Source organism: Vibrio sp. 2130-1 (assembly GCF_033339515.1).
The window spans coordinates 475,817-531,856 of record NZ_JAWOUT010000001.1 but is presented as its reverse complement, the minus strand read 5'-3'; the positions used below and the strand labels follow the sequence as shown (position 1 = coordinate 531,856).

General features: G+C 45.4%; 67 protein-coding genes (2 of these 67 only partly in view). 20 read left to right on the top strand and 47 right to left on the bottom strand.

Translation table 11 applies throughout. The features are described 5' to 3' along the window. From R7Q09_RS02580 to R7Q09_RS02470, 23 genes are all read right to left on the bottom strand, one after another. On the bottom strand, window positions 1-2,318 hold the 5' portion of the coding sequence (locus R7Q09_RS02580) for a host specificity factor TipJ family phage tail protein (RefSeq protein WP_318071000.1). It extends 442 nt beyond the left edge of the window; only the first 2,318 of its 2,760 coding nucleotides appear in the window; it begins with the start codon at window positions 2,316-2,318; its stop codon lies beyond the left edge, outside the window. Continuing rightward, on the bottom strand, window positions 2,275-2,682 hold the full coding sequence (locus R7Q09_RS02575) for a hypothetical protein (RefSeq protein ID WP_140154853.1): 408 nt from the start codon (window positions 2,680-2,682) through the stop codon (window positions 2,275-2,277). The genes R7Q09_RS02580 and R7Q09_RS02575 overlap by 44 nt, the downstream gene beginning before the upstream one ends. Next, window positions 2,679-3,131, bottom strand: coding sequence for a DUF1833 family protein (locus tag R7Q09_RS02570; protein WP_238988908.1), 453 nt, complete (start codon window positions 3,129-3,131; stop codon window positions 2,679-2,681). Before R7Q09_RS02570 ends, R7Q09_RS02575 begins: the two co-directional genes overlap by 4 nt. A gap of 2 nt (window positions 3,132-3,133) precedes the next feature. Next, window positions 3,134-3,727 (bottom strand): hypothetical protein, encoded by a 594-nt coding sequence (locus R7Q09_RS02565; protein ID WP_140154854.1) that lies wholly within the window; start codon window positions 3,725-3,727, stop codon window positions 3,134-3,136. Next, a complete protein-coding gene (locus R7Q09_RS02560) occupies window positions 3,727-5,958 on the bottom strand; it encodes a hypothetical protein (RefSeq protein WP_318071001.1) in 2,232 nt (743 codons plus the stop codon). Before R7Q09_RS02560 ends, R7Q09_RS02565 begins: the two co-directional genes overlap by 1 nt. A gap of 252 nt (window positions 5,959-6,210) precedes the next feature. Further along, window positions 6,211-6,561, bottom strand: a complete 351-nt coding sequence (locus tag R7Q09_RS02555) for a hypothetical protein (protein ID WP_140154857.1) — start codon at window positions 6,559-6,561, stop codon at window positions 6,211-6,213. A gap of 42 nt (window positions 6,562-6,603) precedes the next feature. Beyond that, the gene (locus R7Q09_RS02550; RefSeq protein WP_318071002.1) at window positions 6,604-7,314 is read right to left on the bottom strand and encodes a hypothetical protein; all 711 of its coding nucleotides are present in this window, start codon (window positions 7,312-7,314) and stop codon (window positions 6,604-6,606) included. Window positions 7,315-7,328: 14 nt separating this feature from the next. Then, a complete protein-coding gene (locus tag R7Q09_RS02545) occupies window positions 7,329-7,703 on the bottom strand; it encodes a hypothetical protein (RefSeq protein ID WP_140154859.1) in 375 nt (124 codons plus the stop codon). Continuing rightward, window positions 7,700-8,137, bottom strand: a complete 438-nt coding sequence (locus tag R7Q09_RS02540) for an HK97-gp10 family putative phage morphogenesis protein (protein ID WP_318071003.1) — start codon at window positions 8,135-8,137, stop codon at window positions 7,700-7,702. The genes R7Q09_RS02545 and R7Q09_RS02540 overlap by 4 nt, the downstream gene beginning before the upstream one ends. Continuing rightward, entirely contained in the window at window positions 8,127-8,435 is a 309-nt protein-coding gene (locus R7Q09_RS02535; RefSeq protein WP_318071004.1) for a head-tail adaptor protein, read from the bottom strand. The genes R7Q09_RS02540 and R7Q09_RS02535 overlap by 11 nt, the downstream gene beginning before the upstream one ends. Before the next feature lie 6 nt (window positions 8,436-8,441). Then, window positions 8,442-8,774 carry a head-tail connector protein gene (locus R7Q09_RS02530; protein ID WP_140154862.1) on the bottom strand — a complete coding sequence of 111 codons (333 nt, stop codon included), beginning with the start codon at window positions 8,772-8,774 and terminating at the stop codon, window positions 8,442-8,444. Continuing rightward, window positions 8,767-9,147 (bottom strand): hypothetical protein, encoded by a 381-nt coding sequence (locus tag R7Q09_RS02525; protein WP_140154863.1) that lies wholly within the window; start codon window positions 9,145-9,147, stop codon window positions 8,767-8,769. Before R7Q09_RS02525 ends, R7Q09_RS02530 begins: the two co-directional genes overlap by 8 nt. A 61-nt stretch (window positions 9,148-9,208) precedes the next feature. Next, on the bottom strand, window positions 9,209-10,411 hold the full coding sequence (locus R7Q09_RS02520; RefSeq protein WP_140154864.1) for a phage major capsid protein: 1,203 nt from the start codon (window positions 10,409-10,411) through the stop codon (window positions 9,209-9,211). 32 nt (window positions 10,412-10,443) lie between these two features. Continuing rightward, window positions 10,444-11,115, bottom strand: coding sequence for an HK97 family phage prohead protease (locus tag R7Q09_RS02515; RefSeq protein WP_217844241.1), 672 nt, complete (start codon window positions 11,113-11,115; stop codon window positions 10,444-10,446). Next, window positions 11,051-12,250 (bottom strand): phage portal protein, encoded by a 1,200-nt coding sequence (locus R7Q09_RS02510; protein ID WP_140154866.1) that lies wholly within the window; start codon window positions 12,248-12,250, stop codon window positions 11,051-11,053. The genes R7Q09_RS02515 and R7Q09_RS02510 overlap by 65 nt, the downstream gene beginning before the upstream one ends. After that, complete coding sequence (locus R7Q09_RS02505; protein ID WP_170890357.1) at window positions 12,243-12,404, bottom strand: hypothetical protein; 162 nt, start codon at window positions 12,402-12,404, stop codon at window positions 12,243-12,245. The genes R7Q09_RS02510 and R7Q09_RS02505 overlap by 8 nt, the downstream gene beginning before the upstream one ends. Then, window positions 12,401-14,134, bottom strand: coding sequence for a terminase large subunit (locus tag R7Q09_RS02500; RefSeq protein ID WP_140154867.1), 1,734 nt, complete (start codon window positions 14,132-14,134; stop codon window positions 12,401-12,403). Before R7Q09_RS02500 ends, R7Q09_RS02505 begins: the two co-directional genes overlap by 4 nt. 2 nt (window positions 14,135-14,136) lie before the next feature. Then, window positions 14,137-14,589: a phage terminase small subunit P27 family gene (locus R7Q09_RS02495; RefSeq protein ID WP_140154868.1), complete on the bottom strand. Its 453-nt coding sequence runs from the start codon at window positions 14,587-14,589 to the stop codon at window positions 14,137-14,139. A 346-nt stretch (window positions 14,590-14,935) separates the two neighbouring features. Beyond that, on the bottom strand, window positions 14,936-15,307 hold the full coding sequence (locus tag R7Q09_RS02490) for an HNH endonuclease (protein WP_262582489.1): 372 nt from the start codon (window positions 15,305-15,307) through the stop codon (window positions 14,936-14,938). A 27-nt stretch (window positions 15,308-15,334) separates the two neighbouring features. Next, window positions 15,335-15,514, bottom strand: a complete 180-nt coding sequence (locus R7Q09_RS02485) for a hypothetical protein (RefSeq protein ID WP_054701177.1) — start codon at window positions 15,512-15,514, stop codon at window positions 15,335-15,337. Next, entirely contained in the window at window positions 15,514-16,008 is a 495-nt protein-coding gene (locus R7Q09_RS02480; RefSeq protein WP_318071005.1) for a hypothetical protein, read from the bottom strand. Before R7Q09_RS02480 ends, R7Q09_RS02485 begins: the two co-directional genes overlap by 1 nt. Then, on the bottom strand, window positions 16,008-16,274 hold the full coding sequence (locus tag R7Q09_RS02475; protein ID WP_054701180.1) for a hypothetical protein: 267 nt from the start codon (window positions 16,272-16,274) through the stop codon (window positions 16,008-16,010). The genes R7Q09_RS02480 and R7Q09_RS02475 overlap by 1 nt, the downstream gene beginning before the upstream one ends. A 72-nt stretch (window positions 16,275-16,346) precedes the next feature. Further along, entirely contained in the window at window positions 16,347-17,036 is a 690-nt protein-coding gene (locus R7Q09_RS02470; RefSeq protein ID WP_182036498.1) for a hypothetical protein, read from the bottom strand. 195 nt (window positions 17,037-17,231) lie between these two features. Between R7Q09_RS02470 and R7Q09_RS02465 the strand changes: the two genes are divergently transcribed. Both R7Q09_RS02465 and R7Q09_RS02460 read left to right on the top strand, forming a co-directional pair. Further along, complete coding sequence (locus R7Q09_RS02465; protein WP_259345004.1) at window positions 17,232-17,516, top strand: hypothetical protein; 285 nt, start codon at window positions 17,232-17,234, stop codon at window positions 17,514-17,516. Window positions 17,517-17,615: 99 nt separating this feature from the next. Beyond that, window positions 17,616-19,265: a hypothetical protein gene (locus R7Q09_RS02460; RefSeq protein ID WP_318071006.1), complete on the top strand. Its 1,650-nt coding sequence runs from the start codon at window positions 17,616-17,618 to the stop codon at window positions 19,263-19,265. A 1,131-nt stretch (window positions 19,266-20,396) separates the two neighbouring features. On the opposite strand, the gene R7Q09_RS02455 is transcribed toward R7Q09_RS02460, so the two are convergent. The 10 genes from R7Q09_RS02455 to R7Q09_RS02410 form a co-directional block, all read right to left on the bottom strand. Beyond that, window positions 20,397-21,377 (bottom strand): DUF968 domain-containing protein, encoded by a 981-nt coding sequence (locus tag R7Q09_RS02455; protein WP_318071007.1) that lies wholly within the window; start codon window positions 21,375-21,377, stop codon window positions 20,397-20,399. Window positions 21,378-21,388: 11 nt separating this feature from the next. Further along, a complete protein-coding gene (locus R7Q09_RS02450) occupies window positions 21,389-21,694 on the bottom strand; it encodes a DUF4406 domain-containing protein (RefSeq protein ID WP_318071009.1) in 306 nt (101 codons plus the stop codon). Further along, window positions 21,691-21,999, bottom strand: a complete 309-nt coding sequence (locus R7Q09_RS02445) for a hypothetical protein (protein ID WP_206971327.1) — start codon at window positions 21,997-21,999, stop codon at window positions 21,691-21,693. The genes R7Q09_RS02450 and R7Q09_RS02445 overlap by 4 nt, the downstream gene beginning before the upstream one ends. Next, on the bottom strand, window positions 21,996-22,190 hold the full coding sequence (locus tag R7Q09_RS02440) for a hypothetical protein (RefSeq protein WP_318071010.1): 195 nt from the start codon (window positions 22,188-22,190) through the stop codon (window positions 21,996-21,998). The genes R7Q09_RS02445 and R7Q09_RS02440 overlap by 4 nt, the downstream gene beginning before the upstream one ends. A gap of 158 nt (window positions 22,191-22,348) precedes the next feature. Then, window positions 22,349-23,335, bottom strand: a complete 987-nt coding sequence (locus R7Q09_RS02435) for a helix-turn-helix domain-containing protein (protein ID WP_318071011.1) — start codon at window positions 23,333-23,335, stop codon at window positions 22,349-22,351. Further along, entirely contained in the window at window positions 23,326-23,532 is a 207-nt protein-coding gene (locus tag R7Q09_RS02430) for a hypothetical protein (RefSeq protein ID WP_318071012.1), read from the bottom strand. Before R7Q09_RS02430 ends, R7Q09_RS02435 begins: the two co-directional genes overlap by 10 nt. Continuing rightward, complete coding sequence (locus R7Q09_RS02425; protein WP_213909673.1) at window positions 23,532-23,705, bottom strand: hypothetical protein; 174 nt, start codon at window positions 23,703-23,705, stop codon at window positions 23,532-23,534. Before R7Q09_RS02425 ends, R7Q09_RS02430 begins: the two co-directional genes overlap by 1 nt. After that, window positions 23,692-23,853 (bottom strand): hypothetical protein, encoded by a 162-nt coding sequence (locus R7Q09_RS02420; protein ID WP_213909671.1) that lies wholly within the window; start codon window positions 23,851-23,853, stop codon window positions 23,692-23,694. The genes R7Q09_RS02425 and R7Q09_RS02420 overlap by 14 nt, the downstream gene beginning before the upstream one ends. A 32-nt stretch (window positions 23,854-23,885) precedes the next feature. After that, complete coding sequence (locus R7Q09_RS02415) at window positions 23,886-24,077, bottom strand: hypothetical protein (protein ID WP_020335499.1); 192 nt, start codon at window positions 24,075-24,077, stop codon at window positions 23,886-23,888. Continuing rightward, complete coding sequence (locus R7Q09_RS02410) at window positions 24,074-24,583, bottom strand: phage regulatory CII family protein (RefSeq protein WP_170890374.1); 510 nt, start codon at window positions 24,581-24,583, stop codon at window positions 24,074-24,076. The genes R7Q09_RS02415 and R7Q09_RS02410 overlap by 4 nt, the downstream gene beginning before the upstream one ends. Window positions 24,584-25,095: 512 nt before the next feature. Here R7Q09_RS02410 and R7Q09_RS02405 point away from each other — a divergent pair. The 12 genes from R7Q09_RS02405 (at window position 25,096) to R7Q09_RS02350 (ending at window position 33,419) form a co-directional block, all read left to right on the top strand. Further along, window positions 25,096-25,713 (top strand): helix-turn-helix transcriptional regulator, encoded by a 618-nt coding sequence (locus tag R7Q09_RS02405; protein WP_262636294.1) that lies wholly within the window; start codon window positions 25,096-25,098, stop codon window positions 25,711-25,713. A 25-nt stretch (window positions 25,714-25,738) separates the two neighbouring features. Continuing rightward, window positions 25,739-26,212: an SLATT domain-containing protein gene (locus R7Q09_RS02400; protein ID WP_262636293.1), complete on the top strand. Its 474-nt coding sequence runs from the start codon at window positions 25,739-25,741 to the stop codon at window positions 26,210-26,212. Beyond that, complete coding sequence (locus R7Q09_RS02395) at window positions 26,213-27,298, top strand: nucleoid-associated protein (protein ID WP_262636292.1); 1,086 nt, start codon at window positions 26,213-26,215, stop codon at window positions 27,296-27,298. It abuts the gene before it with no gap. A 41-nt stretch (window positions 27,299-27,339) separates the two neighbouring features. Further along, complete coding sequence (locus tag R7Q09_RS02390; RefSeq protein WP_318071341.1) at window positions 27,340-28,287, top strand: hypothetical protein; 948 nt, start codon at window positions 27,340-27,342, stop codon at window positions 28,285-28,287. Between the two features lie 320 nt (window positions 28,288-28,607). Then, window positions 28,608-29,000 (top strand): hypothetical protein, encoded by a 393-nt coding sequence (locus R7Q09_RS02385; protein WP_020335506.1) that lies wholly within the window; start codon window positions 28,608-28,610, stop codon window positions 28,998-29,000. Window positions 29,001-29,040: 40 nt separating this feature from the next. Beyond that, a complete protein-coding gene (locus R7Q09_RS02380; RefSeq protein ID WP_318071015.1) occupies window positions 29,041-29,859 on the top strand; it encodes a DUF2303 family protein in 819 nt (272 codons plus the stop codon). A gap of 50 nt (window positions 29,860-29,909) precedes the next feature. After that, complete coding sequence (locus R7Q09_RS02375) at window positions 29,910-30,287, top strand: hypothetical protein (protein ID WP_140154886.1); 378 nt, start codon at window positions 29,910-29,912, stop codon at window positions 30,285-30,287. 1 nt (window position 30,288) lies between these two features. Continuing rightward, window positions 30,289-30,501, top strand: coding sequence for a hypothetical protein (locus R7Q09_RS02370; protein ID WP_140154887.1), 213 nt, complete (start codon window positions 30,289-30,291; stop codon window positions 30,499-30,501). Further along, window positions 30,494-30,709 carry a hypothetical protein gene (locus tag R7Q09_RS02365; RefSeq protein ID WP_140154888.1) on the top strand — a complete coding sequence of 72 codons (216 nt, stop codon included), beginning with the start codon at window positions 30,494-30,496 and terminating at the stop codon, window positions 30,707-30,709. The genes R7Q09_RS02370 and R7Q09_RS02365 overlap by 8 nt, the downstream gene beginning before the upstream one ends. A gap of 104 nt (window positions 30,710-30,813) precedes the next feature. Then, complete coding sequence (gene xisR, locus R7Q09_RS02360; protein ID WP_005376928.1) at window positions 30,814-31,044, top strand: excisionase family protein; 231 nt, start codon at window positions 30,814-30,816, stop codon at window positions 31,042-31,044. After that, complete coding sequence (locus R7Q09_RS02355) at window positions 31,044-32,279, top strand: site-specific integrase (RefSeq protein WP_318071016.1); 1,236 nt, start codon at window positions 31,044-31,046, stop codon at window positions 32,277-32,279. The genes xisR and R7Q09_RS02355 overlap by 1 nt, the downstream gene beginning before the upstream one ends. Window positions 32,280-32,831: 552 nt before the next feature. Beyond that, entirely contained in the window at window positions 32,832-33,419 is a 588-nt protein-coding gene (locus R7Q09_RS02350; RefSeq protein ID WP_140154890.1) for a hypothetical protein, read from the top strand. 327 nt (window positions 33,420-33,746) lie between these two features. Here the strand turns inward: R7Q09_RS02350 and R7Q09_RS02340 are convergent, their stop codons facing one another. The 8 genes from R7Q09_RS02340 to R7Q09_RS02305 all read right to left on the bottom strand — a co-directional run bounded on the left by R7Q09_RS02340 (window position 33,747) and on the right by R7Q09_RS02305 (window position 41,635). Continuing rightward, entirely contained in the window at window positions 33,747-34,220 is a 474-nt protein-coding gene (locus tag R7Q09_RS02340; protein WP_031781188.1) for a DUF2947 domain-containing protein, read from the bottom strand. A 13-nt stretch (window positions 34,221-34,233) separates the two neighbouring features. Continuing rightward, window positions 34,234-34,821, bottom strand: coding sequence for an HD domain-containing protein (locus tag R7Q09_RS02335; RefSeq protein WP_005376917.1), 588 nt, complete (start codon window positions 34,819-34,821; stop codon window positions 34,234-34,236). 1 nt (window position 34,822) lies between these two features. Then, window positions 34,823-35,407 (bottom strand): ribosomal protein S5-alanine N-acetyltransferase, encoded by a 585-nt coding sequence (gene rimJ, locus R7Q09_RS02330; protein WP_005376916.1) that lies wholly within the window; start codon window positions 35,405-35,407, stop codon window positions 34,823-34,825. Between the two features lie 36 nt (window positions 35,408-35,443). After that, window positions 35,444-36,988 (bottom strand): transcriptional regulator TyrR, encoded by a 1,545-nt coding sequence (gene tyrR, locus R7Q09_RS02325; protein ID WP_005376914.1) that lies wholly within the window; start codon window positions 36,986-36,988, stop codon window positions 35,444-35,446. Between the two features lie 100 nt (window positions 36,989-37,088). Continuing rightward, entirely contained in the window at window positions 37,089-38,129 is a 1,041-nt protein-coding gene (locus R7Q09_RS02320) for a TIGR01620 family protein (protein WP_318071017.1), read from the bottom strand. Continuing rightward, window positions 38,126-39,502: a YcjX family protein gene (locus tag R7Q09_RS02315; protein WP_318071018.1), complete on the bottom strand. Its 1,377-nt coding sequence runs from the start codon at window positions 39,500-39,502 to the stop codon at window positions 38,126-38,128. The genes R7Q09_RS02320 and R7Q09_RS02315 overlap by 4 nt, the downstream gene beginning before the upstream one ends. A 255-nt stretch (window positions 39,503-39,757) precedes the next feature. Next, complete coding sequence (locus tag R7Q09_RS02310; RefSeq protein ID WP_005376906.1) at window positions 39,758-39,943, bottom strand: hypothetical protein; 186 nt, start codon at window positions 39,941-39,943, stop codon at window positions 39,758-39,760. A gap of 174 nt (window positions 39,944-40,117) precedes the next feature. Next, on the bottom strand, window positions 40,118-41,635 hold the full coding sequence (locus R7Q09_RS02305; protein ID WP_005376905.1) for a fumarate hydratase: 1,518 nt from the start codon (window positions 41,633-41,635) through the stop codon (window positions 40,118-40,120). A 270-nt stretch (window positions 41,636-41,905) separates the two neighbouring features. Here R7Q09_RS02305 and pabB point away from each other — a divergent pair, with 270 nt between their 5' ends. After that, on the top strand, window positions 41,906-43,270 hold the full coding sequence (gene pabB / locus R7Q09_RS02300; RefSeq protein WP_318071019.1) for an aminodeoxychorismate synthase component 1: 1,365 nt from the start codon (window positions 41,906-41,908) through the stop codon (window positions 43,268-43,270). Window positions 43,271-43,634: 364 nt separating this feature from the next. Here pabB and R7Q09_RS02295 read toward each other — a convergent pair whose 3' ends face one another. Together R7Q09_RS02295 and R7Q09_RS02290 are read right to left on the bottom strand one after the other, a co-directional pair. Beyond that, window positions 43,635-45,335 carry an ATP-binding protein gene (locus R7Q09_RS02295; protein WP_318071020.1) on the bottom strand — a complete coding sequence of 567 codons (1,701 nt, stop codon included), beginning with the start codon at window positions 45,333-45,335 and terminating at the stop codon, window positions 43,635-43,637. Between the two features lie 7 nt (window positions 45,336-45,342). After that, a complete protein-coding gene (locus tag R7Q09_RS02290; RefSeq protein WP_005388282.1) occupies window positions 45,343-45,882 on the bottom strand; it encodes a heme NO-binding domain-containing protein in 540 nt (179 codons plus the stop codon). Between the two features lie 231 nt (window positions 45,883-46,113). Between R7Q09_RS02290 and R7Q09_RS02285 the strand changes: the two genes are divergently transcribed. The 5 genes from R7Q09_RS02285 (at window position 46,114) to R7Q09_RS02265 (ending at window position 52,260) form a co-directional block, all read left to right on the top strand. After that, entirely contained in the window at window positions 46,114-46,713 is a 600-nt protein-coding gene (locus R7Q09_RS02285) for a CoA pyrophosphatase (protein WP_005376901.1), read from the top strand. A 345-nt stretch (window positions 46,714-47,058) separates the two neighbouring features. Beyond that, window positions 47,059-48,312 (top strand): aromatic amino acid transport family protein, encoded by a 1,254-nt coding sequence (locus R7Q09_RS02280; protein WP_005388284.1) that lies wholly within the window; start codon window positions 47,059-47,061, stop codon window positions 48,310-48,312. Between the two features lie 97 nt (window positions 48,313-48,409). Continuing rightward, window positions 48,410-49,771, top strand: a complete 1,362-nt coding sequence (locus R7Q09_RS02275) for an L-serine ammonia-lyase (RefSeq protein ID WP_005376899.1) — start codon at window positions 48,410-48,412, stop codon at window positions 49,769-49,771. 211 nt (window positions 49,772-49,982) lie between these two features. Then, complete coding sequence (locus tag R7Q09_RS02270) at window positions 49,983-51,698, top strand: EAL domain-containing protein (RefSeq protein WP_017820447.1); 1,716 nt, start codon at window positions 49,983-49,985, stop codon at window positions 51,696-51,698. Between the two features lie 94 nt (window positions 51,699-51,792). Then, a complete protein-coding gene (locus tag R7Q09_RS02265; RefSeq protein ID WP_064368577.1) occupies window positions 51,793-52,260 on the top strand; it encodes a GNAT family N-acetyltransferase in 468 nt (155 codons plus the stop codon). Between the two features lie 89 nt (window positions 52,261-52,349). Here R7Q09_RS02265 and queD read toward each other — a convergent pair whose 3' ends face one another. The 4 genes from queD to R7Q09_RS02245 form a co-directional block, all read right to left on the bottom strand. Continuing rightward, on the bottom strand, window positions 52,350-52,721 hold the full coding sequence (queD, locus tag R7Q09_RS02260; RefSeq protein ID WP_167394193.1) for a 6-carboxytetrahydropterin synthase QueD: 372 nt from the start codon (window positions 52,719-52,721) through the stop codon (window positions 52,350-52,352). A gap of 351 nt (window positions 52,722-53,072) precedes the next feature. Beyond that, on the bottom strand, window positions 53,073-53,234 hold the full coding sequence (locus R7Q09_RS02255; RefSeq protein WP_153904392.1) for a hypothetical protein: 162 nt from the start codon (window positions 53,232-53,234) through the stop codon (window positions 53,073-53,075). A gap of 281 nt (window positions 53,235-53,515) precedes the next feature. Continuing rightward, on the bottom strand, window positions 53,516-54,067 hold the full coding sequence (locus R7Q09_RS02250) for a hypothetical protein (RefSeq protein ID WP_140305950.1): 552 nt from the start codon (window positions 54,065-54,067) through the stop codon (window positions 53,516-53,518). Window positions 54,068-54,109: 42 nt separating this feature from the next. Further along, window positions 54,110-56,040, bottom strand: the final stretch of a protein-coding gene (locus R7Q09_RS02245; RefSeq protein WP_318071021.1) for a PLxRFG domain-containing protein. 8,527 nt of this gene lie beyond the right edge of the window; 1,931 of the gene's 10,458 nt are visible here — the last part of the coding sequence; its start codon lies beyond the right edge, outside the window — the gene reads right to left on this strand; it ends in the stop codon at window positions 54,110-54,112.

Sequence of the window (56,040 nt, the reverse complement as noted above, 5' to 3'; positions counted from 1 at the left end):
AAATTGATGTTAGTACGCCGATAAGCTTGCACCGCAGCATGAAATAATGCTTCACGCTTGGCATGTTCCAAGCTCGTAATGAATGGCATTTTTAGCTGTTTCGGGTTGTAACCAGGCTGATTGCTGACGGTGGCCACATAAGTTTCTGATTTTCGTGATTGAGGGTTGAACCACTCCAACTCGATGCCATCAAAGTCGCCATCTTCGATGTGACTGATATCGGCGCTGAAGCTATCTGGCTCCATGTTCACCGGCGAATAAGGTTTACACAATACGCTGCGGGGCTCATCTCGCCACATGCTGACTGTTCCAAAGTCAATGCGTGGATAACTTCGCCCCGCTAACAACAAGGTTTCAATGGCGGCCCAGAACGCGGTGGGCTGATCAAATAACCCATCACAGCGGTCGCCCCGTTCTTCCCATTTGGCGTGGTAGGCCTCAAAGGTCGATAAATCGATCGCATCATCGGTCAAGGCCGCGCCGTAGACAGAATCGCGACAAGCATCGATGACCGCATGGGCAATCGAACGTGTCGGCAATTCGGCATACTGACCATCACTCTGGCGCACCGGCAAAATACGGGTGCTATCATTCCAGTATTGCTGGTTCGCTTGCTGAGATAATGAGTTAGTGGCTTTGATTTTGAGTGTGATGATGGTTTCGGCTTCGTTGACATAATCATGCTGAATGATGGATTTCAGTCCCATCCATTGGATTTCATCAAACACTTTGGTCGAGTTAGTCACGGTACTGATTCGACGACAACCCACCTCCCAGCGCCCTGGTGCTAATCCCATTTCCTCGCTTAACCATACGGTGAGGCGTTGAGGTGTATTATCACCTTTAGTTAGCAACAGTTTGTGGTATTGATAGGCGTCATTGGTGCCAGCTGGGCGCGCACGAACTTGCCATTCACACGTCCTAGCATTGATATCGCCATTTTTGTTCAACGCCCCCAAGCCACGAGGAAAGATAAAGTCTAAACCCACATCGAGCGCGGTGGCATCACTCGGCACACAGAGAAAATTCCCCACCCATTCCGCCTCGCGATCGCGCTCTAACACTGAAATATCAGCGGTAGGGCTGTCAATGCTGCTAAACCCAGACCACCCTGAAACTTCTTCAAGCGTGTCTGAAGCAACGAGCGCCAAGGTGCCATTGTTGTCCTTACACACATACGTTCCATCGTTGCCAACAGCCTCAAAGATGCGCACATAAACGTTAGACATGGGCTCAAAGCTCGTCACCTCACTTCCGCCATCGGTCTTGACTCGGATTCGATTCCCAGGCCGAAACGCCGTTACGATGTAAGTACCCGAGTTAACCCCTGCGCCGGTGATCACAATGCGGTCATTATGCGCTAAGGAGCCCCATCCCAACGGGTTTTCAATTTCGTCGGGCAGTTCTTCTGGGTCAATGACATCGCCATCGTCCCCCATGTCATGAAAGTGAATATTACCCTCAAAGACTAAGCTTTCTTGTGTGGTAGAGGTGATCACCACATGCTGCCCCGCCTCCCAAGGCCACTTGTCACGACGCCATGTTGAGCTGTAATCCCCGTTGCCAGTGTGAATGCTGTACTGTGACCATAGCTCGACCACCTTGCCCCGAAAACGTGCTTCATTACTGGTGGCCGCAGCCACCCAACCGGAAGTCACGCCATCGAGCGTCAAGCCACCTTGGCCATCTGCGCCGCCGACTTCCTTCGAGGTCCAGACAATGTGCGGGAAATGATCCACGACTTGTCCTGGTTGATATACCTGAACCTCGATGTCACCAAATTGGCTTAGCGGCGTTTCCCCAATGTAGTGCTCATGAATTTGGAATTTTCCAACCCCCTTGGAAAAGGTTTGGAAGTAGTATTGTTCGTTGTTGTCATACACCCACCAGTTCGGGGCGATAATGTCAGGATAGTGCGGCATTCGGCCAAACTGAACAGGCACAGGGTTGCCTAGCTTTGGCTTGTTCCCTTGCCCGTTGTAGTTGTACACACTACTGGCTTGTTGGGTGTCTTTATTGCCAGAGGTATCTGGCATTTGCGAATAAGAGTAAATAGCCGAGGCTGCCGAGACGGCCAGCGCGGCCCAAATCACCCAGTCCACACCAAACCCGAGCTTTGGCCGAATGCTAATCGCATCAAACTCATTGAGCGTGACGTCCATATCATCAAGCCGGCTAAAATTCAGCGTGGCTTGTAAGTTGGTTGAGGCTGGCTTATGAGTAGCAAGCCAGTCAGCTAAGTTGGTCCCAACCGGAACGGTGTGAACGCGATAATCATCCCGCTTTATCGGGTGTTTGAACTCGATTATGTGCGGCATAACGATAAAACTCCACTGCATTAAAACGACGGTTGAACTGGCTTAAAGGCTCGATCTTGACGGTCGAGCCTAACGTGTGGATCACGTAACCTGGTGACTGTTCGGCGGTATACACCCCACAGTGCCAATGCTGACCACGGGTGGCGACCACCATGCAGCCATGCTCTGGGGCTAGAATGGGCTCGATCAATTCGCCCCGATACTCTCCCAAATGGTGATTAGCTTGTTCGACAGTGACAAACCGATCGGCATGACAGGGCAAGTTCGACAAGTTAAACAGCTGTGCCCAAGCATCACGCACCAACAAAGCGCACCCATCTGGCGGATAATGGCCAGCTGGCAGTTCTCTAAAATGGTCAATCATAGATATTTCAATCCTGGGTGAGTCTTGGTGGTGTAAATGCGACGACAAAAGCGCCGATTGGTTAAGTCCTTCCAGCTGGCCGTCAATGACACTGCCATCGTGGTGATATTAGTGCTCGATGTCGTTAAACGAATGGCCTTGTTCCTAGGCTGGCTTAAATCCGCGTCGTCGTATTCTCGATAGATACAGACAACTGGCGTGATCGGCTCGTACATCTTGGTCGATTCAATCGCTCTCGTAAGCGTTAAATCAGTATTGGGAGCGGCAACGCGCAACGCTTCTTGGCCAGAGGTGTTTTTATCTGGCAGCTGAAACTCAAACTGACCGGCTTTAAAGATCACAATGGTGCCATCTTCCAAGCCAGCTTCGAGGTCGATGTTATCTTTGACATAACGCAACACCCCGCCAGGTAAGGCGGGGTGCTGATACTCTAACGTTGACAGGATCACGGTCAGCTCTCCTTGTCGCTTGGCGTCTTAGCTACGGACAGTGCCACCGATAACGCTGCCTTTTCTAGACCGGATAACGTGTCTCGCGTTAATAGTCTCGCGTTGTAACGTTCCAGGTTGGTTGAGAAGGCTTGAACTTCAGCAATCAAATCCCACGTTGAGGTTCGACGGCGCGGATCTTCTGGGTCTGGATAGACACCAGTTAAGACAAAGTCGCTGTCATTACCTGGCGTTTTGATAAACTGCACCTTATGGATGACCAAACGACTGTCACCCGTCAATAGGGGCATGTAACACCATTCAACGCCCGCATCGAGCTCCTCATCAATCCACGTTCTAAAGGCCTCCATTTGTTCACCGGTGAACTGAAACTTGAGAGGATAGCGAGACGGGGCCACTCGGGTTCGACGGCGTACCGTCGCTAAGCCCAAATCCATATTCGATTTCACCACCACTTGACCCGTACGGAACTTGTAATTTTCGATGCTGGGCTCTGGCAAAATACCGTTATCAAAATAACTACATGGATAACGCAAGATATTAGGGTTGAGCTTATCTAACTGCTCTTTGGTTGCCTTGTCTTGGTACATCTGCATTATTTGTAGCCTCCTGGTCTTACGCCAAGTTTTTGCTGAATATAGGAAATGTACTGACCACCGCTATTGGCGTCTTTCATCATGATGGCAATCACTCGCTTCTCTTCATCCACTTCCGCCGTCGTTCCTGGCGGTGCTTCATGAATGACGATATTCCAAGGTTGGGGCGCAACCGCTTGTTGCTGATTACTGTTGCCTACTTCGCCACGCTCAATCATGGATAAAGCCCGCTCATGTCGATCGGCTTCAGCGCGGGTTTGCACCTTTTCCCCACCATCGAGCAACCAGGTGCCCTCTCTTGGGATTCGACCGTTGGTAAATCCGCTCGAACCATCGTGGGCCATGCCCTTCAATTCAGTGCTTTGAATGGTGCTGACAATACTGGCTGTACTGGCTGCAACGGACGCCATCGCAGGGATGTTAGCGGGGAACGGCAAAGCAGCCGCACTGGCTAAACCTTGCTGGATTTTGATGATCGATTCAGCAATCGCAAACGCCTTTGAGGCCGCAAACATGGCTTTGTAAATGCCTGATTGCTCACCTGCAAAGGTTTTGGCCACATCGGACATGCTGCCGAACAAATCCGAGTAGTTGCTGTACTCCGCGGCTTGAGCGGCGGCTCGGGCTTGAGCGGCGGCTCGGGCTTGAGCGGCTTTTTTCTCGATGTCAGTTAGGTTGGTTTGATGTTCCTGCCACAACAACTCACGACTGGCAAAATACTGATCTTCCAGTTCTTGTTGCAGCGTGTGGTTATCCATCGCGGCTTCATACGCCGATTGGAATTGCTCTGACAATCGGCTTTGACGATCCGCATAGGCAAACGCTTCTCTGGCTGCATCGGCTTGGTCGCCTGCGGCATTAATGGCCAAACGGCGCTGCCATTCGGTTTCCAGTAAGGCCGTAGCTTCTCTGAATGCAACCACCGATTTATCCTCTTCGGCTGGCTTGCTTTTCGGATCATCGAGAGGTTTCACACCTGGTGCGTTGTAGTTGATACCGTTCGCATAGTTCTTCGCTAACTCATCAAACCTTGCTTTGGTGTTTTGATACCATGTTTCAATGCCTTCCGATGGCAGAGGCTCACTGGCCAGATTGCGCAACTCCCACAGCGCTTCGTTCAGGTCCAGCTTGGTTTGATTAACGGTGGATGCATCAAATAGCTGAGGAGGAGGCATACTAGAGAACTTACGCAACTCCGCCGCCATGTTGGCAGCTTCGTCACTGAAGTTGGCCGCCAGATCGAGCGCGCCCTGCAATGGTGAAACCACCACTTGAAAGATGAACTGCCCCAATTCATGTAAGCCGGTTGTGATGACTTGAGACGCCACCATAAAGCCCAGCTTGAAGCCTTCCCAAGCGACCGATAAGCCTTCAACAATGATTTGCACACCATGAAGGGCGTCAGCCATAAAACCAATTCCCTGAGTGGTGCTGTGAATTCCTTCGGCGATCATGTTGTTCATGCCGCCAAATTGCTGTGAGTAATTGACAAACTCATCCGCTAATGCGGCCACAATTGGCGCAAGTTGGGTGGTCAGTTCTTGTTTTAAGGCGGTACTGGTGAGGCCAACTTTGTACATGGCATCGTTGGCCATTTCGACCTTAGCTGCATCGATGCGTGAAAGCGTGATACCTAGGCGGTCTGCTTCGTCAGCCATCGAGCGCAAACCTTCTGATCCACCGGCTAACATGTTCACCATGCCCACGCCTTCCGAATCGAACAACTTAAACGCCAGACGAACACGCTCTGACTGGCTTTCGACTTGGGTAAAGGCGTCAGCCAACACATAAAGCTGCTCATCGGGGGTCATCTCACCGAGCTGCTTCGCGTCCAAGCCAAGTTGTTTCAGTGCGGGCGCAGCTTCACCACTGCCTTGAGCCGCTTCAGCGATTCGACGAGTCATGCGTTGCAGTGACATATCGAGGTTTTTCGCCCCAACACCGGTGAGCTCACTGGCGTGACGGAACTGTGTCAATGCTTCGGTCGAGATACCAATGCGGTCAGCGAACTTGGCCGTTTGGTCAATGATAGCCGCTTGCTGCTTGTACACCAGGGCCAGCGCCCCTGCGGTGGCAGTCGCCGCGGTTGCCGTGGCCGCGGCAGCAATAGAAAATGATCCCCTAACCTGGCTCGACCAGCTTTTCGCCTTTTTGTTCGACTTGTCCAATTCAGACACGAACTGCGCACTATTGGCATAAAGCGCTACCGTTAGTTTGGCTATATCTGACATGGGCAAACTCTTACATCAGAAAACGCTCACAAGCGGCCACTTGTTTGTCGGTGTCTGACAAATCAATGACTGTGGGCGTTTTGGGTTTTGATGGACGTGGGGGCGGGTTGCCCTCTTGTTCGGATTTCAGTAAAAAGTGGGCGCGCCAAAGTGCTATCAATTCGCTATCGGCTTTTCGGTGAATCTCTCGTGGGTCTAGCACCCCGAGCAACTCACCGAGTTGAAAGCAATAGCGAAGGGCGGGATCATCTTCTAGCCTTTTTTTGCCGCTTCTTCGCTCCCTTCGGCCATGTAGTTGACAGCCGTAATGACTCGGATCGCTGACTCTATGGACGTCATGGTTTTCACGGCCAATAGCTCTTTTGGTTTGACGCTTTGCGACATAGGCACGCCGTTATCATCTAGGATGGAATCCAGCACTAATTGCGCAACGGCTTCATTCAACTTATCGACGTCTTGCTCTTCGCTGTATTTTTTACGTTTTTTCTCGTACTGACTAAGACGCTCTGCCGTCATGCGGATGATCTTAAACTCACCGCCTAGCAAAGTGCGGGTGACAGGAACAGGTTGGTCTAGAGAAAGCAGTAAATCTTTTGCGTTCATTTTTATGTGTCCTTATGCCCGCCAAGGGCGGGCAGAATGAGATTAACTAACTGTAAGGGTTGCAGGTTCAGTGGTGACGGAGCCGTAAAGGTTGGTGACAACGGCTTGGTATTGGTTGTTATTTTTCGCCGTGGTGGCAGTCATGCTTAGGGTGTAACCAATCTCCCCTGTGATGTCGATCCACGATCCACTTGACGTTTTTTCCTGCCATTGCACGCTGACATCATCGTCAGCAGGCTCAAGGGTAAAGCCCACGGCATCACCATCCGAGGCCGCCACGTCCAAAGGCTGAGTTTCGATGCTTGGCGCTTTTTGGAACCCGCGCACAATACCGTTCTGTTTGCCTGCCACCGTTAAATACATGGCGTTGGTTTTATCTGGCTCTTCGTGAGCCCAGCCACCCAAAACAATGGTCATGAGGGCGTAGCGGTTGTTTGGCCACTCAATCAAAACGGCTTTAGTTTTCTTGCGTTCGGCGTCTTTGAGGAAACCATTCAGATCAGGGTCGGTTTCGCCCGCATCCAAAAATCGAAAGGACTTATCTTCCCCTTCTGACATCTGGGCGAAGTATTTATGGTCCGTGTCGATTAGTCGCGTGATCTGGCTATACGATGTGGTTTTCCCCGTAACTCCGACTTGGTCGGCGTCTTTTAATAGAACCATTTCCGACAGTTTTGAGCCGACATTTCCCACTTTGAAGCGAGTACCAGCTGGCAACTTGGCGTATTCTGGTTCAGGGATTCCGTTATTCATTGGGGTTCTCCCGATTAATGGTTAATAAAAAAATCTCTGTTGAACTGGTAAGACGTACATTCCCCAGACTCATCGAGTAGTGACTGTTCAAAACCTCCGCTCAATCGGGCATATTGCACGGGGTAGCCCGACAACAGCCCGTTGAATCCATGAAGTTCAGCGACAATGCTGTCAGCTAAACGCTTGGCTTCGTCGGGGTCTTGGTGGTAGATGGTGAGGCTATAGCTGTCGTCCTTAATGCCTGTTTGCCGCAAATTCCCCTCCACGCTTCCGGGAGTTAAGCAGCGGTAAACTACAGCGTTTTGCGCGCTAGGCGGACGATGAAGCCAATAGCAATCCAGCCCAGTTAGTTGACTTAACCAGGCGTTTAACGCACTTTCTAAAGTCATTTGGCTTGCTTCTTAATTGCTTTTTGAATCTCCGTCGCCAATACCGTGCGAAAAGTTCGAACGATCCGGTGGCGGTTTTCATATAAGGCCGGACGCATAAACGGATCAGCGGCCTGCTTGGCCGTGCCATACTCTTGCGCAATGGCTTTCTGGCTATGCTTTTTGGATGGCCCCACTCGGGTGGCTAACGCGTTGTCTTTGCCGCCGTGTTTGCTGTCCAGTTTTTTGGTGCTGATCTTGATGCTGTCACGCATGTGCTCACCATCAGGGCTATCGGAGTTATAACCTGCTCCCATCGCCATAGAGAGCTGAACACCGTCCATTGCTTCTCGGCTGGCTTTACGCAACGCCTTTAATCCGGCCTTTTGACCCAGTTCGGTTAACGCTTTTTCCAGCTCTTTCAAGCCAGATACACTCCAACTATCAAGCTGCATGGTGTGCACTCCTTTCAGTTACGGAACGGGTTTTATTGCTGGCGGTGATTTTCATCCAGCGGCCTCGCCACTGTATCCAGTAGTTTGGCTCGATGTTTTCACGCCATCGAAGCCGCCACTGATACACGTTGAGAGCTTTCTCACGGTCATTGATTGCGCTTTGACTCCCCGAACTGGAAAGCAACTCCGCCCACGGGGTCGCCATCCGTTCCAGCTGAACCGTAGGCGCACCGTTAGCACTTTTACCATCAACGGTGCGATACAGGGTTAAACGTTGGTTGAGTTTGCCTGCTTGCATACGCCCTCACAGGTTGATATCGCGATCAAAATCCAATAAAAAGCTCACGCCGAGAGGAAGGGTTTTAACGCTGCTTTCTGTCACCGCTTCTCGATGCGCAAACCAGTGGCCAATTAACAACAACACCGCCAGTTCTGTGTCCTCTCTGGCCACAAAAGCATTTTCTGGCACTAACTCTGGGTCTAGCGGCACTTCCTCTTGGGTCCAGTAGACGGGACGATTGAGGTAGTTCTCAACGGCTCGTTTGGCCGCCGACAAGTAGAGAGTGAGCTGCTGATCATGCTCGGTGATGTCGTCATCGATACTGCACTGGTTTTTTACCTTAACCAGATCAAGCATCGGCTTTTACCGCCGAGCCATTCTCAATAAGGCGCTGTGCCTCTTTCTCTGAGCACGGATACTGATCGTTAATCGTGAAAGAACGCTGTTTCAGTGAATCCCAAAGTGGCATTTTCAGCTTTACTTGAACTTCGGCGTTTGATGCTTCAGGCGGCGTTGGTGATCCTAGGCTCTGCTGAACTTGAGGCTCTGGTTCCGGGTCTTTCGGTGATTTGTCGTCACCTTGCGTTTGAGTTTGCTGAGCAGAGGGTTCTGACGTCTCCCCTTCTTGCGTGGTTGCGTCGATTGACGCTTTCACTTCAGAGGTTGTTGCTGAATCTTTGGTGTTATCTTTCTCTTTTGCAGCGGTCGCTTTGGCTTTGGTGGTTGCCATGGCCTATTCCTTCTTACATGAAAAAGCCCACCGTTTGGTGGGCTCATTCTGAGGGTGATAATTAAGCCGCAGCGTGCTCTAGCGCGGCAATAGCTGCAACGTCTTCCAACAGCACATCAAAGCGGTGGAAGCCAATGAAGCCCATCTGATCGAACTCAGCGTAACGCTCGGTCAAGCGGCGCAGGTTCATGTACGCCACACGACGTAGCACGACCGATAACCAATCACCATAGAACACTGACTTATTGCTTGCGCCCGCTTTAGCGATGCCTTGGTCAATCACGTACTCATCACCATCAATGGTGGCTGGCGCAACACCGGCAATCGCAGGCAACCATAACGGACGGCCATTCGCGTCATTCATCAGCTTGAAGCCTTTGAACGTGTCATCATTGAACGCCCAACGCGTATTTGGACCATTGCGATAAGCTGGGTCCACTTTGTGTTTTAGGTTGATCAAGTCGGCGTAAGATACCCCGCTAACGGCTGCCGCTTGATGGGTCAATTGCACCTGTTTATTGAGGCCATTTAGGTTATTGCCTTGACCATCACCCGTGATGATTTGGCCTGCTTCTAGGCGTCCCAAACGCTGACCGAGACGACGCGCAACAAACGCATCAACATCGATCATGCTGTCTTGCAGGAGCTCATTCGATACCAGGACGATTTTAGAGCTGCCTTTCTTCGCGCCAATCTCAACTTGACTGAAGGTCGGATCGCCCTTACTTGCCTCTTGGTTTTCAGCCAGCATTTCACCGATTTCAGTACGACCATCAGACACCGCCCACGGCATCGCACGGCCATCTTGAGTCGTAATAACCTGACAGACGTTCGCAATACCACCGTACGCCGCCATGTTTTCAACGACACGATTCACAAAGTTTTTCGGGACGGTAAAGCCACCACTAAAGCCAGTGGTCGTACCTAATGCACGCAGTTGAGCCTTGTCTTCTTGCGATAGCTCCGCAAAACCATGACGCAGATAATTAGTAAAGGCTTCAGCTTGACGCTGCTCGGTTGGGGACTCTTCTGGGTTATTTTGGGTTGGGTTGTTGTCATCACGAACAAAGCGCTCGTCTTGTGCGCGAAGCTGATCTTCTCGTTCAATTTGTGAATCTAAACCTTCCAATTCTGACGTCATATCACGCCATTGGGTGGTTTCATCATCCGTGAACGCGCGTTTTTCGTCTTTCGCCTTGTCGTTTAACTCACGCATTTGGCGCGCGATCGTGTCACGTTTTTTCTTCATTTCATGGTATTTCATTCAACTTTCTCCGGTTTGAGTAATGAAAGGTTTTACAGGGTTTGCAACAACCGATCGCGGTACTGCTGCTCTTGATGCTGCGCCAATTGGCGCTGTTCTTCACTGTCGTCAGTACAAGCCGCGCGCGCTTCTTCAAGGGCTCGGGTACTGGCTTCGGTGTCGTTGTAAGCTGGATAGGTCACTGGGCTGACATCCAACAGTTTTGAAACGCGAGTGATGGTGCGGACATATACCCCATCATCATCTTCATCCCATCGATATCCGTCTGAAGGTAAACGAAACGCAAATGAGCTTTGGCTGACGTCGCCACGGTCCATTGGTTCGATCACCATGTCTCGCACCGTTTGGGTGTCTGGCGGGGTGATCTCGTAACGCAAACCAACCTCATCAACGGTCAGTGTGAGCGTGCCCGCTTTGGTTCGGCCTAGAACAAAATTGCGGTCATGGTTAAACAGGGCGCGAACGTCATCGTCCAGAACATCATCAAACGCACCAGGGGCGATCACTTCGACAAAACCGCCGAGGTTGTTACTGCGAGTGTTGAACTTGGCCGCGTATCCGACGATACGTGGCCCCTCTCCGTCCTCCCGTTTTTCAACTTTGATTTCATCACTGCGGATAAAAATCTCATTGAGGTTTTTACTCATTAGGTTTGGCCTCTTTTGTTTGAAGATCGGCGCTGAGCAAATAGGTATCCAACCCATCGGCTTGGTTCATATCTTCCAGTTCTCGTACTTGGTTGCGGGTCATCCAGCCATCACGAATGGCTTTCGAATAGAATTCAGCACGCTCTTGGGCGGTGCCGCGTAACAGACCATTTAGGTTGAACTTGACGTAATACCCAGCCCGTCGTTCTTGCTCAGTGAATAGTTTCCGGTTGAGCTCTTGCTCCCACTTCACTACCCACGGGATCATGGTGTGACGAACGAACTGAATGGCTTGCTCTGAGATGTTGGAAAAGGTGGCTTTTTCTAGGTCGTTAATCATGTGTGCCGGCACGTTGTAAATGCCGGCTACTTCAGAACGACTGAATTTACGGGTTTCTAAGAACTGCGCATCTTCTGGCGGAATGGTGATCGACTGATACGCGAGCTCAGATGGTAAGAACAACGTTTTATTGTCGTTACTTTGCATCTCCGCTTTAGACTTTCGCCAACGGTCAAGCAATCGCTCCCAGCTCGATTTCTCTAGTTGCGACTTGACCGAGACAATGCCCGTTGGCTTGCCCCCACTTCGAAAGAACTGGTTGCCATAACCTTGGGTTTCTAGGCCAAGCGCAAACGCCTCTCGACATTGGGTAATAGGACTTTTACCGACTTTGCCATCAGAGCCAATCGCTTTAATGTGGATCATGTCTTCAGGACTGACCGCCCTCGCCCGCGCATCATCTGCGGTGACTGCGTAGGTATGACGCCCTGAATTGGTTTTGACTAAGTTGGATTCCCAAGGTCGAATCAATCCAAGTTCGCGCACTTCCCCCGAACGAGGATGACGCACAATCTCGGTGTAGTGGTTGCCCCAGCCGCTAACGTGAACCATGCCGGATTCGCGCCAGTCATAACTGGTTTGAAATGGGTTCGGCTCATCGTGAAGCAGGTAATAAACAGGGTGATCCGTGGCGCGAGAAACAACGCCTTTGGCATCACGGCGCATGACATGCAAAGGCAGCTGGCCCATAGAGCGGCCAAGTACGCCAATACAGGAATACACCGCCGACAAGCCCATGGCGGATTCCACACTTACCCCAGAGCCGCCACCCCAATCGGCGGCATCGAGCTCGGACAAGGGAACGGATGGGTCTTCTGGGTTTGAGCGGGTTTCAAACAGCAAATCAAGCATGGCGGCCCCCTAGTTTTCTTAATGCCAATAAGGCAAAAATTAACAGCATGGTTCCGCCAAACATTAAGGTAGCCGACAACCCGAATTTGAGATAAACCCCACTCAGCAACGCGGCAAAACCCGCGAGGCCGATCAGGTTGAGTATGTATGTCACAGGTATAAATCCTCATCATCTAGATCGTCGAATGGGTCAAAGGTTTCCGTTGCCAGGTGCGCGCGATAAACCGCCATGATCAACGCCACCGCACCATCAATTTTCTGGTCTGGTTTGTCTTTGCGTGGAAAGTGGTTTTCGTTGGCATCTGGCTTGCTGACAACGTTGCTCATCATCCAAGTGAGCACGGGGTTTCCGTCATGGTGAACACGCCCCGCTTTTAACGCGGCTTCGAGTTCAATCATGCCTGGTGATAAGTGCGCCGTGGTTTGCGGCACTTTGACGGCGGTAATGCCCGCCGCGGTAAGTTCTTGCGCAAGCTGGGTGGAACCCCACGGATCGTGAGGTACTTCGCGCACTTCAAACTCATCAGAAAAGTTCTGAATGTCTTCCCCAATCTCGTTAAAATCCACCTCGGCCCCATCAGTGGAGATCAGCGCACTGCCACCACTGTTTGGCCATGGCGTGCCCACCCATTTCTGATAAACCTTGCGGTTTTTGGTGTCTGGGTCGAACACGGTATCTTCTGGCAAGTAGTGTTTGGAGAAGATGTAAAAATGCAGCTGGCCTTTGTCATCCTTGCGAGTGAACAGCATGATCTGGCTACAGATATCAATTTTTGATGCCAAATCGAGCGACAACCAACATGAGCTGTCTTTGAAATCCTCTATCGATAGGCTGGTATCTTCGGCAGCTTTCCAATCTTCCATATTGAAGAAAGCAAGTGATGCGGACACCCATCGATTGAGGTGTTTGGTTTTGAACGTGTTGGCATAGCGCGGGTTACGAATAGCGCGCATTTGCTGACTGCGCAGCCAATCTTCATCCACGGACACGCCCAGGTTAGGGTTGGCTTTGGCCAGAACGGCGAGGTCTGTCCAATCGTCGTCTTCATCAATGGTGTAGATGATGCCAAAGATCTCGTCGTCATCGGTCGTGCCTTCTAAGATTTTGACGACGTCGTCGTGCAAGTCTTTACAAGGACCAGCGATGTTATAGCCCGAGGTGGTGATCACGAAGATAAGCGGTTGTTCACGTGCCCCCATACCTGTTGACATGGTGTCATACAGTTCGGGACCATCATGCTCGTGATACTCATCGACGATGGCACAATGTGGGCTTGAACCGTCGCCAGGGTCACCGATCACTGGTTCGAAAATGCTGCCGTCTGGCCGTTCCATTTTCTTGGCCATGACGTCAATCAAGAACGAACGACGAAGGTTTGGCAGCGCTTCGGCCATCTTCTTCGCTGGCTTGAATACCTCCCAAGCCTGTTTCTCTGTGGTGGCACCACAGTAAACCTCTGCGCCGTATTCGTTATCGGGCGCAAACATCCAAAGACCATTGCCCGCGGCGATGATGCTTTTTCCGTTCTTTCGTGGCACTTCGACGTAAGCCACTCTGAAGCGGCGGCGCTTGTCTTTCTTTCGTTCCCAACCATAGAGAACGGCATGAATGAACAATTGCCAAGGCTCTAACTTGATGCGCCGGTCTTTTAATGGCTTCTTCGCCCATTTGCCTTTGGTGTGAGGAAGAAGTTGAATGAATCGACAAACCGCCTCGGCTTTGTCTTTGTTAAATCGGTACGGATAGGCTTTGCTTTTGCTCTTTTCGATATCATCCAGATGACGTTGACACGCATGGATAACATACTTACAAGCAACTATCCGACCGCTCACCACGTCACGCGCATACTTTGCGGCGGCGTTTACGTTCGGATACTTAGCCATACTTATCTCGCTGGTAAGAATTCGTTGAATTCGTTTTCGTCGCTGTCCTTACTACCGCCTCCACCGCCCGTCATTCTTCGCATGGATAACGGATCGAGCCCCAACAAGCTACCAATACGAACCATACTGGCCAACGCATCCTGACGAACATTCACGCTAGGGTTTTTCTTCTGACCTCCCATCGGTGTATCAACGGTCAGCCCTTCTCGAGAAACTTCCAACTCAGCTTGAAGGTATAAAGAAAAGCTATTGCAATAAGCCAACAACAAAGGTCCATGGTCGATAGTCAGAATTTTTCTATCCATCAGCACACGGCTTTGCGTCTGCCAAATCGCCAGCGCGTTATCATCACGTAACTCATCTGGCGGATCGATTTTTATCAATACTTCATGGGCAGGTGCGGGTGGCAAAGTGCTTTTGCCACCTTTTCGACCACCTCCAGCTGCTCGCGCCATACAAATACCTCTCAAAACTTAGCGGCGAAAACGTGTGATCTCGCGCATCAAAAAAAGATCCTTATTTATTGCGTATAAAAATTTCTCTGAGGCTGCGGTACCTATCGAAAAGGTCGTAGAGATTTACCCCACCCCCCATGGTCTGAGAACGGGAACAACAAGCGAACTAAAACCACCTTGAAGCCTTTTTGATTCTGGGATTGAGGTAGAATAACCTTGATACCTTTTCGTGCTGTCTGTGCGACTTTGAGAGGGTCTGGCTGTGTGCCAAAGGTTCGGCAAAACAACACCAGAGTTTTTAAGTAAATTGGTACCCAAAACGCCCATTTGATCTGCAAAACGATCATTATTTGCTGTTTCGAATGGGTGTTTTCGTTCTTTCTCGTGCAGTTTTCGCTTTGTGGCATGGCCGACATAACGCCTCCAAGTTGCTATCTTCATCCGTTCCGCCATGTTCCTTGGCTATGATATGATCCACATCACGAGCCGGAACGGCGCGACCACCACGTAAGCAGCATTGGCATAGGTACTTATCTCGTCTCAGTATTCTAGTTCGGAGCTTATCCCAATCACTGCCATAGCCACGCTGATGGCGGCTGCGTCCTGCTTGGTGCACTTCCCAACCAGTGTGACGATGCTTGTCACAGTAACCCGACTTATCGAGTGTTAAGCCTGCACAATGTGGATGACGACATGGTCTTGGAGTACGTGGTGGCATGTTCAAATTGGTTCGTAGGTGATTTGATTAGGCATTGATGTGTTTCTCAATCACATCAACAAGGCGGTCATCTGTATCTGTCTTTGTGTTCTTAGCGTGCGATTTAGCAACGGTTAGTAACACTTCGGTCACAGCTTCGGGACTTAGTAGCTTTGCAGCCCAATAACCAAGCAGACTCTTAGCTAAAGAGAGTAGAAACATTTTCATCAGGCTTCCTCCATTGTTAATATTTCCATTGGAAAGTTCTTTTTGAAATCATCGACTGTTCCAGCCCCTAAGCGAGTGTTGTAGTAGTCTTTCCAATACTTAGCTAAGCCATCGAGATCGCCGGCTGTTGGTAGAGCCTCTTTCACTCGCAAGTAATGCACTCGGCAGATAGCTACGGCAAAAGCGAGGTTAGTCGCTAGCTGGCTTACATCTGGACGCATGTCCTCATCCAAGCTTTCCATGCTGGCCAGCTCGGTGAGCTTGTTCGCCAGACTGCGGCGATAAGCAAGGAAGTTGTCCCAAATGTCTTTGTATGTAGCAGGTTCCATTTGAATCAAACCAAGTGCTGGGCCACCACCTACTTGCTGAATGAAATGACCATTACTTTCCTGGTAAATAGTACCGACAATCAACTGTTCGGCAGATCGGCTATAAAGCCCCAATCGTTTTAACCAAGGGCGAATAACCAAAGTGGTTAACTGTTTAGCATCCATCAACTTCTCTCCCGTTCTTGGCGCTTCTTATCGAAATGAACGTAAATATCAAAGACAAGGCGGCCAGCAATAACTAACAAGCCACCTAAAGAAATTAAATTGGCGAGGGTAATATCCGGAGAAGAAGCCGCACTCTCAGCAGCTTGCTGGGCCTTTGCGGCCACTTCATTGCTGAAAAAACTTACGCCACTTCCACCACCGTATGCAATCAAACGGCCTTTGTAATCATGCAGCTTGATCCAAAAATCAGATAAACAGAACGACATAAGCTCTCACGACTCAAATTGCAGGTATAAAAAAACCGCCCATGAAAGGCGGCTTCTATAGAATATGTACATTTATCCATACTGGATATTTGCATAGTAATTTGACCCGTTTTGTTTTTCAACCCCAATCCTAAAGAGTTTTTGACATAAAGAGTCGTACTCCAACAATATTGTTCTGATGCACTCAATGTGAGGTTTGATAACGTCGAAGTGGGTCTGGTAGTAGCGCTTACGCTTTTTCTTAAATGTTTCAGAGTTAACCTGATTAACCACACAATCATGATTCACCAGCGTATCTATGAGCGCGGTTCGACTTGCCACCGGCTTGTAGTGTCCTTCACCTGCGACAAATTGGACATCGGCGCCAGCCATTTGCTCTAGCGCAAATCCACCAGCGACCAAAGGAAGAATAGCTTCAATACGTTTCACCACTTTTACTTGTAGAGTAATACCTGTAAAACAACAATCCATGAGCCAGTCGTTCAGCAGGTGTTCAATAAAACGATGAGTTAGGCTTTGAGAGTTCCATAGTGGAGAAGCGTAGGCAAAGAATGCCCAATCAGATAAATGAGGGTGTACAGCATTGATTTGATCCAATGTTGAAAGCACCTTTCCAGCATCCAGCTTAGATCCTATTTCAATATCTGCCATGCCAAAACCACCGCCACCAGCACCTTCATTATACTTAGCTCGAATAGCTTCCGTCGCCATTCCAATCGCTGCTGGCATCTGCCATTTTTCTATATTTGTACATAAACCCACAATCTTACCTCCCCAAAGAGTGATGCTGACTCAATCCAATTGGACAACTTACACACCAATGATAAACTGTATATATATACAGTTAAATGGTAATTCCTTTGAAATATGTACAAAACTATCCAGCGCCTAGTAGGCTACCGTATATGCAGAATGGGACCTGATGGCCCATGTGGATACAACTGCACGGAAGATAAAGTGTCAGTTTTAAAAACAAATGGAGATTGGGCCACAGTACCTTTTGGTGGCTTTATGGAAGTGGGGAACGTTGTAGGTGTAAAACGACTAAAAATCATGGATGTACAGGCACTTTGCTCTGATGACGATGGTTTCGAAGTGGCTTATATGATTCCCAAACACCACTATATTGTAGGAACATACTTGAATGGAAAATGTTTTATCCTGCTATATGAGGGCGAGATAAAGCACTATTTGGACAAAAACGCAGAGCAAGACATTAAGAACAATGTAGTGTGGCTATAAACTTCAACTTAGTTTAAGCCACATCTTTAATGAGGATGTTCTAGGTTTTAAAATTCAGTACTACACTTATCCACGATGTCACTAAGGATAGGTAATGTTATGCATAATGTTAAGACTGCGATGATTCCTTTGCTCCTATCAGCTCTTGTAGGCTGTGAAATTAATGGGAGAAACGAAGAACTAAGCCAAACCAATAAAGCTCCAGATGAAAGCACTGAACTTGTAGGTATAAATATTGAGAAAGCGATACAACACTCTACAGTCGTATACACCCCTCCCACTGATACCTATTACGGAAAGTTAAAAGTCAGTCCCAGAGTTTATAAAAACCTTATAAAAGGGCCCGAAGCTCAGCAATTAAAAGACTACTTATTCAGTCTCTTTGGAACCGAAAAAAATGAGTTTGTAATTACTCTCAACGCTCATATAAACGAAGTATCCCTACCTCCCGCAATTTTAGTTGTTTATAAGTACGACAGTAATCAAAGAACTTGGTTTACTAGACTCACCGAAATTTATATGTCTCCCATCTTTAATGTGTCGAGCCACGCAGAAGTCGATTACACCTTAAGCATTCAATCGAGTAGAGATCGAAACACAAACCTTGTATCAACCGCGGTTAAAGCCAACGATGCAATGAAGGTGATATCTTCTGGAACATGGGTAGTTAACAAGCTTGCGGAGCCAGTTGTAGCAATGGGCGCTTTAAAGATAGATAAAGAGCTAGGCAAACTACTCACATCCAACTCTAAATCTGAGCTTAACTCAAAGCTATTCCCACTCAGTCGCACGGGTTCAGGATTAAATTCATATGAAATAAAAAGTAACACTCAAGAAACTCTAGCGGATATTACCGTCGAATTAGAGTATTACAACTCACTTATTGTAGGCGAGGCGATAAGTCACAATGAAGTCGCGAAAGCAACAAAACCCATCTTACCAGAAGCCATCACGAATCCCCGAGCTTTAAGTAACATCACTGTAAAACGATATGGGGAGAAGGATCGAAGCTTATTAGTTGATATCAACAGTTCAAAACCTACTTTGTTAGAACGTATTCGTACTACCACCTCTTCAACAGAAATGAACAACTTATGTTCACAACTGAATTCAGAGTTAGAGTCTCAATATGACTTAAACAATAATGATATTAACTTTGTAATGTACGACTTGTTATCTAGTTCCAGCTATGTGACTCATTCTAACTCATTAAATGTAGATCAATGTCTAACATCCTCCGAACTTAAAAATCTGAATGATATAGGTTTATATCTAGAGTTCGGTCACGTAGATATTGATATTGATTTTTTAGACACCCTTTCTGGGTATCTCAGAACACCTATTTCGAACCAAGGCCACAAAACTGAACTAGAAAACTTCTTTGAAGAGAGTGTTTATTTTGAGTCTGATGTTGATTACTTGCAAGACTTTAGCAACAGAAGGTTGTCTAGAGGTGACTTGATAGAACAATTGGGGAAAGTAGGAGCAAACAGAGCAGGAAACTATACATTCGGTGATAGACGAGAAACGGTAAGTGTTTTTTACAACCACCACAACGAACTCAGCAAGATTTATAAATTAACGCTAAACCATTCAGGCTCTAGCAGTAATCGTATAGGCGTTGTAAAGATTGAGTACGCCAAAAATGAAGAGATATCATCAGCAGCCAAATCAAAGCTGGAAAAAGAGAGCCAATTTGCAAATGAGTCTAGCGTTAAACCTACGACCGTTGCTGCGAACTATAATTGAGTGCTTTAGTCAGGCTGTTCAAAATATAACATTTAGGTGTTATTATGCACTTAGCAAACAAAGCTGCAAAAAAGCTGAGGCTAAACCTCAGCTTGGATTAAACTGGTTACCTATATGAAAAATGTTTAGCGGCACGATTCAATAATAACCATATATGATGCAGTTTTGTTTGCCTCCTCTCAATACGCTCTAAGCGAGCTTGAGTGTAATGCCAACGCCACATCTCTTCAGAACCCAATAGGCCCGCAAGCTCATGATATATAAGCCTCAGCGCGACTCTCGGTTCCATGATCTTGTAGTAACAATAACCGTTCCTAGGTACCTTCTTAAAAAACCGTGCCCGAACATCATCTGACATCATCGTACTCTCGATAACATCGCAAATATCCTCATGGTCAACGTTCGAAGTCACTGAAAGAGTCATTGAGTCTCTCACATCTAACATTCTCCTCCCATCATGTACATAAGTGGTTAATCTACAACCAATTTAACTTGGCGAGATCTTTTATGACACAGAGGAATCGAAAGAAACAACTACTCATCTTTATTTTGTGAGCAGACGCAAAAAATCCTAGCGAATCAACATTGAATCACTAAGAATGCGTTTTTTGTTTTGACATTTATCTTTTGAAATGTCACGCGCACATTTTCATATGAGTGCGAATTTTTACTTTTTGGAACGGTTTTTTCTTTTTTCTTTCCTTTCCTTCCCGGTTAGCTATCACAGGCCTTGGTAACGTTGTTGCTCCTTCCTGTTTAAGCATCAAACCTCAAAACAAAACCTAACGCCGTGTTAAGGGGTGAACAACGCAAACACCTTGACTCAAGCTGGCAACGTAAACACACAACTCAACGCATAGTAAAAACGCCACGCGTTATAAGTCACTCTTAAACGCTTTGTCATGCTAACGCCCAATTAAGGGGTAAATAATAATATTTGTATAAACTGTATCAGTACATACAAATTTTTATTTCCATGCAAAACAAAACTGCCACGCGTTAGGAATCCCTCTTAAACTGTTTGTTAGACTAACGCCGCATTAAGGTGTGAGCAACGCATTCCTAATAAGTATTTCTGCAGCCATGAAATAATTGTGATTTACTTCATAATCCAGACAGAATTATAACGCCTTATTTATCTATACAAACAGCCCCAACTATTAACGCTTTCTTAATAGTTTCTTTTACATGCCAGAGCTGATCGCCGTGTTGACGTTCCCAGGTGTTCACATCACGGTGTAGCTCTTGGTGGTGATCATGACAAAGAGGGATGGTGAACAAGTCAGAAGCCTTGCTGCCCATCTTCCCTTCGCCATGGCCGATTAGGTGATGAGAAATACCTGCAGTCTTACCGCATACTCTGCAAGGCAACTTTCGGACGAACGAAAGGTATTTTTCACTCTCCCAACGGATTGGTTTAGGCTTTCTCAGATACATCGCTGGTGGATCGTCATCGATGACCAGTTTTAGAACTGGCTTGGCCAAACGTTGTAGTTGCTCGTGCTGACCTTCGAATACATACCTAGCATCTGTATCCACGTTTCCGAGCACACCTACTCGCTTGCTGCCCTCTTCACGTTTGAACTGACGATCGAGAACAGACTGCGGAAGAAGCGAATACACGTCATTGCGAACGGCCCACCAGCATAAATCAACATCTGTAATACGCCTTACTTCGCCATGCAGCTGGCGAGAGACAGCCATCAGGCCATGGCGAACCGTATTCTTTCGGGCTATGGAAAACGCCTGGTGACTGTCATCGGCCATATTATCGTGATGCCAACACAAACGAATCGCTCCCTCGCCGGTTACTCGAGTTTTCAGATTATGATTGCAGTAGCCTTCATCCTTGAGCTGGCATTCGGAAATCGTATCAACGTACTTAGCCGTACTACCGATAAGCAGTTGAACGTCTTCATGAGCGAAGAACGCCACCAAAGAGAGGTCATCCGAAGAGAACCCTCCGGCGGTCTTTGTGGCCAAACGCTGATTAGGAGAAACTAATCCGATCTTACCGTCCACCAGCAAACGTTGAATGGCTTCTTTGTTTGGGCTTAGCGGAATAAGGGCGGCATTCAGTGTCGGGACAACATCCAAGCTGACTTTTAGCATCTTCCCTCCCTTTAAGCGACTTTGGATTCAAGTAACGGCTTGGTAACCAGATTTTTACCCATCTCAACCGCTTTGTCGTATTCCAAACGAGCTCCTTTCGAAAGCTGCCAACCATCCAAAAACACAACAGTGTCACAACAGGCCAACATTGGAATACAAATATGCATGTACTCTTCCCACTCAAAACCATCAGGCAGAATAGCGGGGTTCATAACAATACACCCACGGCGTTTTAACTCATCTTCCATCGCGAAGAACGCTGGCTTGTTAAACTCTGGTAATCCCGTCATTGGGCCTGCAATGTAAACCTTCTTCACGATAATGCTTCCTTTAATGTCTCTACTGCTTTTCCGCTCTTAATCATACTTCCAGTGAATCGGAGTACTGACCAACCTCGTAATGCTGCTTCGTTGTATTTCTCGCAATCTTTCTCATAACCACTGCCACGAGTGTGACGACCACCCGCCCAGGTACCGCCTTCCACTTCCACCGCCAGCTGTTGCTCTGGGTAAGCAAAGTCAAAACGCCAGCGGCGTGTTTCATGGAAACGGTATTCCTTCTCTGGCAGCGCTAACCCCATCGCCTTAATTTGGAAAAGAAGGGCTTGCTCTAGTGCACTCATGCCACCTCCTGTCCAAATACAAGCTCTAGTTTTGCCATTAAGCGAGTCGAACGGCCTCTTCCTTCCACATCCAACTCAGTGACGAAATACTGTTTGCCCTCATGGGTATAAACCCGTTTGTTCTCATAACAAATACACAAGGCATCAACTGCTTTGCTGTTGGGTAACACTCGAATCTTAAGCACGTCCATCCCCCTATTGAACAATCCAAATCTTGTTTGTGTTACCGGTTCTTGTGTCCGACATCCGATTAATTTCCACCCCCTGCTTGCGAGCCTTGGTAATCAACTGAGTTAACTCCAAAGCAGAAATACCTAGCTCCTTGCAAAGCTCTGCAGGTACCCAAACTTTAGGCCGCGAAACCATCACTCCAACTAACTTCTCCACCATCTGAATTCACCTCCGCTAGTTGAGTTAACAATTCCCTGCGCTCGTCCGATAGACGTTTGATTTTGTTCTTACTGGCTTGAATCGCCTGTTCAGTCCCGCCGTGGCTCATCACCCGGATGAGGTGTTGGTTCTCGCTGTCGATATCCATTTCAAGCTGACGAACCTTAGATTTGATCTCGTCACCATCCGATTTGGCTTGCTTAGGCTGCTCTTCTGGTGGCAGGTAGCGCCCCTTGTCTTGCTCACGGCCTAGCCATGCAGTGATGAATCGAACCATACCGCCTTGGGTCTTGCGCTTACGAGGATTCGCATCACTCCAAACTTTCATTTTGCGCAGCTGATCGAGCACATTCACCGCTGGGTAGGTCTGTTTCCATTCCATCACCTGAGTGGTGCTGACTTCGTAGAATTGATCTTTGCGATTGGTAGGCAAACAAATTACCGGAGGCTCGCTGGCTTCGAGCTCGCTCGGAGCAAGATCTTTACTTGATGGTTCTATTGGTGGATCTATTGGTGGTTTATAGCCGGATTCCGACCTACCCCCAGCCGGAATTTGACCTACCCCCTCCGGTTGTTTCGTCTGTTCGAGTTTCGAACGTTCGACTTTTGAACAGACGAAATTCGACTGTTCAAAATCTGTCTGTTCATCTGCTTTCTTTTTCAACAGCATCACTGGCAGTTGGTATTGGTTATTCGAACGGACTAAACGACCTGTATCCGCCTTTTTGAATTGGTTCTTTTTGAATAGCCAACCACCCTTTTCCAGTTTCTTAAGCGTGGATTTTACTGTGGTAGGTGAAACACCAGATTTACGAGCAATGGTATCGATAGACGGCCAACAAAGGCCGCTATCGTCTGAATGGTCAGCCAGACAAAGCATCACCAACTTATCAGAACCTTTAAAACTCGGAATGTCCCAAACGTAGCTCATAACCTTTACTGACATGCTTCCGCCTTCCCTACTACCAAACGTTTATTACCTTGACCCAACACAGCAAACGAGGTGGATGACGAAACCACATCAAAACCACTTAATGCGATAGCATCTTCAATAGCCGTGTCTATTGATTTGGTCAGCAGGGAGAACTCCCCACTGCTGAGCTGTTGACCGGATAAGTCAAAATACGCAGCAGAAAAATGCATCACTTACCCCCTGCCCAATCGGCAAACGAACTGCGTGGCTTACTCTTTGGCAGAGTTCGTGATTTTGGTTTTAATGCAGCCTCATGCTGCTTGGCTTTCGCCTTAAACTTGGCGTCTCCCATCGCAGCACGACGGAGGTTATCAACCTGCTTTAAACGCTCACTTAGTTCCATAGCCCTGCTCCTGTGTCATTCGGCTTACAGTTCGCTTGCTTACCCACACCCAATCACCTTGCTTAGTCGCCAAAAAATAGACGTAGTTATCAAAAACTAAGACGGCCTTAATCTTTGCGCGATCACGCGGTTGTGTTACTCTTTCCATTGAATCTCACCTTTGCTTGTTGATTCACGGCCCTAACAAGTTGCAGCTTGTTGGGGCTTTTCCATTTCTAGATGTGCCAAATATCTCTGGCTCTTGGTGTTAATCGCCTTGAGTGCTTCCTTTTCCAGTTGCTGCTTAACCGCGGCGTTCTGCTCCAGTGCAATAGAACTGCGATACATCTGCACCAGTTGCTCTATGGTGTTGAGCGTTTCCATCACATTCATGACAAGACTCCCGAAGACATATCGCCAAACATCATGGCCATGCTGATACCACCAAAGCGGCTCTCTGCGGCATAGCCAATCGTCATGGCCGAAGCCACCAGCGTATGAATGGATGAAGACAAACGGCTAACCCCATTGGCAGAAAGCTTGGTTACGTTAAGTTGCTCGGCCATCTCACCAAGTGCCTTGGTAGCAACCAAAAACTCGGTATTGAGATTTGCCTGTGAGTTGTAGTTAAACGGCATTGGGGTACACAGCCCGACCTCTTTGCATAGGCCGTCTATCATGCTGTAGTCACCAGACTCTTTGGTGAACGCGATAACGTCATCAACAAACAGCTTCGATTCCGGTTGATTGGTGTTAAAGCGTTTCTTTAGTCGGTTACTGTAATCCACTTCTGAGTAGCCAAGCCTTAGTGCAATGGCTCGTAGGCTATGGTGGTTCTTAAAACGAATAACGCCCTCATAGAAGCGAGGGAATTTCCCCTTGTCTTTGTATTGGGTCATTGGTGATCTCCGTACCTTCAGGTAATTTATTTGTTAATTTCAGGCCAGATCTTCTGCCAATCATCGGGCCTCAGGTCTGGTCTAGTGACTGCATTGTGAGAATTGAGTTCTATTTGAACACAGAGAAGAGGGTTAAGAAGCTGATTAACACTAATCGCTTTTCTTAAATAACCTATTGAACTTCCGCACTTATTTGCAAATTCAACCTGTTCAGACTTTGAAATTGAATTCAAATACACTCGTAGTTTTTCCATGCTTACCTCACTATTGGCAATTTAGTATACCCACAGGTAAGCATAGAGCACAACAAAAATCATTACCTATAGGTTATTTACCTATTGGTAAGCGGATTGTTACTATCTGTTTAGATAGGAAAATTAAAGGTCAGCGCAGGCATGGATCGTTACGAACTCCGAAGACAACACTTAATAAAGCTTAGAGATGAGAGATGTAATGGAAAGATTGCAGAACTCGCCAGAGTAATTGATCGCGATCCTTCTTATGTGTCAAGGATGCTTTACCCAGAAGGAAAAAAAGCCAAGAAGCGTATATCGGAGCAGATGGTTCAAGTTATCGAAACCAGCTTTCAACTACCCCAAGGGTATTTGGACTCTCCTTTGAACTCGTCTTTAGAACACCCAAATAACGAGTCAAATGCCCAAGTTTTAGGAACCATCGACGCATGGGATCGCAAAACTCCACTATCTGACGATGAGGTAGATGTGCCATTTTTTGCGGAGATTCGCCTTTCAGCAGGTAGCGGCCAATTTGCCGAACGTGAACATACCGGCCTTAAACTGCGTTTTGCCAAATCGACTTTACGCCGTTACAACGTCCCACCAGAGTGTGCTGTATGTGTAAAAGCGACGGGAAATAGCATGGAACCCGTATTACCAGACGGTTCAACCGTAGGGATTGACACTTCTAGTGTCACGGTAGTGGATGGGAAAATGTACGCCATTAATCACTCCGGTGAGCTCAGAGTAAAGATTTTGTACAAGACACCAGGTGGTGGCTTAAGAGTCCGTAGTTATAACTCAGAAGAACACCCCGAAGAACGCTACTCACAGGAACAAGCGAAAGATATTGTCGTGCTCGGTCGCGTGTTCTGGTATTCGGTAATGCTTTAATCAATCAAAAATAAAAAGGTAACTAATGTCTATTCGTTCCGAAACTGAGCATTTAAAGCAAGAAGTCGATAGTCGAATTTTGATTCTAAAATGCAAGGTAAAAAGTCAAAAAAGAAAAATAAGCTTTTTGAACGGACTTTCTGTAACACTTGGCGCAATTATTACTTTAACTCTCGGGCTTGATCTGTCAGTAGAAATGGCTCAAAACCAAAAAAACTTTGCTCTTTTTTTAGGAGCTCTGCTTACCATAGTTAACGGGTGGAGCACACTTTTTGACTATAAAAAGTTATGGATCAGGCAGAAAACTACCCTTCTAAATCTGTATCAAATCCAAAATGAGCTCAATTATAGAATCGCCAAAGCAGGCAACATTTGCGTAGATGATTTATTTGCTCAGTATATGACCATTTGGGAAAAAGGTAGTGAAGAGTGGAGAGAAATTGTGTCCGCAATTAAAAGCCCTAGTGAAGCAAAACCACAAGAAGAAGTGAGCCAATAAATGCAATTACTCAACCTACAAATAAAGCGTATAGCAATACATCAAATTTACCAGCGAGACCCAGAAGGTAATAAAGTAACGCCAACAAAAGGCACAGACCTAATTAAGTTCGCTCCTGCAGCTATGGACACGTTTAAAGAACGAGTTATTCGCGCTCTTGGTGAAGAGTCTCGTGCCGTTCCAATGCAAATCCTTGATCAAAGTGCCACTGCGGCGCCTTCGTTAGTCGGCGCCCTAAAAGGCATCGATGACAACAAGTTTATCGAACAATCGTACACCATTGCTGACAAATTAGCGGAAGCTCAAACTAGTAAAGCCCTTTCAGGAGGTGTTGTCGTTGTATTTGAGGGCACCTACGGAGCTAGCTCAAAAGAGTTTATTGGTATAATGAAAGCTGAGATTCACAGTGCCTATGAGAAGAAAATAGATCCAAAAACACAAGAGATAAGCTTGGATTTCGTAGAAGAAGCCCTTCTTACTCCTGCTACTAAACTCTATAAAACAGCAGGATTTTTCCGAAATTCAACACCAAGCAGTGAAACGGATCTAAGTAAAAAGTGGGATGTATCAATCAGCGACACTCAGATCAGCAAAACTGACGGAAAAGCTGCTGCACACTACTTTTATTCGGTCTTTTTAGGTTGTGGCTATCCTGAGTCAGGTGCCAGAACAACAAAACAATACTATGATGCTACTGCAAAGTTCATTAACGATTTAGATGTTCCTCCTGAAAAAAGAAATGACCTTCACAATGCTCTAGTGACGTATCTAAAACATGAAAATACAGGCATCGTGAATCCAACTGAATTTGCGAATCGATACTTTACTGATAAACAAAAAGACTCATACACTGAGTTTTTAGAAGATAAAAACTTGCCAACCACATCTTTCACCAAAGATATTGAACACATTTCAAACAAATTGAAACACCGCAAGCTTTCATTTAGTAAAAATGTTAAAATTGTAGCTCCATCAGAAGTATTTAAAGAACTGATACAAATAGAATCTATTGCACAAGATGATGACGGAAACTCCGTAAATTGGACTAAACTGATAATTAAGGATCAGATAGTTTCTCAAGAATGAATATAATTGAATTTTCGAATAAGTGGCAACTAGAACGCCCCATGTATGACGCATGGGGCGACTTTGTAGTATCTACAATATGCCAGGAAATTCAGAGCAAAGGGAAACAGCTAGGCACCTTTTTAAAACAGCCAGCTAAGCATCGTGTTAAGGATGAACAATCGTTAATCGATAAGGCCTTCTTTCGAGTTGAAAAAGACTATAAAGATCCATATACGGAAATTGAAGACAAGGTCGGTTGTCGATTTGTAGTTTTACTAGTAGACCACATAGATGTGATCTCAGACATCATTAAAAGCGAACAACGCTGGCTAGCCACAGAGTGTCGCCACTTTCATAATGAACGGAACGCAGCTCCGCTTTTATTTACATATCAGTCGGTTCACTATGTTGTTAGAGCAAAAGAAACCATTGAACACAATACTGTACAGATTAATGAAGGTATACCATGTGAGATACAAGTACGAACGCTATTACAACATGCTTATGCTGAACTCACTCACGATGCCATTTATAAATCAAAAACGCGTGTTGAGCCCAGCGTGCACCGCACAGTTGCAAGGAGCATGGCTTTAATTGAGACTACTGATGATATCTTTTCATCTGTCAATGAAAGTCTTTTTTGTGGAGTATCTGAAAAATACAACATTCAAGAGAAGTTAGATCAGTTCTATTTCGATTTAACAAAACTGAAGAGTATTCAAGCGCAAAAGTCCTCTTTAACAATACTAGATACATATCAAGAACTAATAGACGATAATCTTTTCGAGACAATCTCAAGTTTTTATGCTCTGCCTAAATTCCATTACCTATCCGAATTAATAGTTACTCTTAGAGAGAGCAATCCACTATACACTCAGAGCATCGTACTGTTCATAATATGGATGATGATTCGCAAGCGTCGCCTGCTAATCAAAGAGTGGCCTCTTGATAGAAAAATAATAGAGGTCGTCGCCACCGATTTGGGCATATCCCTAGATCAAATTTAAATCTAGCTAACTTCTTTCGAAACCGCCTACGGGCGGTTTTTTTGTGCCTGCAACAAAAATAATTACCCATAGGTATTGACCAACACCATTACCTATAGGTATTGTAAGTATATCAGATGAATTACCCCAGCAGCTGGTGGGAAGAATAACCACTGCACCGGACCGTTTCTGCCTATGTCTGTCTTACGACGAAAAGTGAAACGGTGACAGGAAGTGACTATCCAAGGATGGGAACGGGAATGTCCTTACTGAGGGCACAGCCTAAAGCCTTTCAGAGCAAGGGTTTTAGGCTGAGGATAACCAAACTTGAGGAACGAATCATGAGCCAAGAAGCAGGCAACCTAAGCATAGAAGACCGTACAACCAACTTTCCTAAATTGATGCAAGAGCTAGATGGCGGCGTCATCTCTAACGTTATTGGCCTTGCACTCTCTAACGTTTCACGCGCTGTTTCGTACAGCGATAAACAAGGAGAAGTAAAGCTGAACCTAAAGCTCAAGCCAATGGGTACCAACAACGAAATGGTAGAAATCACGGCCAATATGTCGGTGAAGGAACCTAAATCTGGCTTTGGTTCCAAGAGTGAGGACTTTCAGTACACCTCTATCGCCTACGTCGGCAAAGGCGGAAAGCTCTCCTACGACCGACCGAAAGAAGACATCCACGGCCAAGCCGTTATTGAAGAAGGTCAGCTTCGCGAAGTGCGCGGCTAACCCAGTCCACCAGCAATCACTTTAAAGAGAGAACACAGAAATGGATAAATCAGCAATCCAACAGATTCAAGAGTCATCGAATGCCCCACAATTCTTAGAACAGTTAGAAAAAGCAGGCTTCCCTGTTGCAGCCTTACCAGAGTCTTTCGATTTGCATGACTTAGAGAAGTACATGCCAAACCGCAATCAATTTCGCGGAACGATGAAGACGGCAAATATCGACGAGTTTGTGCGTTATCACGAAGAATACCAAACCGAAGGTAATCAGTGTTTTATCAACGCTGAACGTATGGCAGCCGTGACTATTTTTGATCTGGGTACTCATAACTTCCCTGGGCACTGCAAGCACCAAGCAAACTTAATCCTTCGCCGCACAGCAGCGTTTAACGCCCTTCTAAACATTAATGAAGAACGCCTTGGCCAAAAGAAACTGGCCGAGTGGGTAGAAGACTACAGCGATTTTATTCAGGTGTTCTCTACCACTGGAGAAGTTATTGAGAATGCAGTGGCCTCTGCCGCTATTCGTAATATGAAATTTGAAGCAAAGGCTGGGCGTGAATCAAACGTAGATGACTTCAGCCACCATCAATCTGAATACGAGTCGATAGCTGTTCGCACAAAAGAAGAGTTCCCGATGCCAGCTGTCTTCAAGTTCACTTGTATTCCCTACTTAGGCTTAGCAGAACGCACTTTTGAGATGCGTATGAGCACCATTGGCAACGAAACCCTGATTCTTCGAATTAAAAAGCTGGAACAGCACGAAGAAGAGATGGGCGAAGAGTTCCAAACCAAGCTTCAAGACTGTTTCAAAGTCGGTGAAATCGAGATTGATACCTTTATTGGTTCATTCTTCAGCTAATCATGTTGGCGGTGACGAACGTTGCCGCCAGTTTTCTTAACGGAGGGGGCATGGCACTGACCAAGGAAAAATACATCGAGGCGCAACGCATCATTGATTCCATTAATGGCAGTGGAAGATCAAAAGCGGTGGGAAGGTACCTGCTGGAACATCCGGGTAAAAACCCAACCTATCAGATTAGCAGTGATTTAGGGGTCAAGTCGCAACTGATTTGCAAAGCCGTCTACTACCTGCGTGGTAAGGGCGTTGGTATTAAGTCTGCACCAAGATCACTCCACCCTTACTACGAGCTAACGATGGACGAGAAAGACAACTTGCCAAATAAGAATACGTCTATGAGAGGCGCATCTACTTGTGAAGGCTTCCGCTTTGTCAAAAAGGCCCATCCATTCAAGCCAAATGTCTTATTACCGCAGTGGAGAGCGTGAAATGCCAGACAACGAAAAGCCAAACGAACACTTTGTTAAACGTCACTTAATCAACAAGCTCAAAACACAAGGCATCTCTGGCCACCAGCTGGATGAAGCCATCGAACGTGGCATTCAGTACTACCACTACGGAACTTACGACAAAGCAAACACCATTCAATGCTGTGTTAAACATGTACTGCAATATGTAAAAGGAGAACTTACTCATGGCTAATGCAACTTTCCAAACCGAACTGGGCGCGGTGACAGCAAAAGGTCCCTACTTCAGCTTTATTCAAGGTCGTGAAGTCATCCAACTAACTTTCATCAAACCTGAGAACGAAGCCAACGGTTATGGAGTATGTAAAGAGTTCCCGAGTGACATCAGTCTATCACCCGAGTTCATGTCCAACTTTGCCGAGCAATCAGTAGACCTGCTTTAGCTTCTTGGCCAGTAGTTCATCTTATGTAATTCGCCTATGCCCCATCGCTTGGTTAGGGGGCATTGCAGGATTTCTGTTTTCATTATTTATTGGAGGTTTTACCGATGAGAACATTTACGGTGATTCAACTAGAACCTAGCCGTTGGGTGAAAGAAGATCTGTTAATGGATTTAACAGGCATGTCCACCAATGAAATCAAAGACTATCGTCAGTTTCGTTGGATTGAAGGCGTTCATTTTAAAAAGTCGTCCGGTAAGAGTAGTGATGGTGGTAAAGGCTATAAGTATGACCGTGTTGCCATTGATGAGTTTTCAGCAAGAGAAAGGGTTGCATAATGAACACACCTGAAGGTGTAGAAATCCGCGGTAAGTCTATCCGCATTAGTTTTACTTACCGCGAGATGCGTTGTCGAGAGACCCTAAAAGGCTGGGAAGTCACCAAAGGTAATTTAAAAAAAGCTAGCCATCTACGCGCATCTATACTTTCTGAAATTTCATTAGGCACATTTGATTACTTATCTCGCTTTCCAACATCAAAGAAAGCGCAACTTTTTGCTACCCCAGAACAGCGTGGTAAGAACCTTACCGTTCGCGAGTTGTTTGATGACTATATTCAATTGAAGAAAACGACCATGGCCTCACAGTCACTCTATGTATTGAGTACTACCGCAAGAGCATGCTGCTTGTTTGTTGGTGAGGAACGTACTATCTCCACCATCACGATTATGGATGCGCTAAAGTGCCAAAAGTTAATGGTCGACTCCCCTACTCGCAATGGAAGACCACGAAGCGCAAAGACGATCAATAATATGATCAAACTAATGCGCAGATGTTTTGATTTAGCAGTGAAATCAAAATTTATCGATGACAACCCATTTCTGCACGTTGAGTTACTAAGTGGTGGCTCTGGTGAACCGGATCCACTAGAACTAGAAGAGTTCCACCAGCTAATAGAGTCAACGACAAACTTACAGCAGCGGAATATGTTCACCTTAGCCATTTACACGGGTATGCGAACTGGTGAGCTCTGTGCATTAGCATGGGAAGACGTCGATCTTGAGAAAGGTACGATCGAGGTTACTCGCAACGTCACGATTGAACGCAAATTCACAACGCCGAAGAATAAGAAGTCAGAGCGAACTATTCACTTACTTGAACCTGCTCTCCTCGCTCTTAAATCTCAAAGAGAGCTGACTATGTTTAGCCCGGTAAGAGATATTTTTGTGGAAGTAAAAGGCTCAAACACGTTTCGCCAGGAAAGCGTTCGATTCGTGTTTATTCCAGAACGTCGCAATGGCCAACCGCCAAGTGAAACCTATAAAACGACAACATACAATCGACTATGGTCACGCGCACTTAAACGAGCAGGTATTCGCCATCGCTGCTCATATCAATCTCGGCATACCTACGCTTGTTGGTTGATCACCAAAGGAGCAAACCTATCCTTTATCGCGGAACAGATGGGGCACAAGAGCACGATGATGTTGGAGCGTGTTTACGGCAGATTCATGAAGTCACACTCACATGAGCAGATCGAATACTTAAATGGGATGATGGCTTCAAGTAAATAAGGCCATTAGGATTATGTGTGCATTTCAATGTGCTGAACAGAATTATCCCTTATTTGGTAGACCTTTCACTCATACACATCCTGTTCATGGGCTTTCCCCCACTAAAATTTATCCGTTCTTCTAGTGGTGTTCGTTGTAAACCCCCGTGTTGTATTACGGGGGTAAATCCCACCAAACTATAAGGGATTGTGTTATCATTCATTTTAAATGATATTAGTTTCAATAAATTAAGATGATGACAAACGAAGAGAGTTCATTACAAAAAGCGCATGTCCAGAAACTCTTAAGTTCTCATAAAGCTGAGTATTATAGGAATTTGAGCATTGGGTTTCTGGTTGCAACTGCAGGATGGTTTTCACTCTTTCTTCAGAGTGCTGTGCAACACACCAAAAGTGATCTACCTTTTATTTACGCGATATGCCTCATTGGAGGTTGTATTGTATTAGGCTGGCTTTCTAGTGATTTTTATAGAGAATCGCAAAAATATGGTAAGATTCAGGCAGAGTATGAATCATTTATCATTTACTACAGTATGCATGCGGGAGGTACAAGATGATTGATATTTGGATTAAGCTTTTTGGCCTTTCATGTATTGTTGTGGCTACTTACGTATTTTATTTTAGAAAAAAAGAGTCCCGCTACAATGCGGCCCAACAAGAAAAAAACGTAATACTTAGTAACTTGCGTTCCGAACTTCACGAGAAGAATCATGTAAAGCAGGAAGATAAGATTAAAGATTTAGATACTATCCTAGATCTTGAGCGGAAAAATAAAGAAGCAATTGAGAAAAAGCTCGAAGAAGTGAGCAAACAGTTAGCTAAAGTTTACTCGAATAGCACAGTCACTGAAATGGAACATGTTTCAGGCTCATTTGCTGCCGCAATGGAGAACTTTGTAGCTAAACAGAAAAAAAATGAAACAATTAGTGACGAAGCCTTAATGTATCAAAACTTACTTGTGTTTAACAAACCAGAGGAAGATAACTCACTTCTTGAGTCGTACATTTATGATGTTAAAAATGACACACATATTGGCCCTGAAAATGCCAGTATTCAAACGTATATGCGTTCTCACATTCAATATTGTTTAACTAACATTCCAGATTCTATTCGTAACTTTTCTATTCGTTTCCACAGATAGTTTATACGATTTGTAGTTTGGTTATTATTAAAGGCTCCTTTCGGAGCCTTTTTTAAATCAAGTTCCTTAATCTGATTCGATGCTAAAATCTTCACACGCGCACTTTAATCCGTATAACCATAAATAATTCTGAATTGTCCCACCAGCGCCCCACTTTAGTTGGGGCATAATACCAACCAGTAAAAACAATCACTTATAGCTTGGGTGTATATACCACGCAAATCTATACTCACGTTATCGAGCGCGGGGCTGGTGGTGTGTTGAGTCCATTATCCAGCCTTTAGAAAAACAAAGCCACCTCGAAAGGTGGCTTTGTTTTATAACTCTTTATTGACGAACACCGAGTTTCACATTGCCTTTTGAATCAAACCAAAGTGCTTGCGAACGGCGACGTCCTATTAGTATCGGACCATCGTCATAAAAGAGAAAGTTCTTCCAGTGCTTTTTAAAAATAGACCATTTCGTTTCGATGACATTGTACTTCTCGTAGCAAAAGTAAACGGTCACATCGTCTTGCCAATCGATATGTGCCTCAACTTCCGCTGGCATGTCAGGATCATCCGACTCCCAGGCAGCCATCCAATCCACAGTTTCAGACCAATTCGCCTCATTCATTGGCCAGTCTTGGGAACTAAGTCTATCCATATCAGGGCTTTGAGCACTGATATTTTCTTTCCAAAATTGTGCTGAACGGGCTTGGCTCATCGGCTTAATAAAAGCCAAATCTTCTTCTGGCACAGGCATCGACTGATGCGTAAAAATCCATTTTCTTTGGTATTCATCCAAAGGCAAATAAGACATTCAGTCTCCTTTATTACGATTTCAGCCAACCTTTCTCTGTGGCTTCTTCAATCAACTCTTTCGCTTTGTCCCATAAGGTAACAGAGCCAAATTCAATTCGTTTATTAATGGTAAGTGCTTGTTCGCGTGAGACACCATGTTCCTTCCAACTCTGACCATTATTATGGTAGTTCAAGAGCATTGGAATTAACCGATCGAGTGCTTTTGCATACTTAGCATCATCGGTCTGCGCGGCTTCAAATTCATGCCAAAGCGCCAATAGCTCTTGCTCCTGATCGCTGGGTAACATACCAAACAAGCGCTCTGCAGCTCTAATTTCTTTTTCTGCTTGCTCTTGAGACGCAGCAGTATCATAAACAAAGGTATCGCCCGCGTCGATCTCTACTACGTCATGTATCAATAACATTTTCATCACTCGGCAAATATCAACAGGTGCATTCGCATGCTCTTCCATCAATATTGCCATCAGTGCGACATGCCAACTATGCTCACCACTATTTTCGAGGCGCCCTTCAGCACTTTTAACTCGAGTCCGGCGCAAAATGCTTTTGAGTTTATCGAGCTCGATTACAAGTGCTAACTGCTTTTCCAATCGTTCCATACTATCGCCCTTCTGGCTGCCAATTCGGATTAATAAGCGACGTTAGAACGTGGTCTTGCCACTCACCATTAATCAAAAGGTAATCTTTTGCATACCCTTCTCGGTTGAAACCTACATGCTCTAGCACAGCTTCACTGCGTTTATTGTGAGGCATGTAGCCAGCTTGAATACGATGCAGTTTCTGAACGTTAAACATGTAGTCGCAAGCCATGGTTAATCCACGACGCATATAACCATGCCCTTGCGCTTTTTCAGCGAGAGAATATCCGACGTTACAAGAATAAAAAGGAAAACGACTCAAACTACTAAAGGATATCGTACCTAGCATTTCACCCGAAGAGGCTCTGACTAAAAGGCAATAATACCCCAATCCCATTCGATGCAGCTCATTGAGCTTGATAAGCTTTTGCAACCAACCGTTCACTGAGAAAAAAGCCTCTTCACGTTTCGGTTCAAACGGTTTCAGGTATTCTCGGTTGGCTTGAAAATATTCGGCAATCATATCTGCGTCACCGATTTCAGCGGTACGAAGAAGCAAGTCACCGTCCAACTTATGAACGGCGATAGATGAGCTGTTATCTTCCATTACAAATGATTAATTCCGTCTTTTCGTTCAATTCGATTAATTCTTACGGATACCGTAATCACGCAGTTTATTAGCGATTGAGGTATGCGATACATTTAAGCGCTTAGCAAGCTTGCGGCTTGATGGGAATGACTGATACAAACGTTCCAGAACTTGAGATTCATAATCACGCATGATCTCATCCAATGAACCGTCGATGTTAAGCGTTGCACTACCAGCGCCGACTGACTGAGGCTGAGGTAAATTGAAGTGATCCGCGTTTAGTATACCACCATCCATTTCCGTGAGCGCTCGAAGAACCATGTTATCCAGCTGGCGCATGTTTCCTGGCCACTGATAATTTGCAAGGGCATCAACTAGACCATCATCAAACTCTGGCTTATCAATCCCAAGCTGTTGAGCATGTTTCGCGACGAACAACTCAAGCAATGGTGCAACGTCGTTTGAGCGCTTACGTAACGGAGGAATGCTGAGCGTAAGTACGTTGAGGCGATAATACAAATCTTCACGGAACATTCCTGCTTCAGAAAGCTCGGCAAGGTTATGTTTTGTTGAAGCGATGATACGAACATCGACATGCATCTCATCTTCTGCACCGACACGACGGAAATTACCATCCTGTAGAAAACGTAACAGCTTGATTTGAAGGTGCGAACTCATTTCACCGATTTCATCAAGAAATACCGTCCCGCCATTTGCTTGCTCAAAGATGCCTTTGTGGCCTTGTTCATGATTAAATGAACCCGGCGCATGACCAAAAAGTTCGGTTTCTGCTACATCGTCAGGCATCGAAGCACAACTCAAAACTAGGAATGGCTTGCTCGCACGGCTAGAACGACTGTGGCAAGCTTTAGCAAGCATTTCTTTACCGGTCCCCGTTTCGCCCTCAATCAACAATGGTTGGTCAAGCACAGACAGCTTCTTAGCTTGGTTCATTAGTGCTTTATGACGGTTCGATATACCAACAAAGTGCTCAAAACCCAGAGGATTATGCAGCGGTAGTGCTTCTTCAATTCTGGCAACTTGCTGACTAGAGCGAATCGTCATTAGAGTACTCGCTAGAGTCGAGTTTTGCGCTTCGTCTCGGATATAAACGGGCATCAACTCTAGAACATAGTCCAAGCCATCAATCACAAGGTTTTCCCGCGTTCGACCATTAACACCTTCAGACCAACGAGAGAAACGAACACTTGGTAACAAAGCACCGATTTGAGTACCAATCACTTCTTGCTTGTGAAGGCCAAGCAATGAAAGTGCAGACATGTTTGCCATGTCTACGGCACCTTTAAGATCAATGGCAAAAACCGGATCGGGCAAGTTATCAACTAACGAGAGCAGCTCCGTATTGTGGCGCTCCATCGGCATAAACTGGATTTTACGTACGTCTTTCACCCCCGGAATACGGCGGATTTCAGCCATCAGCTCACTAAACGTATCAAAATCAATATCCGGGCAATTCAAATAGATAATACCGCTAATATCGATTTCGATACCACGCAAGTCGATGCTTTTAGACGCTAAAATATCGAGCAGTTCTCGGGTCAAGCCGAGTCGATCTTCACATAAGACTTCAAGACGCACTTAAAATATCCCAATTCACAACTGTCAGGAAAAGTTGACAGTAGTTTCTATCATGCTTGGAATGGCGTCAAGCAATCCTATCCATCAAAGTTGATATTCGTTACGGTTTCATCGTAATTGATGCAACTTTCGCCGCCACTGCCTTGCGTATGGTGCCCAACTTAACCTGACGGTCAGGATACCAGGGTAGTGGACGCAATAAGGTCATCGCTTTCAAGCCCAAACGTGCCGTTAGAATACCAACACCGAGTCCCTGCCCTGCACGAGCAGAGACTTTGCCAGCAAGATCCATCGACATCAAATCCATACTGGCATCAATAGCAAGCTCACTGGCACCAGCCGCCGCCATATTGACAAATACCGCTCTTAGTAACTTGATGCGAGAGGCATAACCTAGCTCTACCCCATATACCTTGGAGAGGTTGTCGATCATTTTGAAATTTCGCCAAGCCACCAGCAACATATCAGCGGCAGCCAGAGGGCTCACGGCGACTAGGGCCGCACACTCGGTTGCGTGCTGTGATACGATTTTCGTTGCCAACTTGTCTTGTTGGCCCACCACCATCGAGTCATACATATCAAGGATTTCAGCGTCACTATGAGCAGGGTTAATACTGTTCTGCCAACGATCAAAGCCCGGATTCTCTGCCATCACACCACTTTGTTCTGCCACTGTTTCACAAAAGGCTTTCCCTTTCCCAACGCTCTCACTATTAACAAGTGCTTCTGCTTCTTCTTGAACACTAAAATGATTTCGTAGTTTTCGCAGTTTCCAAAGCTCTTTACCCATAGCTCCTAAACCAAGCGAAGCGATCGCAGCAATAAACCCCGTCCAGCTTAAGGCTAGCCAATCAGAAGCCTGAATTGCGGTTATAACCGAGTCCACCGCTTGCCAGCCAACCAAACCAGCAAAAGTTGCAAATGCGCCAGTCGCAAGCCATTTTCTGCCCGGTTTTGGACGAATGACATGCTCGAGTTGCAATTCCTGTTCGGTCTCCTGGTGCGCTTCTTTAACTTCAACAGGTACAAATGTTTCTTTTTCGCCGAATGTTTGCTGCGCCGTCAACTCCGGTTGATTCGATTGCAGCTCTTTTTCCATCGCCTTTTCAGAGAAAACTTGTTTTTGCTTCAACTCACTCATTTCAATTTATCTCCAATCAGGTAATCCAGTGCTTTGTCTAAGCGTATGTGCTTCACTGGCTCATCATTCGGTGAGGGCATTGGACGGAATGACGTAAAATCAAACCCGTTGTTTTGCCAATAAGCCGCATTTGGTAGCTTTTTCGGCACTTCTCCCGGAAACATCGTCATCGGCTCACCATCCAACGTCGTACCCTGTAACGCCGGAATCGTCTTATCTCCAGAAGAAATAAATCCTGTCGTGGTTGATTGGATAGAAGCGATACTCATGCAACTCATCTCGATATTCTCGTAGGCTGCGGTTTGCCACGCTGGATGCACCATTTGTTGTAGCAAAGACACCAAATTTGGGTGCTGATCGGGCGTGATATGATCCGCTTTTGTGGCAGCAAACAGCACTTTGTCGATTTTTGGTGAGAATAAACGGCGCAAAAAGCTACTACGACCATAACGGAAGCTATGCATGATCTGTTCTAGCGCTTGGCGCATGTCGTAAAACGCTTCATCACCAGCATTGAGAGGCTGCAAACAATCCACCAGTACAATCTGGCGATCGAAGGTCGCAAAATGATGCTTATAAAACGCTTTCACGACTTTCTGTTGGTATTCCTGAAAACGGGCTTCGAGCATCGCTAAGTTACTGCCCTTGGGCGCTTTGCTTTCCGAATCAGCACGACACGGAAAAAACTGTAGCACCGGCGCGCCTGCTAGCTCACCAGGTAATACAAAGCGGCCAGGCTGAACCCAATGAAGGCCAGCGTCTTTACAGGCATGAAGGTACTCGGTGTATGTGTGTGCAACTTTCTCAAGTAGTTTCTCATTCACTTCTGCATAGAGGTCCACTTTCTCTAGTTCAGAAAGCCAAGCTTTGGCTAAATCGCCACGCTGGCCTTTAAGTGCATCAAACTGAGTTTGCGACCACGTTGCAAAGTCCATGTCCAATAAAGGCAGGTCGAGCAACCACTCTCCTGGATAGTCGATAATATCAACATTTAAAATTGCGGTTTTACTCAACAGCTTTTTCGTGGTTTTATTTGGTTTGTACTTGAGCGCTAAGCGAATCTCACTCACATCACGTGTCGGTACTGGCCACTGAGGTGGAGTAGCATGAATTTGGCTCATCGCCTCATCGTAAGCAAAGCGTGGCACCATCATATTCGATTGAGGCTCACGTTTCGCTCCAATAAGGCGCTTATCTCTAGCCGCAGCCAAAAGAGGCAAATTGTCATGGGTTGCAGTATGAAGAAGCTGATTCACTAATGACGTGATGAATGCCGTCTTACCGGCACGAGAAAGTCCGGTGACAGCAATTCGAACATTAGAGTCCATACCTCTGTTGATAAAGTCATTAACTTCTTTCTTTATTCTCTTCATTACGCTTCTTTATCTTGCTCCGCTCTAAAACAACGTTATCAGCAACTTCGGGTATTAATCTATGAATACTGTTCTATCCCGAATTCTATGAGTTTAACTTTATATACCTTAATAAAAGATGAACAAAACATCCGGCTTAATGCTGTGTTAAAAAAGAAAAGCCCCTGAGTGGTTCAGAGGCTTACTTAATCTACAGCATTAGTAACTCTATATGCGCTGATTACTATGTTAAACAGGAACCCGCTTTCTTTAAGCCTAGTCGTCTTCGATTAACTTATAGATAACAAATAGAGCGATTTCCAAAATCAACCACAACACACATGTGATGGTCACGTACTTTTCATCAAAGATGCTGATACCGTGAAGAATCAAGTCATAGCCAACAAAGCCACCTATCACTACAGCAAGAATAATTTGTAGAATCTGAATAAAACGAGGCATGCCGTCTCCTAATTATTGTTCGCATAACGTTTGATTGCTATGCCTAAAGGTTTATATCCTTAATTATATAGACAAAAAGTGCAGGTTTCGCTGCACTTTTGTCAATTGTTTGCTAGGTAAATCAGCACCTTGTCACATTCTCTCTACTGAGACGCAGCAAGATTGCCCTTTGCCTTATGCTTCCATCTCTTGAATTTTCACTTTCCAAGTGTCTGGACCAATTTGGTGCGCGTTAACACCATTTGAGTCGACAGCCACTGTTACTGGCATATCTTCAACTTCAAATTCGTAAATCGCTTCCATACCTAAATCTTCAAATGCGACAACGCGAGCTTTCTTGATCGCTTTCGCCACCAAGTACGCAGCGCCACCGACAGCCATTAGGTAAACCGCTTTGTGGTTCTTGATAGATTCAACCGTTGCAGGGCCACGCTCAGCTTTACCGATCATGCCCATGATGCCGGTCTTTTCTAGCATCATGTCGGTGAATTTATCCATACGCGTAGATGTTGTTGGGCCAGCAGGACCAACGACTTCATCACCAACTGCATCAACAGGGCCTACGTAGTAAATGAACTTACCGTTTAGATCTACGCCTTCAGGCAGACCTTCGCCATTATCTAGCATGCCTTGAATACGTTTATGCGCAGCATCACGACCAGTCAGAATTTTACCTGATAGAAGAACCGTTTCGCCTGTCTTCCACTCTTGTACTTCTTCTTTAGTAATTGTATCTAAGTTTACGCGACGCGTATTTTCGCCCGCTTCCCAAGTGATGTCTGGCCAATCTTCTAGTTTAGGTGGTGTTAGCTCTGCTGGGCCGCTACCATCAAGCGTGAAGTGCACGTGACGAGTCGCCGCACAGTTCGGGATCAAACAAACAGGCTTAGAAGCCGCGTGCGTTGGCGCAGTTTTGATTTTAACGTCGACAACAGTCGTCAAACCGCCAAGACCTTGCGCACCGATACCAAGTTTGTTCACGCGATTGAAGATATCCAAACGAAGCTCTTCTTCTGCGTTTTGTGGGCCACGGTCAATAAGCTCTTGAATATCGATGTGTTCCATTAGAGATTCTTTTGCCAATACCGCTGCTTTTTCAGCCGTACCGCCGATACCAATGCCAAGCATGCCAGGAGGACACCAGCCCGCCCCCATTGTTGGTAGCGTTTTTTCTACCCACTCAGCAATATCGTCAGATGGGTTTAGCATCACCATCTTAGTTTTGTTTTCGCTACCGCCGCCCTTCGCAGCGATCTGAATTTCAACTTTATCGCCCGGAACCATGTTGATATGTACGACGGCAGGCGTGTTGTCTTTGGTATTAATACGTTTACCAGCAGGGTCCATAAGTACTGACGCACGCAACGGGTTATCAGGGTTCGTGTACGCTTGTCGAACACCTTCATCTACCATCTGCTGAACCGTCATGTCGGTCGAATCCCATTGCACGCCCATACCGATGTTGACGAAACACGTCACAATACCAGTATCCTGACAAATTGGACGGTGACCTTCTGCGGACATTCGGGAGTTAATTAAGATCTGAGCAATCGCGTCTTTAGCGGCTTGGCTCTCTTCGCGGTGATAGGCTTTTTCAAGAGCTTGAACAAAGTCTAGCGGGTGGTAGTAAGAAATATACTGTAGCGCATCAGCGACACTGCTGATGACATCCTGCTTGCGTATTACCGTCATTACATGCCTCGTTATAGTTATGCTTCCATTATTGGCTTGGCTTCAATCGTGTTTGTTGAGCTTATTGCTCTTTTGAGCTTCGTTTTTTATAAACAATTGTCGAACGGCTGATATCGACACACGAAATGCTGAAGTTGCCTACTTGTAAACCATCTCAAAACCCTATGAATAGAGGGAGTTTGGCTATACAGAGGAATATGATACTCTTGCTGCCCATGACATGCCATGCAGTGAACGATCTCTTTGTCACAAATTACACAAATGAACAACATGGACAATCAATTCATTGATTTTAAAGCGCTGGAATACGCACCAGAGTTTGCTCTTCACCTTTTTTCTCGCATTCAACACCTACCTTGGGCGATGTTGCTGCGTTCTGCATCAAAAACGCATATCGATAGCCGCTTCGATGTGTTGGTCGCCAACCCGATTGCAACGTTAGAAACCACTGCCGACAACACACAAGTTGAAACGCCATCGAATGCCTATTCAACTCAAGATGACCCATTCACGCTGCTTCATCAGTTGCAAGAACAGTGGCTTCCTCACGTAGAGTTAAATAAAGAATTGGATTTGCCTTTTGTCGGCGGTGCGCTCGGTTACTTCAGTTACGATTTAGGTCGCCGCGTAGAAACGATGCCAGAAGTGGCAGAAAAAGATCTCAACACGCCGGATATGGCGGTAGGTCTGTATGAATGGGCCGTTGTTGTTGACCACCAGCTAAAAAAAGCATGCTTAGTCGGTCAGAACATCGAGCAAGCTTGGCAATGGTTAAACGAGCAAAAAGCAGAACAAACCGTTGACTTCGCTTTGTCTGGTGATTGGCAGTCAAACATGACGAAAGAGAGCTACGCCACTCGCTTTGACAAGGTGCAAGAATACTTGTTGAGCGGTGACTGTTATCAGATCAATTTGGCGCAGCGCTTTAACGCACCGTATCAAGGCAGCGAGTGGCAAGCGTATCTGAAATTGGAGTCCGCCAACCAAGCGCCATTCTCAGCGTTTATCCGTATGCCTGAGTCTTCGATTTTGAGTATCTCTCCAGAGCGCTTTTTAGAGCTCAAAGATCGCGTCATTGAAACAAAACCAATCAAAGGTACTCGCCCACGCAGCGAAGATCCAAAGCAAGATAACGCTAATGCCCATGACTTGCAGACAGCGGAAAAAGATCAGGCAGAAAACCTGATGATTGTCGATTTGCTGCGTAATGATATTGGTCGAGTTGCATCACCGGGTAGCGTTCACGTTCCAAAGCTGTTCGATATTGAAAGCTTCCCTGCTGTGCATCATTTGGTGAGCACCATTCGTGCAAATTTGGATGAACAATACGCTCCTGCGGATTTGCTGCGAGCGTGTTTTCCAGGCGGTTCAATTACGGGAGCACCTAAAGTTCGCGCAATGCAGATCATTGAAGAACTTGAGCCGCATCGACGCAGCGCGTATTGCGGCAGTATTGGCTACATTTCACGCCATGGTCGTATGGACACCAGCATTACTATCCGAACTCTTGTAGCGGAAAAAAACAAACTTTACGCTTGGGCTGGCGGCGGCGTCGTGGCAGATAGCGATTGCGCCTCTGAGTATCAAGAAACGTTGGATAAGCTTTCAAAGATTTTGCCAGCGCTGCAATCGTAGATTTCAACCGCGGACAACGTCGCTTAATGCTAGTGACGAAAACAATCTAAAACGCCTCTAGAACGGATAATGCCGCTCGTTTAACAGCGAGTGGCATATTTCTGTATCTCATCACCCTGCACAACGACGAAGGAGCGTGATACAGGTTCTTCTATTCAAGCACTTTGTGGTCAAATTTGTTTCATTACCCGCTCATCGTGCTGCTACTAGATTCTTAGTCTCGCCAAGGCTCGCTAGAATGACCCAAAAAACATCGTTAAATGATCGGCATTATCCGGTGTGGTGCGTTTTTTTGTGTGTTTTATTTGCATGTACTTTAGCTTTTAGCCGTTGGCCAACAAACATACTTTTTAAGAGGCAGCGTTTACTGCTCAAGCCACTTACACATAATCTGTTCGATATCGGTTGCGGTGTACGGCTTAGTGAGGATGTCGTCCATGCCTGAATCAATGCACTTTTGACGCTCTTCGATGGTAGTGCCAGCGGTTAATGCAATAATAGGATGAGTAAAGCCACGCTCTCTCAGATACATCGTCGCCTCATAACCATCCATTTCAGGCATTCGGCAGTCCATGAATATCAGTTCGTAGTCTTTACTTTTCACCGCTTCTAATGCTTCTTTTCCGTTGGCTTTTAAATCAGGTGTAATGTCGAGTTTTTTCAGCATTTGAGTAACAATGACTTGATTCATTCTGATGTCATCAACCACTAATATTGAGCGTCCTGCTAAATCGCTTCGCTCTATGGTGACCAATTCCCCCTCTGCTGTGCCTTGTGCTTGCCCTTCCTCAAGAGGAATAGCAACTTTAAAAGTTGTCCCTTTGCGCTCTTCACTCTCAAAGCTAATTTGACCTTGCATCAAATCCACGAGGTTTTTACAAATCGCGAGACCTAAACCTGAGCCTTCAAAGCTGCGTTTCGCCGAGCGATCAACTTGGACAAATGGATCAAATAGTGACGGCTGTGCTTTTATTGGGATGCCAATACCAGTGTCTTCAACCTCAAAATAAGCCGTGCCGTTAAGCCATTCCACCCGTAACACGACACCACCCAAGTGAGTAAACTTAATCGCGTTTCCCACCAAGTTAACCAAAATTTGTGTAATGCGCTCTAAGTCACCGACTAAAAATTCTGGAATCCCCAGCTTTTTGTCGATAGAGAAATGGATGCGTTTTTCCGCAGCCTTAGCTGCAAATACACCCATGATGGCTTTTTCAAGCTCCTCCCAGGCAAAAACTTTATGTATGATTTCCATCATACCGGCATTCATCTTACTGAAATCAAGAAGATCATTAATGATAACTCTCAATAAGTCCCCTGATTGAATAAGATTACTCAAGTATTGACGCTGCTCTTCTTCTAATTGGGTTCGACTCAATAACTCCGCACTACCCAATACGCCATTGAGAGGAGTTCGCAGCTCATGGTTAATCATGGCGACAAACTCCTTCGTCGCTTTTTCTGATTCCTCAGCCCGCTTTCTCAGCTCGACCTCTCGCTCTAAACTTAAGTGTCGACCAATAACACCATGAACTAAGTCAGACACGAGCTCCATCTGTTTGGAAATAAAAGACTGATCGATTTGATCTTGCAACACGGAGAAAATCAACTCCCCAACCGTTTCCCCATCAATGATAACGGGCAAATGCAAATTCTCTCCCTGCCAATTAGGAGTGGTGAAAATCTCGTTGTTATGACGAAGCTGTAAGTGACCAAAGTGATGACGACGCAATGAGCTCAGCTTTGTAGCGTCAAGAAACAAGTAAGCCGCAGAAATGATCGAGTTAGAAGTGAGCTGCTCAATAAAGCTCGCTATCATTGCTTCATCGAACGTGCTCGATAAAAAAGTACGACCGAACTTAATCAACGTCGCATCAATTTGCTCTTCAAACTCAAACTTACGAAGATCCTTTTTAGATTTCAGCTCCAGCTTTTTCAATGCAACACTGAGTTGCTGGTTGGATTCATATAACTCTAAGCTTTTCTGTTCCAACAGCTGCTCAGCTGCTTTTCTTGATGCAACTTCTCGTTTGAGTTTCCTTTCTAATGAGGAACTTCCCGTCATATCGTTCTTATTGAGCCTCTAACCAAAAACGTACTTTGCTACCATCTTCTGACTGATTTTGATGTTTGATATGAACTACCTCACCAAAATGCGCAGCACAGCCTTTTATCAATCCTAAGCATACGTGAGACATACATCTTGCGCTGTGGTAGTCAAATACCAATTGGGATTGGTTTTCACTAATGAAATCAAATTGCGGAGGGTTAGCATCAGGATAGAGCTTCTTAACTTCGACATGAATAAAGTCTTCAACATGGCGAACAAATTGAAACGTCGTTTCACACTGTTGCAAACTGGCGTGACTAGGAATGGAGCGAAGTAAATTCAAAAAGACGCACTCTCCAAACACTTCTTGCAGTTGCTCGGGGGGAACACCAGATACTTTACTGAGATTCACGATCAACTTAACCAAGTCTTTGTGATCGTAACTACCAACAGCGGTGTAAACACCTTCATCGTTAGAAAGATCGAGAACTTGGTCTAACACATCAAGACCGAATTTCTCTTCTACTAACTCCATGAACTCGGTGAAAATAATCCCTTTCATTGGCCAATACTTGTCCTATAGTGACGTCCTAAAATAAAGAATGGTGTATAACCTTATAAGTTTCAAATTAATATGTTCAAGCAGAGTGAGACACACAACACAAAGAGGGAAAGTGCTGGCGAGTGCTTTAATGCGAATGTTTTATTTGGTAACCAGTAACGATAACGCCATACGCTTTGCCGTCTTTGAGTATAATAAATAATGGTTAGGCACGATAAATAAGGACTCAGTTTGGTTATCGACAAAACTCATTTACTACAGAACTTTCAATTTCGGCTTCCAACGGGCTACCACAAAGAGTCCCTTGCTCGACTGAAATGGATGAAAGAAAAGTCCCTGAGAGATGCGGCAGTCTTAATCGGTTTTGTGGAACGCGATGACGGGTTACAAGTCATTCTGACTAAGCGTGCAGCCCACTTACGCCATCATCCGGGACAAATCAGCTTTCCCGGTGGCAAATATGAGCAGGAAGATATTCAGCTCGTGAATACAGCTTTAAGGGAAACCAAAGAAGAAGTTGGGATAGAAGATGAGCATATTCATGTGTTTGGTCAACTGCCTACACTACCAACGATTAGTCAATTTAATGTGACACCTTTTTTGGCTTTTGTTTCTCCGGAATATAAAACGCATATTGACCCAAATGAAGTAGAGTCAGTTTTTGAGGTTCCTGCCAACCATATTCTGAACCCCAAAAAATTGTATAGCACCAAATTTGACCTAAAAAGAAGCAGTCATCGTGTATTTGCTATCCCATATAGACAGCATTTCATCTGGGGCATGACGGCACAAATTATCGAATCAATGCAAAAACATATTATTTCACATTAAACAGTTGTTGATATCGGTGCTTTTATAGGCGCGATCATTATGCGCATCAATATTAATAAAACGTTGCTTCATAAACATTCATTCACATTAGATTAATTTTCCATTTTCACCGCAAACGCTTGCGGTGAAATAAATTTATACAAACAGCCCTATTGATAAGTTTTTCTAATTTTACTCATTAGCAGAAATCACGAGTAGCACATCATTTTCGTGATAAAAAGCAGGTTTTTGACATATCATTCAATAAGCGTAAGCAATAAATGATTTAGATCTAATTTTCCTAGTGTAAAATCTTGCAAAATTACTCCCGACTTATTTCCTGTTCCCAAAATGAGTAACTAAAAAATGAATACAACTACTTCTGCGGTTTCTACCGCACAATCGTCTAGTAAGTTTTCTTACAAAGACTTTACCTGGTGTCTGTCCCTTTTTGGTACGGCAGTAGGTGCAGGTGTACTGTTCCTTCCTATTAAAGCAGGTGCAGGTGGCTTCTGGCCATTAGTAATCCTAGCCCTAATTGCAGCACCAATGACTTGGTTCGCACACAAATCTTTAGCTCGTTTCGTTCTTTCTGCGAAAAACCCTGAAGCGGACATCACCGACACAGTAGAAGAGCACTTTGGTAAGACTGGCGCAAACCTTATTACGTTCGCTTACTTCTTCGCTATCTACCCAATCGTACTTATCTACGGTGTTGGTATCACAAACACAGTTGACTCTTTCCTAGTTAACCAAATGGGCATGGAATCTATTCCTCGCTGGCTACTTTCTGGTGCACTTATTGCTGCAATGACAGCAGGCGTAGTATTCGGTAAAGAGCTTATGCTGAAAGCAACTTCAGCAATGGTTTACCCTCTCGTGTTCATCCTACTAGCATTGTCTGTATACCTAATTCCTGGTTGGAACACTTCAATGATGGAAGTGTCACCTGACTGGGGTGCAATGCCAGCTATCGTTTGGCTAGCAATCCCTGTTATTGTGTTCTCTTTCAACCACAGCCCAATCATTTCTCAGTTCTCTAAAGAGCAACGTCGTGTATACGGTGATGACGCAGTTAAGAAAACTGACGCTATCACCGGTGGCGCAGCAATGATGCTGATGGGCTTTGTTATGTTCTTCGTTTTCTCTGTTGTACTTTCTCTGTCTCCAGAGCAACTAGCAACAGCGCAAGAGCAAAACATCTCTGTTCTTTCTTACCTAGCAAACGTGCATGAATCTCCACTGATCTCTTACATGGGTCCATTGGTTGCTTTCGCAGCGATCACCTCTAGCTACTTTGGCCACTTCTTAGGCGCGCACGAAGGTCTAGTTGGTCTAGTGAAATCTCGTTCAAAATCACCAGTAAGCAAGATCGAGAAGATGTCTCTAATCTTCATTGTAATCACAACTTGGATCGTTGCTATCGTTAACCCAAGCATCCTAGGTATGATTGAAACAATGGGTGCACCGATGATTGCGGCAATCCTATTCTTGATGCCAATCTTCGCAATGCAAAAAGTTCCTGCGATGGCTAAGTACAAAACTTCAGCACCTGTGCAAATTTTCACAGCAATCTGTGGTCTTGCTGCAATTAGTTCTGTAATCTACGGCGCTCTTTAATCATCTCTGCCCAGTGCAGTATGATTAATCCAAAAATATAACGATAAAATTAAGCCTCCCAACTCCCCTTGGGAGGCTTTCTTCTGAGGTAATCGATATGATTAGTGTTTTTGATATCTATAAAATCGGTGTTGGACCTTCAAGCTCACACACTGTAGGCCCAATGAAAGCGGGTAAAGAGTTTATTGATGATCTTCGTGCAATGGGAAAACTGCGCGACATCACTAAAATCACCGTTGACGTTTATGGATCACTATCACTGACAGGGAAAGGTCACCACACAGATATTGCTATCATCATGGGTCTTGCAGGCAACACTCCTGAGAAAGTTGATATCGATTCTATCCCGGGCTTTATCGCTCGTGTAGAAGAAACTGAACGCCTTCCTGTTGGCATGCACTGTCACACAGTATCGTTCCCACGTGAAGGTGGAATGAACTTCCACAAAACAAACCTAGAGCTACACGAAAACGGCATGCAGATCCACGCTTGGATTGATGACGAAAAAGCGTACTCAAAAACTTACTACTCTATCGGCGGTGGTTTCATCGTTGATGAAGAAAATTTCGGTAAAGAAGCTGAGAACCCAGTAAAAGTACCTTACCCGTTTACAACGGCAGAGGAACTGGTTAACCAATGCCACGAAAGTGGATTGTCCATCAGCGCACTAACCATGAAGAATGAGCATGCGCTTCATTCAGATGAAGAAACTCGTACTTATTTCGCGAACATCTGGCGCACAATGCGCGAGTGTATGGATCGCGGTATGAATGAAGAAGGTATTTTGCCTGGTCCACTACGCGTGCCTCGTCGTGCAGCAGCACTTCGCCAGCAGCTACTTACTTCAGAAAAGACGACAAACGACCCAATGTCTGTTGTTGATTGGGTAAACATGTTTGCTTTCGCAGTAAACGAAGAGAACGCAGCAGGTGGCCGCGTTGTTACAGCACCAACTAACGGTGCGTGTGGCATCATCCCTGCGGTACTGGCTTACTACGATAAGTTCATCCAAACTGTGACTGAAAAAGATTACATCCGTTACTTTGCAGCTTCTGGCGCAATCGGAGGTCTTTACAAGCGTAACGCGTCTATCTCTGGTGCAGAGGTTGGCTGTCAGGGTGAAGTTGGCGTGGCATGTTCTATGGCAGCAGCAGGCCTTGCTGAGCTTATGGGTGGTAGCCCTGAGCAAGTATGTATGGCAGCAGAAATCGCGATGGAGCACAACTTAGGTCTAACGTGTGACCCAGTTGCAGGTCAGGTTCAGGTTCCATGTATTGAGCGTAACGGTATTGCGGCAGTAAAAGCAATCAACTCTACTCGCATGGCACTACGTCGCTCTTCAGCTCCAACTGTTTCTCTAGATAAGGTTATCGAAACCATGCTAGAAACAGGTAAAGACATGAACGCGAAATACCGCGAAACATCTCAAGGTGGTCTAGCAATCAAAGTGATTTGCTAACACGCCTTTCTGAATACCAATCAAAACCCGAGTTTATGCTCGGGTTTTTTTATACCTAAAAAACCCAGGAAAATGCGTTATCAGGACAAGTAAAAAAAACCTAAAACGTTGAATATATCCAAATATTATGGATATCTCAGTAAAAAATCACATCTCTTCCCTAGCTTTATTGATAACGTAGCCAAAAATTAAACTTGGAGCACATCAACACATGATTAGGTTTGAAATTGGAAACCAAATCTGCGTTTGCTTGTCCGAAAACGAAATATCTCTAGAGCTCAATCAGTCACTCCACCACTCCATTCCTGTCAACCCAAATGAGTACGCCATTCTGTCAACTATCGCCACATACGGCAGTTTAAATACGCCGATTAGTCAGCGGTTAATAGAAAGCAAAATCACTCAACAATACAAAATGACACTGCCTGAAAATGGCTTTAAAAACGCGGTGGCCGCTCTAAGAAAGAAATTTCGCAAGCTCACGGAAGAACATTTAACCACTAACAAAAACATTATCGAAAACATTCACCGGACCGGATACTTCATCCCTTTTACTATGCAAAACAACCATCAGAATGGCATCGAACATCAACAGAAGATCAATCAATACACAACCAATAGTCTTCGCAAAGCGCTTCGTATTTGCCTGCGTAATAAAAAGATCTATTCAGAAGCAATGTGGGTTGTGTTGATCACTGCGATCATTTTCTTTGCTATCTGTTACTACGCGATAAACAGCATCGTTAAACATAATTATCTGGATAACGCCTTCGAAATTGCAGAGAACCTTTCCCGCAGGAGTTGCTTTGCTAATGAAAGCGAACTGAAGTCACTATTTGACAATGTGAAGTTGGTGGAATCGAGCATGATGCTAGATCGTTTCAATATTCGATGCTTAGTCACTCCAGAAACCGTTGTCCCTGTCAGCAAAAAAGCCTTTGAAGAGTGGAGTAACAATAACAATTACACGACCCAATCATTTGACTTAAATAACGCAACTGTTTTGGTTCGTGTTAAAAACATTAACTTATCCGACAATGTTGAAAATCATATTTCACGTTTTTTTCTTTCCGGTATGAAGCTATCAACGAATACCGGAACGTCGTTAGAGATTGGTAACACCAATGAACGCTTTTTCAATTATCACGTAAAGAATAGTGGCTATAAAGAGGTGTATTACATCTCTGGACCGTTTCAAAGTATCATTCTACTGAGCTTACTTTTTCTCATTATACTGCGTCACCGCTCCCTACAAGCCTTTATGGCTTACTTGTGCGCAATTCGACAATTCAAAATAAAACTGGAACCGATTTATAACACTTCGGCACAAAAGATTGTGCACTACGAAGCCCTCTCCCGGTTTAAGGTAAAAAATACGCAACGGTTTATTGAAACACTGATCCGCAATGGATTGCTGCTAACTCATACCTTACTGGTGATTGATTCGATCTACACCAAACAAAAAGCGTTGCCCATCCCTATCAGCATTAACGTTTGTCCTTCTTTGCTGCGAGGGCGTAACTTTTCAATCCTATATAGAGAGCTATCTAATCGGGATTGCCGTTTGCTGACAATCGAAATCACAGAAAATGCATCGATGTACTATACCTCTGAGATTTATGGCAATGTCGCAAAACTAAAAGCTCTGGATTGTAAAATCAGTATTGATGACTTTGGCACCGGCAATAATAACGTGGCGCTTATCAGCAAGCTGAATCCGGACTACCTCAAAATCGACCGAGAATTTGTTATTGGCCTAAAATCTGATGATAAAAAGATAGAAACCTTGCGTCAGTTAATTGCTATGGGCAATACGTATCGCTGCACGGTCATTGTTGAAGGCGTAGAAACGGCAGACAGTGCTCACTTACTCACAACATTGGGCGCCTATATTCACCAAGGTTATTATTACCCTCTTCATTGCTAGCTTTTCTTCACTCGGTTAGTTACTTAAAATAGATTTAATACTCTATAAAAACTCGTGGTGGCATAACGGTATGCCGCCAATTTGTGATTGAGCGATGATTGCGATTAAACCCACCAAACTGAAAGATTTTTCAAGTTTGATGCAATTGGATGTGCAAGAAGAGCAAAAAGGATTTTTTACACCGTTTGAAATGGCTTATCAAAAACGTAGTAAGTCAGAGGCGTTCTTTACGATTTATTCTGATGACCTATTAGTAGGCTATCTTGTTATCGATAAAGGTTTCTCCCAACATGCGCCGTTTGCTAAACGATACGAACTGGAGCTTAAATACTTGATGATTGATCAACATTTCCAACGTCAAGGGGTTGGGAGTGAGGCATTGCGTAAACTCTTCCTTTATGCGTATACCATTAACCCTAAAAGCACCTCTCTTTGCGCCACTGTTCCACAAAGTCAGCAATACGCTATCAGTTTTTTTGATGCGTGCGGATTCATTAATACAGAGGAAACAACATTGGGTGATAATGAAAAAGAATGGATTCTACGACACCCATTAAGCTAGCTGGTGAAGCATAATCAAAATTGGGCCATTCAGATACAACAAAGGCAAGCTTCTCGCTTGCCTTTGTTTAATGCTCAATAGAAAGTGACTTATTCGCCTTTGTAAATACAACCCGCTGTGCACGTTTCTTTGATTTCGACTTTACTTAGCAGTGGTAAGCTTGGCTTAAGCTGCTGCCAAATCCATTTTGCTAACACTTCGCTAGTCGGGTTCTCTAACCCTTCAATGTCGTTTAGGTAGTAATGGTCTAAGCGATTGTAAATTGGTTTAAATGCAGCTTTGATCTCTGCAAAATCCACTACCCAACCTGTATGTGGATCAACTTCACCTTCTACATAAAGACGAACAAGGAAAGAGTGTCCGTGCAAACGACCACACTTGTGACCTTCTGGTACGTGTGGCAAATGGTGTGCTGCTTCGAACATAAACTCTTTGTATATTTCTGACAAATGGGATGACAACTTTATAAACCTCTGTTTTATATAGACTTTTACAGCAATAAAATAGTGTGTACATGAACTCATATACACGCCTATATACACACTGTATTTTTTCGTGCTCCCCGATATACACACAAATCGGCGTGATTTAAGAAAAGGATCGGGCAAACACGAAACGATAATGTGGTCATTATCGTCGGCTAAGAGGCAATGCGCAAGTGAGTTAAACTGATATACACAACATCCGGCCACCAGCTATACACACACCAAAAAGCACAAAAAAAGGGAGCACTTTCGCGTTCCCCTTTAATCAATAAATTAGAATCATATCTATCAGAGATAGTGGCCGGATTGCCACGCAAAGCATATCTGTTACGACTCTTCTTTATTGCTATTGTTGATAAACTTGGCTGCTTCAAGCAGCTTGGCCGCCTTCATCACTGTTCGCTGAATAAACTCCTTCGCAGCTTCATCCAAAGCTTCACATTCCATAAGCGTAGCGACCACTCTAAGGTCATTTGACGTATATTTCATTTTTTTCTCCTTAAAAGCCGAGTGGTTTACTGTCAAATAATTTACCAAAGAATTAGCAAGTTCTAAATAATGAAAAACAAAAATAGATTGGCTACCGACATAAGTGAAATTACTTAACGAAATATGCGTCTAATTTCGCGAATTTCATAACAAATCGGAAACGCGCATAAGCTACCAGACTACTGTTTATATATCCAGTTCTTTATAGCTATTTAGAGGTATTTTTTTATACATATTTGATAAAAAGCAAAAAGCCGCAATTTAGCGGCTTTTTATGGCATTTAGATGTTTCTTAGCGCTCTGAAACGGCATATTCTTCGAATTTCGGCTATTGCTGCGCTGGTGGAATCACCCTTGATTTTCTCATAGATACAGTCATCGGTTTGGGCTGCAATTTTGGCTTGAGCCTCTTCTATTTGACGCTCAATTTTGTCGCGATCAAGGTTAGTAACCAAATCACCATGAACACCCAACTCAACCTCATAGAACTTGCAAACCTTATACTTTTCGATTTGCTCTTTTAGCTCCACCTCACGCATTGCACTATTAAAGTCAAGTTCCGACTTACCAAAGCCATGCATTTCAGCAACTTTGGCTCTGCCATATTCAAGCGCTTCTTCATCCGACAAACCATTATCAACACCTTGCGCAACATTGATTTTAAAGTCACGCGAGTACAGTTTGCTCTCCATCAAACGTGCATAATGATAATCATACGGGTTTCGTTGTTCCGTTACCGTCGGGCAACGTGGTGGTTGCGCTGCGGTGGCGCACGACGCGCCACCAGCTAAACCCAAAATCATTGCTGTTAAAATGCTTTTACTAGCGATCATTTTAGATCTCTCCATACTTCTTTTCTAAGCACTCCATTAATGCTACCAACTCTGTTGCTCTTGCAGCAACTTCATATATTTTTGATTATAGTGCGCACCATTCTGTGATTTACTCGCCATTTTGAAATGTTGCTTCACCGAACGGCTTAAAACTTCGTTGGTGATCGGGTTTTGTCGGCCCCATTCCGAGCGGTTGAACTCACGGATATTGTTAAGCACGCTTTTACGTCCATCATTGTCCTTAGTGCGTACCGCCAGCCAGTAAGCATTCATTAAGCTTTGACGACGGCGAGTAACTTGACGTTCGTAGCCTTTCAATGCGCTGTTTGAGTCGTACTGCTGAACAAGTCGAGCCGGAGTAAAACCAAGCGCTTGTTGAGCATGTTCAAACAATGTCACATCATCAATGATAATTTCACCATTTCGGTTTGTGACAGTGCCACCTTCTGAAGCGTATCGCGCAGTTCTAAACACGTCCTTAATCCATTTTGGAGTCATGTATTCTACGCCGCGCAAATACTGGCCTTCTGTCATGTAGTCCAAACCACGCGCCCAAGATACAGCAATACCAAATGATGCACCTGCCGCCTGTTGAAGAATGTTTTCAGCAACACCAACGCTATCTTGTGCGTCTGATTCTTGTACCCAAAGGCGAAGCAAATCAATGTTGATTCGGCTTGAAACGCTAGGCATTGAACCGTAGTACAAGCCTTTCGCAATATCTTCACCGAACGTCTTAGCAAGTAGCGATTTTAGCTCTGTCTCTGCATCCCAAGGCTCATTGTCATCACCTGCCACTGCATAGGCCATATTAGCAATTGCCGCGATTGTAGCGACTGGTAGAGCGTTTAGACCGCCAATGGCAAACGTAACGGCAAATGTGCCAAGCAACTGCTTACGCGCTTCCTTTCTCACCTCTGGCGTTTCGCCCTTAATTGAATCAAAGAAACGGCTAAACAAGTAGTAAGTCATGTTTTGGCTGTACTGCTTGAACTGCAATGCTACCGCCGCAACGTCACCTTGCATGAATCGAGCGCGGTTACGGCTCGAATAGTCAAAGTGACTATCCCAAGTCGCTTTAGTTGCGTAATCAAGTGACTCTTGTTTGCTTAGTCCGTTCTTCTTCGCCATACGGTAAGCAGTGATAAAACAAACCTCACGGTTCATTACTTCGGCCCAATGGAAAGGCGCACCGATTAGTTGCTGTGCTTTCGCCCATTTACCCGTATAGTTTGACGACTCTTGCTCTGCCATACCTGTTAAGTCGGCCATTTGAGTTACGTCGATAGCACCAATTTTGATCGCGTGGCGTAACGCCTCTCTCTCTTCTTGGTTAAGTACGTCTCCCAAAATGCCGTTGGTCATGTCCATATCACCACGCAAGCCAGCTTTTGATTTTTTAGCAACGAACGTCTTAGCAAATAGGCCCGATAGACTTGCCATTTCCGCCGCTGTTTCCTTAAAACCAAAACGTGAGCCAATGTAAGGCAAAGCAATCTGCCAGTTTTGGGATAAGTTGATCATCGCTGACGCTGGTGAAATACCGATTTGCCAGAAGAACCCAAAACCAGTTAGCGCTTGCGCCCATTGTGCGCGTTGTGGGTTCATCATCCATTCGTGACGCTTAACCATTTCGTTATACAAGCGTGACGCCGAAACGTTATTGCTCTTATCCGTGGCAATCTTCAACTCTTCCATTAGATCGGTGAAGCGCTTCTCTGTTTCTAGTCGCGCTTGTTGGTTCGCTTGGCGAACACCCTGATCTGCTAGAACACGAGCCGCATCTTCTGAATAACCAGCCACACCTTTACGGTGAATGAATGATTTACGAATTGAACGATCAGGCATGGTTTGCAAATACATTTGGTAGATTTCATCAGTTAACTGATCTTTCACCTTGTCGTTAGTTTGCGCACCTGAGATCGCCTTAATAATATCGCTCACGAATGACGCGCTAGCACCATTTAGGCCGC

Excerpts from the sequence above, each read along its gene's own strand:
- R7Q09_RS02575 (WP_140154853.1), bottom strand. The coding sequence starts at position 2,682 with ATGATTGACCATTTTAGAGAACTGCCAGCTGGCCATTATCCGCCAGAT.
- R7Q09_RS02565 (WP_140154854.1), bottom strand. The coding sequence starts at position 3,727 with ATGCAGATGTACCAAGACAAGGCAACCAAAGAGCAGTTAGATAAGCTC.
- R7Q09_RS02560 (WP_318071001.1), bottom strand. The coding sequence starts at position 5,958 with ATGTCAGATATAGCCAAACTAACGGTAGCGCTTTATGCCAATAGTGCG.
- R7Q09_RS02555 (WP_140154857.1), bottom strand. The coding sequence starts at position 6,561 with ATGAACGCAAAAGATTTACTGCTTTCTCTAGACCAACCTGTTCCTGTC.
- R7Q09_RS02550 (WP_318071002.1), bottom strand. The coding sequence starts at position 7,314 with ATGAATAACGGAATCCCTGAACCAGAATACGCCAAGTTGCCAGCTGGT.
- R7Q09_RS02545 (WP_140154859.1), bottom strand. The coding sequence starts at position 7,703 with ATGACTTTAGAAAGTGCGTTAAACGCCTGGTTAAGTCAACTAACTGGG.
- R7Q09_RS02540 (WP_318071003.1), bottom strand. The coding sequence starts at position 8,137 with ATGCAGCTTGATAGTTGGAGTGTATCTGGCTTGAAAGAGCTGGAAAAA.
- R7Q09_RS02535 (WP_318071004.1), bottom strand. The coding sequence starts at position 8,435 with ATGCAAGCAGGCAAACTCAACCAACGTTTAACCCTGTATCGCACCGTT.
- R7Q09_RS02530 (WP_140154862.1), bottom strand. The coding sequence starts at position 8,774 with ATGCTTGATCTGGTTAAGGTAAAAAACCAGTGCAGTATCGATGACGAC.
- R7Q09_RS02525 (WP_140154863.1), bottom strand. The coding sequence starts at position 9,147 with ATGGCAACCACCAAAGCCAAAGCGACCGCTGCAAAAGAGAAAGATAAC.
- R7Q09_RS02520 (WP_140154864.1), bottom strand. The coding sequence starts at position 10,411 with ATGAAATACCATGAAATGAAGAAAAAACGTGACACGATCGCGCGCCAA.
- R7Q09_RS02515 (WP_217844241.1), bottom strand. The coding sequence starts at position 11,115 with ATGGGTTGGATACCTATTTGCTCAGCGCCGATCTTCAAACAAAAGAGG.
- R7Q09_RS02510 (WP_140154866.1), bottom strand. The coding sequence starts at position 12,250 with ATGCTTGATTTGCTGTTTGAAACCCGCTCAAACCCAGAAGACCCATCC.
- R7Q09_RS02500 (WP_140154867.1), bottom strand. The coding sequence starts at position 14,134 with ATGGCTAAGTATCCGAACGTAAACGCCGCCGCAAAGTATGCGCGTGAC.
- R7Q09_RS02495 (WP_140154868.1), bottom strand. The coding sequence starts at position 14,589 with ATGGCGCGAGCAGCTGGAGGTGGTCGAAAAGGTGGCAAAAGCACTTTG.
- R7Q09_RS02490 (WP_262582489.1), bottom strand. The coding sequence starts at position 15,307 with ATGCCACCACGTACTCCAAGACCATGTCGTCATCCACATTGTGCAGGC.
- R7Q09_RS02485 (WP_054701177.1), bottom strand. The coding sequence starts at position 15,514 with ATGAAAATGTTTCTACTCTCTTTAGCTAAGAGTCTGCTTGGTTATTGG.
- R7Q09_RS02480 (WP_318071005.1), bottom strand. The coding sequence starts at position 16,008 with ATGGATGCTAAACAGTTAACCACTTTGGTTATTCGCCCTTGGTTAAAA.
- R7Q09_RS02475 (WP_054701180.1), bottom strand. The coding sequence starts at position 16,274 with ATGTCGTTCTGTTTATCTGATTTTTGGATCAAGCTGCATGATTACAAA.
- R7Q09_RS02460 (WP_318071006.1), top strand. The coding sequence starts at position 17,616 with ATGCATAATGTTAAGACTGCGATGATTCCTTTGCTCCTATCAGCTCTT.
- R7Q09_RS02455 (WP_318071007.1), bottom strand. The coding sequence starts at position 21,377 with ATGCTAAAAGTCAGCTTGGATGTTGTCCCGACACTGAATGCCGCCCTT.
- R7Q09_RS02445 (WP_206971327.1), bottom strand. The coding sequence starts at position 21,999 with ATGAGTGCACTAGAGCAAGCCCTTCTTTTCCAAATTAAGGCGATGGGG.
- R7Q09_RS02440 (WP_318071010.1), bottom strand. The coding sequence starts at position 22,190 with ATGGACGTGCTTAAGATTCGAGTGTTACCCAACAGCAAAGCAGTTGAT.
- R7Q09_RS02435 (WP_318071011.1), bottom strand. The coding sequence starts at position 23,335 with ATGTCAGTAAAGGTTATGAGCTACGTTTGGGACATTCCGAGTTTTAAA.
- R7Q09_RS02430 (WP_318071012.1), bottom strand. The coding sequence starts at position 23,532 with ATGCATTTTTCTGCTGCGTATTTTGACTTATCCGGTCAACAGCTCAGC.
- R7Q09_RS02425 (WP_213909673.1), bottom strand. The coding sequence starts at position 23,705 with ATGGAACTAAGTGAGCGTTTAAAGCAGGTTGATAACCTCCGTCGTGCT.
- R7Q09_RS02420 (WP_213909671.1), bottom strand. The coding sequence starts at position 23,853 with ATGGAAAGAGTAACACAACCGCGTGATCGCGCAAAGATTAAGGCCGTC.
- R7Q09_RS02415 (WP_020335499.1), bottom strand. The coding sequence starts at position 24,077 with ATGAATGTGATGGAAACGCTCAACACCATAGAGCAACTGGTGCAGATG.
- R7Q09_RS02410 (WP_170890374.1), bottom strand. The coding sequence starts at position 24,583 with ATGACCCAATACAAAGACAAGGGGAAATTCCCTCGCTTCTATGAGGGC.
- R7Q09_RS02405 (WP_262636294.1), top strand. The coding sequence starts at position 25,096 with ATGCTTTACCCAGAAGGAAAAAAAGCCAAGAAGCGTATATCGGAGCAG.
- R7Q09_RS02400 (WP_262636293.1), top strand. The coding sequence starts at position 25,739 with ATGTCTATTCGTTCCGAAACTGAGCATTTAAAGCAAGAAGTCGATAGT.
- R7Q09_RS02395 (WP_262636292.1), top strand. The coding sequence starts at position 26,213 with ATGCAATTACTCAACCTACAAATAAAGCGTATAGCAATACATCAAATT.
- R7Q09_RS02390 (WP_318071341.1), top strand. The coding sequence starts at position 27,340 with ATGTATGACGCATGGGGCGACTTTGTAGTATCTACAATATGCCAGGAA.
- R7Q09_RS02385 (WP_020335506.1), top strand. The coding sequence starts at position 28,608 with ATGAGCCAAGAAGCAGGCAACCTAAGCATAGAAGACCGTACAACCAAC.
- R7Q09_RS02380 (WP_318071015.1), top strand. The coding sequence starts at position 29,041 with ATGGATAAATCAGCAATCCAACAGATTCAAGAGTCATCGAATGCCCCA.
- R7Q09_RS02375 (WP_140154886.1), top strand. The coding sequence starts at position 29,910 with ATGGCACTGACCAAGGAAAAATACATCGAGGCGCAACGCATCATTGAT.
- R7Q09_RS02370 (WP_140154887.1), top strand. The coding sequence starts at position 30,289 with ATGCCAGACAACGAAAAGCCAAACGAACACTTTGTTAAACGTCACTTA.
- R7Q09_RS02365 (WP_140154888.1), top strand. The coding sequence starts at position 30,494 with ATGGCTAATGCAACTTTCCAAACCGAACTGGGCGCGGTGACAGCAAAA.
- xisR (WP_005376928.1), top strand. The coding sequence starts at position 30,814 with ATGAGAACATTTACGGTGATTCAACTAGAACCTAGCCGTTGGGTGAAA.
- R7Q09_RS02355 (WP_318071016.1), top strand. The coding sequence starts at position 31,044 with ATGAACACACCTGAAGGTGTAGAAATCCGCGGTAAGTCTATCCGCATT.
- R7Q09_RS02350 (WP_140154890.1), top strand. The coding sequence starts at position 32,832 with ATGATTGATATTTGGATTAAGCTTTTTGGCCTTTCATGTATTGTTGTG.
- R7Q09_RS02340 (WP_031781188.1), bottom strand. The coding sequence starts at position 34,220 with ATGTCTTATTTGCCTTTGGATGAATACCAAAGAAAATGGATTTTTACG.
- R7Q09_RS02335 (WP_005376917.1), bottom strand. The coding sequence starts at position 34,821 with ATGGAACGATTGGAAAAGCAGTTAGCACTTGTAATCGAGCTCGATAAA.
- rimJ (WP_005376916.1), bottom strand. The coding sequence starts at position 35,407 with ATGGAAGATAACAGCTCATCTATCGCCGTTCATAAGTTGGACGGTGAC.
- R7Q09_RS02320 (WP_318071017.1), bottom strand. The coding sequence starts at position 38,129 with ATGAGTGAGTTGAAGCAAAAACAAGTTTTCTCTGAAAAGGCGATGGAA.
- R7Q09_RS02315 (WP_318071018.1), bottom strand. The coding sequence starts at position 39,502 with ATGAAGAGAATAAAGAAAGAAGTTAATGACTTTATCAACAGAGGTATG.
- R7Q09_RS02310 (WP_005376906.1), bottom strand. The coding sequence starts at position 39,943 with ATGCCTCGTTTTATTCAGATTCTACAAATTATTCTTGCTGTAGTGATA.
- R7Q09_RS02305 (WP_005376905.1), bottom strand. The coding sequence starts at position 41,635 with ATGACGGTAATACGCAAGCAGGATGTCATCAGCAGTGTCGCTGATGCG.
- pabB (WP_318071019.1), top strand. The coding sequence starts at position 41,906 with ATGGACAATCAATTCATTGATTTTAAAGCGCTGGAATACGCACCAGAG.
- R7Q09_RS02295 (WP_318071020.1), bottom strand. The coding sequence starts at position 45,335 with ATGACGGGAAGTTCCTCATTAGAAAGGAAACTCAAACGAGAAGTTGCA.
- R7Q09_RS02290 (WP_005388282.1), bottom strand. The coding sequence starts at position 45,882 with ATGAAAGGGATTATTTTCACCGAGTTCATGGAGTTAGTAGAAGAGAAA.
- R7Q09_RS02280 (WP_005388284.1), top strand. The coding sequence starts at position 47,059 with ATGAATACAACTACTTCTGCGGTTTCTACCGCACAATCGTCTAGTAAG.
- R7Q09_RS02275 (WP_005376899.1), top strand. The coding sequence starts at position 48,410 with ATGATTAGTGTTTTTGATATCTATAAAATCGGTGTTGGACCTTCAAGC.
- R7Q09_RS02270 (WP_017820447.1), top strand. The coding sequence starts at position 49,983 with ATGATTAGGTTTGAAATTGGAAACCAAATCTGCGTTTGCTTGTCCGAA.
- R7Q09_RS02265 (WP_064368577.1), top strand. The coding sequence starts at position 51,793 with ATGATTGCGATTAAACCCACCAAACTGAAAGATTTTTCAAGTTTGATG.
- R7Q09_RS02255 (WP_153904392.1), bottom strand. The coding sequence starts at position 53,234 with ATGAAATATACGTCAAATGACCTTAGAGTGGTCGCTACGCTTATGGAA.
- R7Q09_RS02250 (WP_140305950.1), bottom strand. The coding sequence starts at position 54,067 with ATGATCGCTAGTAAAAGCATTTTAACAGCAATGATTTTGGGTTTAGCT.